At 40.0% G+C, this 57,671-nt stretch carries 50 protein-coding genes (2 of these 50 only partly in view); 34 read left to right on the forward strand and 16 right to left on the reverse strand.

Annotation, left to right across the window (positions count from 1 at the left end; all coding sequences use genetic code 11):
- The 10 genes from QZL88_RS03975 to QZL88_RS04020 all read left to right on the forward strand — a co-directional run.
- Window positions 1-1,456, forward strand: partial view of a S41 family peptidase gene (locus QZL88_RS03975; protein ID WP_296938744.1) — the 3' portion only. 275 nt of this gene lie to the left of the window's left edge; only the last 1,456 of its 1,731 coding nucleotides appear in the window; its start codon lies beyond the left edge, outside the window; the stop codon is at window positions 1,454-1,456.
- Window positions 1,457-1,806: 350 nt separating this feature from the next.
- On the forward strand, window positions 1,807-2,418 hold the full coding sequence (locus tag QZL88_RS03980; protein ID WP_296938745.1) for a DUF4290 domain-containing protein: 612 nt from the start codon (window positions 1,807-1,809) through the stop codon (window positions 2,416-2,418).
- 108 nt (window positions 2,419-2,526) lie between these two features.
- Window positions 2,527-3,045, forward strand: a complete 519-nt coding sequence (gene rimM, locus QZL88_RS03985; protein ID WP_296938746.1) for a ribosome maturation factor RimM — start codon at window positions 2,527-2,529, stop codon at window positions 3,043-3,045.
- Window positions 3,046-3,257: 212 nt separating this feature from the next.
- Window positions 3,258-4,334, forward strand: coding sequence for a glutamate 5-kinase (proB, locus tag QZL88_RS03990; RefSeq protein WP_296938747.1), 1,077 nt, complete (start codon window positions 3,258-3,260; stop codon window positions 4,332-4,334).
- 2 nt (window positions 4,335-4,336) lie between these two features.
- Entirely contained in the window at window positions 4,337-5,590 is a 1,254-nt protein-coding gene (locus QZL88_RS03995) for a glutamate-5-semialdehyde dehydrogenase (RefSeq protein WP_296938748.1), read from the forward strand.
- Complete coding sequence (locus QZL88_RS04000) at window positions 5,587-5,772, forward strand: hypothetical protein (RefSeq protein WP_296938749.1); 186 nt, start codon at window positions 5,587-5,589, stop codon at window positions 5,770-5,772. The genes QZL88_RS03995 and QZL88_RS04000 overlap by 4 nt, the downstream gene beginning before the upstream one ends.
- Window positions 5,772-6,674 carry an acyltransferase family protein gene (locus QZL88_RS04005; protein ID WP_296938750.1) on the forward strand — a complete coding sequence of 301 codons (903 nt, stop codon included), beginning with the start codon at window positions 5,772-5,774 and terminating at the stop codon, window positions 6,672-6,674. The genes QZL88_RS04000 and QZL88_RS04005 overlap by 1 nt, the downstream gene beginning before the upstream one ends.
- Window positions 6,675-6,691: 17 nt before the next feature.
- Entirely contained in the window at window positions 6,692-7,606 is a 915-nt protein-coding gene (locus QZL88_RS04010) for an acyltransferase (RefSeq protein WP_296938751.1), read from the forward strand.
- A gap of 2 nt (window positions 7,607-7,608) precedes the next feature.
- Window positions 7,609-8,508 carry an acyltransferase family protein gene (locus QZL88_RS04015; RefSeq protein ID WP_296938752.1) on the forward strand — a complete coding sequence of 300 codons (900 nt, stop codon included), beginning with the start codon at window positions 7,609-7,611 and terminating at the stop codon, window positions 8,506-8,508.
- Window positions 8,508-9,461 carry an N-acetylornithine carbamoyltransferase gene (locus QZL88_RS04020; protein WP_296938754.1) on the forward strand — a complete coding sequence of 318 codons (954 nt, stop codon included), beginning with the start codon at window positions 8,508-8,510 and terminating at the stop codon, window positions 9,459-9,461. The genes QZL88_RS04015 and QZL88_RS04020 overlap by 1 nt, the downstream gene beginning before the upstream one ends.
- A 77-nt stretch (window positions 9,462-9,538) precedes the next feature.
- Here the strand turns inward: QZL88_RS04020 and QZL88_RS04025 are convergent, their stop codons facing one another.
- Together QZL88_RS04025 and QZL88_RS04030 are read right to left on the reverse strand one after the other, a co-directional pair.
- Window positions 9,539-11,119: an outer membrane protein transport protein gene (locus tag QZL88_RS04025; protein ID WP_296938755.1), complete on the reverse strand. Its 1,581-nt coding sequence runs from the start codon at window positions 11,117-11,119 to the stop codon at window positions 9,539-9,541.
- A gap of 96 nt (window positions 11,120-11,215) precedes the next feature.
- Window positions 11,216-12,721: a hypothetical protein gene (locus QZL88_RS04030; protein WP_296938757.1), complete on the reverse strand. Its 1,506-nt coding sequence runs from the start codon at window positions 12,719-12,721 to the stop codon at window positions 11,216-11,218.
- Window positions 12,722-13,151: 430 nt separating this feature from the next.
- Between QZL88_RS04030 and QZL88_RS04035 the strand changes: the two genes are divergently transcribed.
- Window positions 13,152-13,592: a GTP pyrophosphokinase gene (locus QZL88_RS04035; RefSeq protein ID WP_296938758.1), complete on the forward strand. Its 441-nt coding sequence runs from the start codon at window positions 13,152-13,154 to the stop codon at window positions 13,590-13,592.
- A gap of 7 nt (window positions 13,593-13,599) precedes the next feature.
- Window positions 13,600-14,802 carry a DUF6348 family protein gene (locus QZL88_RS04040; protein WP_296938759.1) on the forward strand — a complete coding sequence of 401 codons (1,203 nt, stop codon included), beginning with the start codon at window positions 13,600-13,602 and terminating at the stop codon, window positions 14,800-14,802.
- A 59-nt stretch (window positions 14,803-14,861) separates the two neighbouring features.
- Here the strand turns inward: QZL88_RS04040 and QZL88_RS04045 are convergent, their stop codons facing one another.
- Together QZL88_RS04045 and QZL88_RS04050 are read right to left on the reverse strand one after the other, a co-directional pair.
- Complete coding sequence (locus QZL88_RS04045) at window positions 14,862-17,216, reverse strand: UvrD-helicase domain-containing protein (protein WP_296938760.1); 2,355 nt, start codon at window positions 17,214-17,216, stop codon at window positions 14,862-14,864.
- Between the two features lie 123 nt (window positions 17,217-17,339).
- On the reverse strand, window positions 17,340-18,002 hold the full coding sequence (locus QZL88_RS04050; RefSeq protein ID WP_296938761.1) for a carbonic anhydrase: 663 nt from the start codon (window positions 18,000-18,002) through the stop codon (window positions 17,340-17,342).
- Between the two features lie 228 nt (window positions 18,003-18,230).
- Here QZL88_RS04050 and QZL88_RS04055 point away from each other — a divergent pair, with 228 nt between their 5' ends.
- Window positions 18,231-19,184, forward strand: a complete 954-nt coding sequence (locus tag QZL88_RS04055; RefSeq protein ID WP_296938762.1) for an aldo/keto reductase — start codon at window positions 18,231-18,233, stop codon at window positions 19,182-19,184.
- 132 nt (window positions 19,185-19,316) lie between these two features.
- Here the strand turns inward: QZL88_RS04055 and QZL88_RS04060 are convergent, their stop codons facing one another.
- Together QZL88_RS04060 and QZL88_RS04065 are read right to left on the reverse strand one after the other, a co-directional pair.
- Window positions 19,317-19,907 (reverse strand): sigma-70 family RNA polymerase sigma factor, encoded by a 591-nt coding sequence (locus QZL88_RS04060; protein WP_006800418.1) that lies wholly within the window; start codon window positions 19,905-19,907, stop codon window positions 19,317-19,319.
- Between the two features lie 266 nt (window positions 19,908-20,173).
- Window positions 20,174-20,839 carry an MIP family channel protein gene (locus QZL88_RS04065; protein WP_006800419.1) on the reverse strand — a complete coding sequence of 222 codons (666 nt, stop codon included), beginning with the start codon at window positions 20,837-20,839 and terminating at the stop codon, window positions 20,174-20,176.
- 192 nt (window positions 20,840-21,031) lie between these two features.
- Between QZL88_RS04065 and QZL88_RS04070 the strand changes: the two genes are divergently transcribed.
- The 6 genes from QZL88_RS04070 (at window position 21,032) to QZL88_RS04095 (ending at window position 25,439) form a co-directional block, all read left to right on the forward strand.
- Window positions 21,032-21,544: a hypothetical protein gene (locus tag QZL88_RS04070; protein WP_296938763.1), complete on the forward strand. Its 513-nt coding sequence runs from the start codon at window positions 21,032-21,034 to the stop codon at window positions 21,542-21,544.
- Window positions 21,545-21,563: 19 nt separating this feature from the next.
- Window positions 21,564-21,980 (forward strand): putative quinol monooxygenase, encoded by a 417-nt coding sequence (locus QZL88_RS04075; RefSeq protein ID WP_296938764.1) that lies wholly within the window; start codon window positions 21,564-21,566, stop codon window positions 21,978-21,980.
- Window positions 21,981-22,132: 152 nt separating this feature from the next.
- Window positions 22,133-22,423 (forward strand): putative quinol monooxygenase, encoded by a 291-nt coding sequence (locus tag QZL88_RS04080; protein ID WP_296938765.1) that lies wholly within the window; start codon window positions 22,133-22,135, stop codon window positions 22,421-22,423.
- A gap of 104 nt (window positions 22,424-22,527) precedes the next feature.
- Window positions 22,528-24,282, forward strand: coding sequence for an aspartate--tRNA ligase (aspS, locus tag QZL88_RS04085; protein WP_296938766.1), 1,755 nt, complete (start codon window positions 22,528-22,530; stop codon window positions 24,280-24,282).
- Window positions 24,283-24,379: 97 nt separating this feature from the next.
- Window positions 24,380-24,871 carry a GNAT family N-acetyltransferase gene (locus QZL88_RS04090; RefSeq protein ID WP_296938767.1) on the forward strand — a complete coding sequence of 164 codons (492 nt, stop codon included), beginning with the start codon at window positions 24,380-24,382 and terminating at the stop codon, window positions 24,869-24,871.
- A gap of 7 nt (window positions 24,872-24,878) precedes the next feature.
- Complete coding sequence (locus tag QZL88_RS04095; protein ID WP_296938768.1) at window positions 24,879-25,439, forward strand: GyrI-like domain-containing protein; 561 nt, start codon at window positions 24,879-24,881, stop codon at window positions 25,437-25,439.
- 46 nt (window positions 25,440-25,485) lie between these two features.
- Here the strand turns inward: QZL88_RS04095 and QZL88_RS04100 are convergent, their stop codons facing one another.
- The 8 genes from QZL88_RS04100 to QZL88_RS04135 all read right to left on the reverse strand — a co-directional run bounded on the left by QZL88_RS04100 (window position 25,486) and on the right by QZL88_RS04135 (window position 39,676).
- Window positions 25,486-26,595, reverse strand: coding sequence for a TlpA disulfide reductase family protein (locus tag QZL88_RS04100; protein ID WP_296938769.1), 1,110 nt, complete (start codon window positions 26,593-26,595; stop codon window positions 25,486-25,488).
- A gap of 522 nt (window positions 26,596-27,117) precedes the next feature.
- The gene (gene carB / locus QZL88_RS04105) at window positions 27,118-30,336 is read right to left on the reverse strand and encodes a carbamoyl-phosphate synthase (glutamine-hydrolyzing) large subunit (RefSeq protein WP_296945008.1); all 3,219 of its coding nucleotides are present in this window, start codon (window positions 30,334-30,336) and stop codon (window positions 27,118-27,120) included.
- 158 nt (window positions 30,337-30,494) lie between these two features.
- A complete protein-coding gene (locus QZL88_RS04110) occupies window positions 30,495-31,268 on the reverse strand; it encodes a M15 family metallopeptidase (protein ID WP_296938770.1) in 774 nt (257 codons plus the stop codon).
- A gap of 68 nt (window positions 31,269-31,336) precedes the next feature.
- Window positions 31,337-31,729 carry a DUF1573 domain-containing protein gene (locus tag QZL88_RS04115; RefSeq protein WP_006800433.1) on the reverse strand — a complete coding sequence of 131 codons (393 nt, stop codon included), beginning with the start codon at window positions 31,727-31,729 and terminating at the stop codon, window positions 31,337-31,339.
- A gap of 152 nt (window positions 31,730-31,881) precedes the next feature.
- Entirely contained in the window at window positions 31,882-32,532 is a 651-nt protein-coding gene (locus QZL88_RS04120; RefSeq protein ID WP_296938772.1) for a murein L,D-transpeptidase catalytic domain-containing protein, read from the reverse strand.
- Window positions 32,533-32,576: 44 nt separating this feature from the next.
- Window positions 32,577-38,546: an alpha-2-macroglobulin family protein gene (locus QZL88_RS04125; protein WP_296938773.1), complete on the reverse strand. Its 5,970-nt coding sequence runs from the start codon at window positions 38,544-38,546 to the stop codon at window positions 32,577-32,579.
- A gap of 135 nt (window positions 38,547-38,681) precedes the next feature.
- On the reverse strand, window positions 38,682-39,038 hold the full coding sequence (gene crcB / locus QZL88_RS04130) for a fluoride efflux transporter CrcB (protein WP_296938774.1): 357 nt from the start codon (window positions 39,036-39,038) through the stop codon (window positions 38,682-38,684).
- 398 nt (window positions 39,039-39,436) lie between these two features.
- On the reverse strand, window positions 39,437-39,676 hold the full coding sequence (locus QZL88_RS04135; protein ID WP_296938775.1) for a hypothetical protein: 240 nt from the start codon (window positions 39,674-39,676) through the stop codon (window positions 39,437-39,439).
- 118 nt (window positions 39,677-39,794) lie between these two features.
- On the opposite strand from QZL88_RS04135, the gene QZL88_RS04140 reads away from it, so the two are divergent.
- The 12 genes from QZL88_RS04140 to QZL88_RS04195 all read left to right on the forward strand — a co-directional run bounded on the left by QZL88_RS04140 (window position 39,795) and on the right by QZL88_RS04195 (window position 50,824).
- Window positions 39,795-40,394, forward strand: coding sequence for a riboflavin synthase (locus tag QZL88_RS04140; RefSeq protein ID WP_296938776.1), 600 nt, complete (start codon window positions 39,795-39,797; stop codon window positions 40,392-40,394).
- Window positions 40,395-40,412: 18 nt separating this feature from the next.
- Window positions 40,413-41,063 (forward strand): DUF6624 domain-containing protein, encoded by a 651-nt coding sequence (locus QZL88_RS04145; RefSeq protein WP_296938777.1) that lies wholly within the window; start codon window positions 40,413-40,415, stop codon window positions 41,061-41,063.
- Window positions 41,063-41,608, forward strand: a complete 546-nt coding sequence (locus QZL88_RS04150) for a nitroreductase family protein (protein WP_296938778.1) — start codon at window positions 41,063-41,065, stop codon at window positions 41,606-41,608. The genes QZL88_RS04145 and QZL88_RS04150 overlap by 1 nt, the downstream gene beginning before the upstream one ends.
- 12 nt (window positions 41,609-41,620) lie before the next feature.
- Window positions 41,621-42,343, forward strand: coding sequence for a porin family protein (locus tag QZL88_RS04155; protein ID WP_296938779.1), 723 nt, complete (start codon window positions 41,621-41,623; stop codon window positions 42,341-42,343).
- A gap of 41 nt (window positions 42,344-42,384) precedes the next feature.
- Window positions 42,385-42,990, forward strand: a complete 606-nt coding sequence (locus tag QZL88_RS04160) for a DUF2238 domain-containing protein (protein WP_296938780.1) — start codon at window positions 42,385-42,387, stop codon at window positions 42,988-42,990.
- Window positions 42,991-43,054: 64 nt separating this feature from the next.
- Window positions 43,055-43,993 carry a DMT family transporter gene (locus tag QZL88_RS04165; protein WP_296938782.1) on the forward strand — a complete coding sequence of 313 codons (939 nt, stop codon included), beginning with the start codon at window positions 43,055-43,057 and terminating at the stop codon, window positions 43,991-43,993.
- Window positions 43,994-44,144: 151 nt separating this feature from the next.
- On the forward strand, window positions 44,145-45,347 hold the full coding sequence (locus tag QZL88_RS04170) for a hypothetical protein (protein ID WP_296938783.1): 1,203 nt from the start codon (window positions 44,145-44,147) through the stop codon (window positions 45,345-45,347).
- Window positions 45,348-45,532: 185 nt separating this feature from the next.
- Window positions 45,533-46,042, forward strand: coding sequence for a hypothetical protein (locus QZL88_RS04175; protein ID WP_296938784.1), 510 nt, complete (start codon window positions 45,533-45,535; stop codon window positions 46,040-46,042).
- 34 nt (window positions 46,043-46,076) lie between these two features.
- Window positions 46,077-47,153 (forward strand): tRNA 2-thiouridine(34) synthase MnmA, encoded by a 1,077-nt coding sequence (gene mnmA, locus QZL88_RS04180; RefSeq protein ID WP_296938785.1) that lies wholly within the window; start codon window positions 46,077-46,079, stop codon window positions 47,151-47,153.
- Between the two features lie 47 nt (window positions 47,154-47,200).
- The gene (locus tag QZL88_RS04185; protein WP_296938786.1) at window positions 47,201-47,836 is read left to right on the forward strand and encodes a trimeric intracellular cation channel family protein; all 636 of its coding nucleotides are present in this window, start codon (window positions 47,201-47,203) and stop codon (window positions 47,834-47,836) included.
- A 102-nt stretch (window positions 47,837-47,938) separates the two neighbouring features.
- On the forward strand, window positions 47,939-49,924 hold the full coding sequence (locus tag QZL88_RS04190) for an OmpA family protein (RefSeq protein ID WP_296938787.1): 1,986 nt from the start codon (window positions 47,939-47,941) through the stop codon (window positions 49,922-49,924).
- Window positions 49,925-50,824, forward strand: coding sequence for a DUF4835 family protein (locus tag QZL88_RS04195; protein ID WP_296938788.1), 900 nt, complete (start codon window positions 49,925-49,927; stop codon window positions 50,822-50,824).
- Between the two features lie 381 nt (window positions 50,825-51,205).
- Here the strand turns inward: QZL88_RS04195 and QZL88_RS04200 are convergent, their stop codons facing one another.
- Complete coding sequence (locus QZL88_RS04200; protein ID WP_296938789.1) at window positions 51,206-51,961, reverse strand: RNA methyltransferase; 756 nt, start codon at window positions 51,959-51,961, stop codon at window positions 51,206-51,208.
- Between the two features lie 301 nt (window positions 51,962-52,262).
- Here QZL88_RS04200 and QZL88_RS04205 point away from each other — a divergent pair, with 301 nt between their 5' ends.
- Entirely contained in the window at window positions 52,263-54,668 is a 2,406-nt protein-coding gene (locus tag QZL88_RS04205; protein ID WP_296938790.1) for a BamA/TamA family outer membrane protein, read from the forward strand.
- Between the two features lie 135 nt (window positions 54,669-54,803).
- Window positions 54,804-55,625, forward strand: a complete 822-nt coding sequence (locus QZL88_RS04210; RefSeq protein WP_296938791.1) for a tetratricopeptide repeat protein — start codon at window positions 54,804-54,806, stop codon at window positions 55,623-55,625.
- Between the two features lie 83 nt (window positions 55,626-55,708).
- Here QZL88_RS04210 and QZL88_RS04215 read toward each other — a convergent pair whose 3' ends face one another.
- A complete protein-coding gene (locus tag QZL88_RS04215; RefSeq protein WP_296938792.1) occupies window positions 55,709-56,908 on the reverse strand; it encodes a hypothetical protein in 1,200 nt (399 codons plus the stop codon).
- A 265-nt stretch (window positions 56,909-57,173) separates the two neighbouring features.
- Here QZL88_RS04215 and QZL88_RS04220 point away from each other — a divergent pair, with 265 nt between their 5' ends.
- Window positions 57,174-57,671, forward strand: partial view of a peroxiredoxin gene (locus tag QZL88_RS04220; RefSeq protein WP_296938793.1) — the 5' portion only. Its footprint extends 138 nt past the window's final position; 498 of the gene's 636 nt are visible here — the first part of the coding sequence; the start codon lies at window positions 57,174-57,176; the stop codon falls past the right edge of the window.

Genomic DNA, 57,671 nt, shown 5'->3' on the forward strand with positions numbered 1-57,671 from the left:
CACCCAGATTTCGGGCGAATATGCGGGCATAGGCTCCAGCATTGCCTTCAAGGACGGGAAAGTTGCCATAACAGAACCTTTTGAAGGTAAACCGGCTGACAAAGCAGGCTTAAAAGCAGGTGACTATATACTCGAAATAGACGGTAAAGACATGACTACCTGTGATAAGGTAGAAGGTGAGGCTTTTGGCCGTACACTGAGTAACTTTGTAAGTTCTAACCTGAAAGGACAACCGGGCACGCCGATCCAAATAAAAGTAGAGCGTCCGGGCGAGAAAAAGCCGATTATAGTAAAAGTGGTACGTGAGAAAATTACGATTGATCCTATACCATACTATGGACAGATAACTCCCTCGACAGGATATATTAATTTCAGCCCTACTTTTACCGATAAAAGTGCGATGGATGTGAAAAAGGCATTCCTCGATCTGAAAAAACAGGGAGTAACATCGTTAATTTTCGACCTTCGCCAGAACGGAGGCGGAATACTCGAAGAAGCCGTACAGATTGTAAACCTTTTTGTACCAAAGGGAAAAGTCGTTCTGTCGACCAAAGGAAAACTGAAACAACTGGACAGGACATACCGTACCACACTCGAACCTATCGATACTGAAATACCGATTGTCGTACTTATAGACAGAGGCTCAGCCTCTGCGGCAGAAATCGTTGCCGGATCGTTACAGGATATGGATAGAGCTGTACTTATAGGGGAACGTACCTTTGGCAAAGGATTGGTACAGTCGACAAGGGAAATTCCGTACGGAGGCGGTGTAAAGGTTACCAATTCCAAGTATTATATCCCAAGCGGAAGATGTATACAAGCCATAGATTACACTCATCGCAACGCCGATGGTAGTGTAGGACGCATTCCCGATAGCCTGACAACTGTATTCAAAACCGAAATCGGCCGTCCGGTAAGAGACGGAGGTGGTGTTTCGCCGGATATTGCATTCGAGGAAGAGAAAACACCTACCATAACATACTATCTCGCCAATCAGTTCATCGTTTTCGACTGGGTTACAGACTGGGCTGTAAAACACAAATCAATCGTTTCTCCCGAAACATTCTCTATTTCGGACGAAGACTATGAAAGCTTCAAAGCATTTGTAAAATCAAAAGATTTCCAGTATGACCGTATGAGTGAAAAATCGATGGCTTCGCTCAAAGAAGTAATGGAGTTTGAAGGATATATGAAATATGCGGATGCAGAATTCAAGGCGCTGGAAGCAATGCTTGTACCGAACCTAGACCGTGACCTGGAAACATTTAAAGATGATATCACACGCCAGATAAACACTGAAATCATCAGACGTTATCATTATCAGAAAGGTGAATACCTCTATACTCTGAAAAACGATAAAGAACTGGCTAAAGCGGTGGAAGTATTAAACGATCTCGAAGTATACAAAAAAACATTGTCTGCTCCGGCTGAAGAAAGCGAAGTAGCTATGAATTAATAGAAAACAAATAATAAAGCATCCGTCCTACAACGGGTGCTTTGTTATTTCAAGACTGTTGCAAAATCAGGCTTAATCTACTTAAAATTACATTCTTATTCAATATTTTTAAAGACAGTATCAACGAGTTCAACTAAAAAGATTATCTTTGCAATCCTGTTAGGGCTGAAATCGCCAATGCGATAGAAAAACCAAGGGCGCAGACCTATTTATTGTCCACCCAAGTATAACAATAATTGATAGATAGTTATAGCTTTAAAACACGACACTAAATACTTATTTTAAATTATAAGGCCTACAAACTGATTTCAGCACATTATCAAATTAAGAATAATAACCCAATACAAAAAATGGAATATAATACTCAACTGAAAAAGCTAGCTCTTCCCGAGTATGGAAGGAATATACAAAATATGGTCGACTACTGCCTTACAGTGCCTGACCGGAATGAACGCAAACGCTGTGCCAATACTATTATCACTATAATGGGAAATATGTTCCCACACCTGCGCGATGTAAATGATTTTAAACACATCCTGTGGGATCACCTTGCTATTATGGCCGATTTCAAACTCGATATCGACTACCCCTATGAAATAGTTAAGAAGGAAGATCTTTATTCCAAACCCGGAAAAATTGAATACAGCCGCCCCGACATGGAATATCGCCACTATGGTAAAACTCTTGAAAAAATGGTGAAACTAGCTACCGAACTGGAAGACCCGAAAGAAAAAGAGCAATTCATATTGCTTGTTGCCACTCATATGAAAAAATCATATATACAGTGGAATAAGGAAGTGGATGATATGAAAATATTTATCGATCTCTATGATTTGTCGAATCATAAAATAGACATACGCAACTCCAACATAAAACTTCCCGAAATGAAAGACCTCGGACAAAGGAACAATAACAACAATAATAGCGGAGGAAAGAAAAACCAGCAGCAAAAGAAGAAGTGATTTTTAAGTGAAAAACGAATTGAAAATCGGCGGAGCCAAAAGTAAAAAGATTATAGATCGTTATTATTCACTGCTAATTGTTCACTGTTTACTGCTAACTGATAAGATATGATAAAAGAAAACGAAGTTTTCAAAATCGGGAAATTTATCAAACCTCACGGAATAAAAGGAGAGATCAATTTTTCTTTCGAGAATGATGTATTCGACCGGGTAGACTGTCCCTATCTTATTTGCCGCATCGATAATATCCTTGTTCCTTTCTTTATCGAGGAGTATAGGTTTAAGGGTAAAGAAACAGCTCTCATAAAATTTGAAGACATAGACAATGAGGAGAAAGCCAGGCGAATGTCCGGCTTAGAGGTTTATTTTCCACGCAAATATTATGAAGAAGAGAGCAGTGACGATATTGAATACTCCTGGAATTTCTTTATAGGCTTTTCAGTTATAGATAAAATAGCCGGTAAGTTAGGTATAATTGAAGATATAGACGACAAAACTATAAACACTCTCTTTCTGGTAAAAGATGGAGAAGATGAACTTATAATTCCAGCTACAGAAGATTTTATAGAAAAAATAGATGCAAAGAAAAAGGTGTTGTACCTTGCCCTTCCCGAAGGGTTGATTTAATGTCTGGTGCCAGATTGATATATTATTCCACCATCAGAATCCATATTTCCGTCCATTTTCACTACAAACGAACATTTTACTTTAAAATAAAATTATAACTTTGCTTTTTAGGTAAGGTCACCAACCTGTTTAATACTTTTATATCTGCAATAACAATAGCCGGTTAAAATTAACTAATGTTGCATTAAATACTTTCTTTTACTTATATTTCGATGAAAGAACGCATAGTTGTAAAAATAGGTAGCCAAATACTGAGTCGTAAGGACGGGATGCTGGATCTCACCCGCATGTCGGCATTGGTAGATCAGATAGCCGAATTGCATAAAAACAATGTGGAGGTTATTCTGGTTTCATCGGGCGCCGTAGCATCCGGAAAATCTGAAATCAAGGCAAAAGCGAAGTTAGACACTATTTCGGCACGTCAGTTATATTCTTCTATCGGTCAGGTGAAGCTGATCAACCGTTATTATGATTTGTTTCACCAGCAGGGTATTATCTGCGGACAGATACTTGTTACCAAGGAAGACTTTGCCACACGCCGTCATTACCTCAATCAGAGGAATTGTATGTCGGTAATGCTTGACAATAAGGTCATCCCCATTGTAAACGAAAATGATGCCATTTCGGTTAATGAACTCATGTTTACAGACAATGATGAACTATCGGGGCTTGTAGCAGCCATGATGGGAGCAAAAAAACTAATAATACTCAGCAACATAGACGGGATTTACAGTGACAATCCGAATAACCCTGAAGCATACATATTCCGGGAAATAGATATAAAGAAAGACGACATCGAAAACTGTATCCAGTCTTCCAAATCGGCAACAGGACGCGGAGGGATGACCACAAAATACAATGTGGCCCGCAGAGCAGCTGAAGAAGGGATCGAGGTCATTATTGCCAATGGACGCAGGGATAATATACTGGTAGACCTTATAAAAGGAAAAGACGTTGTATCTACCCGCTTCAAACCATCGGGAAAAGGAACAAACAGTATAAAAAAATGGATAGCTCATTCCGACGGTTTTACTAAAGGAGAGATCCATATCAATAAATGCGCCGCTGATGTCCTCTTAAGTGACAAAGCAGTGAGCCTTTTACCTGTAGGGGTAACGAAAATTTCAGGAAATTTTGAAGCTGATGACATCGTCCGTATTATCGACGAAAAAGGGAAACAGGTCGGCATCGGCCGTACATCGTACAGCAGCGAAAAAGCGAAAGAAACGATAGGAAAAAATAACAAGAAAGCAATTGTGCATTACGACTATTTATATATTGAAAAATAAAAATGGACGATTATCACCAGAATACGTTCCGGTTAGTTATGGAAGCAGGTAAAAGCCTGAACTTACTGGAAGAAAAAGAGATAAACGCAATACTGGAAGCTATTGCTAAAGAAACCGAATCGAAAATGTATTATATCCTAGCCGAAAATCAGAAGGATTTGCAAAGGATGGATACAAGTAATCCCAAATATGACCGCCTGTTATTAAATGAACAGCGGATAATGGATATTGTGAAAGATATCCGCAATGTAGCCTCCCTACCCTCCCCCGTTGGAAAAACCCTCATGCAAAAGACATTACCGAATGGCCTGAACCTGTCTAAAATAACCGTTCCGTTCGGAGTTATCGGTATTATATACGAAGCCCGCCCGAATGTGAGTTTCGATGTATTTTCCCTATGCCTCAAATCGGGCAATGCCTGTATCCTGAAAGGTGGATCGGACGCGCGTTTTTCGAACGAAGCCATCATAGACATCATTCGCAATGTATTGGATGAAAACGGGGTAAATCCCAATGTATGCACTTTATTGCCTAACGACCGGGGAGCAACAGAGGAACTGCTTAATGCCCGTGACTATGTAGACCTTATTATTCCGCGCGGAGGGCAGGAATTGATTAATTATGTACGCGAAAACTCCCGTATACCTGTCATAGAAACAGGCGCAGGTGTATGTCATACCTATTTCCATAAAGAAGGGGATGTAAAGAAAGGTAAAGATATTGTTACCAATGCCAAAACACGCAAAGTGAGTGTGTGTAATTCGCTGGACTGCATTGTAATAGACAAAGACCGTCTGGAAGACTTACACTACCTTTGCGAAGATCTGGAGAAGAAGGATGTTATAATATACGCCGATAAACACGCTTATGAGGCTTTGTTTCAATACTACTCTTACGATTTACTGAAAAAAGCAAATGAAGACAGTTTCGGTACAGAATTTCTCGATTATAAGATGGCTGTTAAAACTGTCTCGGGTATAGATGAAGCCATCCAGCATATAGCCACTTATAGTTCGAAACATAGTGAAGCCATCATAAGCGAAGACCGTGAAGCTATCAAACTATTCGAGAAAATGGTCGATGCAGCCTGTGTTTATGCCAATGCATCCACCGCATTTACCGATGGCGCACAGTTCGGGCTTGGAGCAGAAATAGGCATCAGCACACAAAAAATGCATGCACGGGGTCCTATGGCTTTGGACGAATTATGCACTTACAAGTGGATAATAGAAGGCGATGGACAAATCAGACAATGAAGAAAAAAAAGAAAAAGACAGTAGGAAAAATAACTGTCGAAGATTATATAAAAGCGATTAAAAAGGCCGGCAGGGATGAAGAACTCTCCCGGTCGGCAGGATGGAAACGCATTACATCCATACATAAAAGTAAGAAACTATATAATCGCAAAACACAAAGAAAGAACTTTACAGAAGAATAATGGAACGCAACGTCTTACTCGACTATTTCAAAATAATCCTTTGTATATTGGTTATAGGCGGGCACATGCAGCCGCTGTTCGGTGATAGCCAGTTTATCAGTTGGTATATACCGAACGGAATATCCCGTGTTACAGTACCCGTATTCCTTATCATCAGTGGCTATTATGTTTTTTCGAAGCTCAACGATCCTAAAGCTTTCAAAAAATATATGAAACATTTCATATTGATATATCTGGTATGGACTTTGATATATACACCTTATTTTATCACTTCGGTCAGGCCTGTCGATTTCCTTATCGTTTTACTTACGGGATATTACCATCTCTGGTATATGCCCACAGCAATTGTAGGCCTGCTTATTCTCTTCTTTGCCAAAAAGTATATCAAGAACGACTATTATATGCTGGCTCTGGCCCTGATCCTATATTTGGCTGGATATCTTCTGAGTTTTCATTTCAATAAGATATTTATTTTCCGCAATGGGTTTACCATTGGTTTTATGTTTGTATTCGCCGGATATTTTATCAGAAGCAAACAATTTGATAAAAAAAGTAACCTGTATATCATTCCTTTAGCATGTATCGCCCTGCTTGCCAATGCATATGAGGCCTACTATACCTACACTCATGCAATGAAACCCAATCAGGATATGATGCTCTCTATACTGGTTCTCAGCCCTGCACTGTTTACTCTCGTATTGAGAAATCCTATTATGAAAGTTGGTAAAGGATTCCTTAACATCCTGCCATCAGCCATTTATTTTGTACATCCATTTGCCATCTCGCTAATTGATGTTCCTCTGGAATATAAGATATATAAATTACCATATGTATTTTTACTGTCTATTGTATTCTCATTCATTGTTTATCACCTGAATAAGAAAGTGAAGATATTTTTGTAAAAATAAAGCCACATGGAATGGAACGTAATATAAGGCTCGATTATTTTAAAGTATTCCTCAGCATATTGGTCATCACCATACATATGCAGCCGCTATTCGATTACGGAGAATTGCGGGGCTGGATTATTACACACGGTATCGCTCGCATTGCTGTACCTATATTCTTCATTACGAGCGGTTACTATATAGCAGCAAAGCTCGATAATGTAAAAAGCCTGAAAAAATACCTGAAACATCTGGTCATTATCCATATTGTATGGAACCTGATATATCTGCCTGCTATTATTGATGTGATTTATAATATAAAAAGTGTCATACTGATAGTTGTATTCGGTTTTTTCCATCTTTGGTACACGCCGGCACTGATAGTGGGAACAATAACACTTTTCTTGTCTAAAAAATATATTAAAGACTATAGATACATTTTAGGACTTGCTTTCATCCTGTTTATGATCGGGTTTTATTGTGGTCTTGATTATCTTAAAATATATTATTACCGAAACGGTATTATTATGGCTTTTCCTCTCATGGCACTGGGATATTGTATAAAATCGAGAGACTGGGTAAAGAAAATAAAAAATAATTACCTCATTTGGGCTATGTGCATTGGTTTCGCTGCGCTGATAGGTGAATCTTACATAAGATATGCCAATTCGAGTGGATTCAATCCTTTCAATGATTTCCAGCTGTCGTTATTGATACTCTGCCCTGCAATATTCATTTATTTACAGAAACATCCGGTAGTATCTTCGGGGAAAGGCTTTATATCTATACTATTCTCAGGGATTTACTTCCTGCATCCACTGGCGATGAGCATCATAGGAATGCCTCAGACTTATATGATATATAAATTACCTCTGGTAATTATACTTTCTATCGTGCTATGTTATATTTTTTATTTGATAAATAAACGTATAAAAATATTCTTTTAACCATGGAACGTAATATAAGGCTCGATTATTTCAGGATTATACTCAGCCTGTTGGTTATCACAGTACACACACAGTCTCTTTTTAGCAATGATTCATTAACCGGATGGCTCATTTCTAACGGGATAGGCCGGGTAGCAGTACCTTGTTTTTTCCTTATCAGCGGATATTATCTACATTTCAGATTAGATGACAATAAAGCTATAAAAAGATATTTATTACACATATTCATTGTCTACATTGTATGGTCGTTCATCTATCTGCCCACCTATTATAATACCATAGAAGCCCGTTCGCTGATTACATTTGCCATCATGGGATATTATCACCTGTGGTATCTGCCTGCGCTCCTCTTGGGTATATTAATGCTACTAGCGTTAAAGAAGTTCATAAAGAATAACAATTTGTTACTGGTTTCCGGCATCCTTCTCTACATTACCGGATATATACTGGAGAATTGTGGATTGCCTTACAGGGTATTCTGCAATGGTATTTTCTTTGGTTTCCCATTTATCGTACTAGGATATTATATTCAAAAGATGGGCTATGTAAATGTAAAATCCTTACATCTATATATCATTCTATTTATAAGTCTCATCACATTATTATTAGAGTCATACCAAGGATATAAAACAAATATTTACCATAATTTATTTCTGTCTCTATACATCCTTTGCCCCCTATTAATTATCTGCATACAAAAAAGAGCAAAATACAATATTGAGAAATACGACATATCAAAATTGGCCGCAGGAATCTATTTTGTTCACATCCTCGTTGCGGGACAAATAATCCCAATAGCGGAAACAAATAATATTTACAGATTGCCGTTCATTATGATAGTCTCCGTACTATTAGCTATCTTTATAGTCTTAATCGATAAACGCATTAAAATACTTTTGTAATGAGAACATATACCAATGTAAAAGACCTCGGCGATCTTAATGCCGCAGTAAAAGAAGCCCTCGAAGTAAAGAAAAACCGCTTCGGGTATAAAAGCCTCGGTGAGAACAAAACGCTACTGATGGTATTTTTCAATTCCAGTCTGCGCACCCGCCTGAGCACACAGAAAGCCGGAATGAACCTGGGTATGAACACAATGGTGCTCGACATCAATCAGGGAGCTTGGAAACTGGAAACCGAACGGGGAGTAATAATGGATGGTGACAAATCGGAGCATATACTCGAAGCCATCCCCGTGATGGGCAGCTATTGCGATATTATCGGAGTGCGCGCATTTGCTCAATTCGAAAATAAGGAAGATGATTATCAGGAAAAGATACTCAATCAGTTTATTAAATATTCAGGACGTCCAGTTTTCAGCATGGAGGCCGCAACAGGACATCCTCTACAGGCTTTTGCCGATCTCATCACAATAGAAGAATATAAGAAAACAGCTCGTCCAAAAGTTGTCCTTACATGGGCACCACATCCGAAAGCACTGCCACAGGCAGTACCTAATTCGTTTGCAGACTTTATGAACGAAGCTGATGTAGATTTTGTTATCACACATCCCGAAGGTTATGACCTTGATCCTAAATTTGTACGTGGAGCGAAAGTTGAGTATGATCAGGATAAAGCACTTGCCGGAGCAGACTTTGTCTATGCAAAAAACTGGGCTGCGTACAACGATCCTAATTATGGCAAAATATTAAGCAAAGATATGTCGTGGACAGTGACAACTCAAAAGATGGCGCTGACCAATAATGCTTATTTTATGCATTGCCTGCCTGTACGCCGCAATATGATTGTGAGCGACGATGTAATAGAAAGCCCACAATCAATTGTTATACAGGAAGCAGCCAATCGTGAGATATCAGCTCAGACAGTTATAAAGAGAATGCTGGAAAATCTTTAAAATATAATCCGTTTATAACCAAAAGCAGCGCATCCCGAAAGAGATGCGCTGCTTCTTTATTTTGTGTCTATGCTTTGTTAGAATCTATATCCCAATGTCAGCAGCCCTTGAAAATTATTTGTCTTGAATGTAGTTTTATCTGCTCCTGTAAAGGCATACAAATCATCTTTCTGCGATTTCATTACAAATGCAATATCGGTATAGAAATGGCGCGAAAATCTGTATCCCATACCGTAAGTGAAATAATTTGTAGTTCCATCCAATACGTACTGAGTAGCTGCACGGCTATCAGTTACAACTTCATGGTCGCCCGGAAAATCTATTACTTCATTTTTGAATGGGCTTTGCATCCATGAATAACCTACACGAGCCGAAAACTGATCTGTAATACGATATTCAGCCCCAACACGAATAGTAGATGCATTTCTGAAATCATTCTTTATATAAGCATTCGGATCTCCTGTACCTGTAGTAAGGGCATTGCCGCGATCGTCAAACAATTTCATATTATTGGCATAGTTAGTCAATTCATAATCGGCGCTGATAATAGCTTTACCTCCGATAACACTGGCAAGGCTCAATGTCCATTTGTCTGGTGTACGCATTTTATAATCGAATATAGCATCTTCACCACTATTTGAGTTAGGCTCAGAAAAACTACCAATAGAAGCACCTGTGCCATCTCTGAATTTAGAATCTAAATTAGCCGCAAAATAATCAGTCATGTTATACCATGTAGGAGAATGATAAGCTACTCCAATCCGTAATTCCTGGATAGGTTTCACGATCACTCCGGCAGTAACCTGCCATCCTGTACCATCTGTCCTCATCCAATTCTGAATCTCCTGACCGCCCCAGAAAGAGTTATTTTCCATATAGTCTTCAATATAACTCGAATAGAGACGATAATTAATATCAGTTAAAGATAACGTTGCACCAACACTAACAATATCAGAGAATGTGGTTCCCACATTAAAATCGTATGTGCTGATAGAACCTTTTTCTTCGACAAAGAGGTCGTTATTTGCAACAAGTCCATCTGAAGCTGGGTAATATCCCTGGGCGTCTTCGTGTATCATACCTGAATTATAGCCCAATACACTTAACCAATCCTGATTCCGCCAAATATCCCGGAAAGAATTATTACTATCAAAAAGATCTAAATTCTGAGACGAGACTCCATTATTATTAGATCTATCGGCCATATAATCACCCATAGCATACGACAGGTTTTTACCAACCGCTTTATATTTCCTGTCAAAATTTTTCAGCCTGTTGTATGAAAATCCGATATTGATACTACGAACCACATCATTATCAAATATAGGGAACACACTCACAAATGCCAGATTATCAAAGTTCACTTTAAATTTACTTTCGTCAACTTTTCCGGCATTCATTTCTGTTTGAACCTTCGAATTCTGAAAATTAAGTGTGGTAACGATTTCGGATGTTTGATAAACTCCTATACCTGCAGGATTTATGGATACGCCGGATATATCGCCTCCCAAAGCACCAAAAGCTCCCCCCATAGAAACGGAACGGGCAGTACCCGTAAGGTCGTTCTTCGAATATCTGTATGCATCCATTTCATTTTGGGCCTGGGCAGCCCCAAACGTAAGTGCAGTTGTTAACAGTAGTAATGATACATGTTTCATAATGCAATTTTTAATATTTCTATATTTTTTCAAAAAAGCTGTCTCAAAAATTAATATTGAAACAGCTTTTATTTTAGTTGTCCTTATTTTGCTTTTTTATCTGCGTCCGCCTCCGCTTCTTCCGCTACTGCTTCCTCCACCTCCGGATGAACGGCTACTGGATGATGAGCCTGAGCTATATGAACCTCTGGAAGAAGAACTGCTGGATGAACCACTGCTATAACTTGGGCGTGAGCTTGAACTACTACTAGATGACCCGCTATAGCTAGGACGCGAACTAGAACTTGAGCTGGATGAACCACTATAGCTAGGACGTGAACTTGAGCTACTGGATGATCCGCTGTAACTAGGACGTGAACTACTTGAAGAGCCACTATTATAGCTAGGGCGTGAACTTGAACTGCTACCAGCTGAAGTATTGTAACTTGGACGAGTAGTAGGCCTGGTTGTCACACTACCAGATGAACCGCTAGTATTATAACTTGGACGTGTAGTAGGACGAGTTGTTACTCCGCTAGAGGAGCCTCTGCCTGTTGACGTTCCATAACTTGGACGGGTTGTTGGCCTTGTACTTACACCACTTGATGAAGAGCCTCTGCCTGTAGAAGTACCATAGCTCGGACGAGTTGATGGTCTTGTACTTACACCACTCGAAGAAGAACCTCTGCCTGTAGAGGTACCATAAGTTGGGCGAGTAGATGGTCTAGTTCCTACACTTCCGGTAGATGATCCTCTACCTCCATAACTAGGACGAGAACTACTTATACTCGATCCACGGCCAGTGTATCCATACGATCCTCGACCCGAATTATATCCATAGCCTGACCGACCAGATCCGTAACTAGCCCGAGGACGTCCGGAATAATTGTAGCGAGAGCTACTGCCGTAGTATCCGTGATGATGTCCGCCATACCAGCCGCCACCATACCAGCCACCGGCATACCAACCGCCGCCGTACCAGCCTCCCCAGCCATAACCATAGCCATACCAAGGTCTGCTCCAACCCCAGCCCCAGCTACTGCCGTAATACCAAGGATCGTAATATCCGCCCCAGTAACTGCCATAATACCATGGATCGTAAAACGGATAATAACTACCGTAATATCCACCCCAGCCCCAACCAAGATTTACATTAAAATTCCAGCCACGATTTCGATAATAATTGCTGTACAAGTCATTTGTAACATATACATTTATCTCGTTATCACTGGATATCTTAACACTGTTCTCCGGTTCGTGGAATTTGACAATACGGTCTGTATACTGATAATCCTGATATTCATCGGTATAGGCTACCGAATCTTCAGGGTATTGTTCATTCTGGTATACAGTCACATCCCCACCTCTACGGTTATATGCATCCACATCTACGTTCACGTTACCTTCTGTCTCCAGAGAAACTTCCCCGTTGTCGCGGACTACCAATACCTGAGTTGGTTTCTGTTGTTGTTTCTGAGAAACTGTATTTTTGACTTTTACCTCTTTCTTCTTATTATCTTTTGATTTAGAAGTAGCATAAATGTCATCCCAGTCATCTTGCGCAAAAGCGATAAATGGCAATACAGACATCAGAAACATCAGTACTAATTTTTTTACTTTCATAATCTGCTCTCCTATTGTTTATTGTTTATAATCTCCAATGTTTTGTGTTTATCGACAGCGTTTCAGTTGTCTTTTATAAATCTTAGACTATCCGACCTATAAAAGGTTTAATGCAAACATTGATAAAATATTAATAGAGAATAAACAAATATACGATATTTATCTTTTCGATTCAATATTTTATATATGAAAGATGCAACTACAGCCCTTTTTGTTGCGCTCTATTATGTTAAAAAAAACTATAAATAAAAACTTCCTAACAACCTTTAAATCAAATAAGACATAAGTATTGCAATTATTTCACTTTAATTACGTTCATACCCATGTTAAAAAGGAGTTGAATAGTTCTGCTTTTCCTATTTTTATTTAGATTTGTAATGCCCATATAACTAAATAGTAACCAAAGATTAACACTATTCATTCATCGATAATGGATGACATATTAGAAATAGCGATCCGGATTGCTGTAAATGCACATTACGGACAAACAGATAAAGGAGGTAAGCCATACATATTCCATCCCTTGAGAGTGATGAATAGTGTGAATACAATAGAAGAAAAAATTGTAGCCGTTTTGCACGATATTTTGGAAGATACTGATATTACTGTTGATGATTTGATGGCTGAAGCTATTCCCGAAGAATTAATAAATCAACTACTTATACTGACTCATTCTCCCGATATTGAATATAATGCATACATAGAACGTATAGCCGGATTTCCAATAGCCACAACTGTTAAGCTTGCCGACTTGAAGGATAATATGAATGTATCCAGATTACCCGAAATCACGGATAAGGATATACAACGACTAAAAAAATATCAAGCAAGTTATTCATTTTTAACTAAGAAACTGAACGACAATAAATAGTAACTCAATGAACGATAACAGGCTGTTACAATATGAATCGCAACTCAATAATTTTCTGACTGAAGCTTTCCTCAGACACAATATTGAATGTAATATAGAGAAAGATCTGATTGTATTTCCCCATCTGTATATGACAGCATGGACACGTATATTCAATCGCTCATCTTCTCCCATGGCCACAATCTTACAAATAGACATACATCTGGAAATAGGTATGGGTAAGACTATCATCGAATCGTGCGCAGGAATGGGAATGGATGAAGACACTGCGATAAAAGACGCATGGAAAAACTTCCTTACAAATTCTTTTCACACACTGCTTTCCGCATTTTTCAGCAAGGAGTTTGACCATCACATCAATAATCAACAATGGATAATTGACGGACGTACATATGATGTAACGATTAGCAATGTAACCACCAGAGGGAGCCATCCTGATCCGCTTCCTTTACGTTGGCTCGAACAGCTTGAAGAGATTATAAGAATCCAATCCTTGACAGAAGGTACTCATTGGGTGAGATTTTACTATGCGCAATCGGAAAGCGAATTGATCTCAGGTGAAATACTTCTCGATAACGAAGTTTGGACCGGTATAGAGAAATTCGTCCGCACATTTGATTTCCCCACCTATAAAGATTTCTTCTCCATGCGGGTCTTCATGGTACTGAAAGATCATTCCGATATAAGCCGTATGGCTGCTACTATGGCCTGGATGGTAGGTGAAGACGATGACGCAATAGAACAGCAAATGATGGCAGACGGTCTGTCTCTATCCGATGCTGATAAAGCAAATACATTTATACCTTTAGCTTTCGGACGTGTATTTCTGAAAGGAATCACAACAGCCGGATTTTCAGACGAAGCCATCGTTACAGATGAAACAGGGAAAGAAACGACCATAAAGCTTAGCGACGAACCTATCTATACATCCGCATACCGGTTGGCAGAGAAAATTATGAAGGAAGGTTGTGTGAATCAGGAGCACTTTCAAAATCTATTTATCCAAAGTGCGGAATTCAACGCTTATAACAATGCGCTGAAAGACGGTGCTAAAGTCGAAGATATGAACAATGCCAGATTCGGAGAACCGGTGATATATATGCCACACTATCAGCCTGCCGAAAAAAAGGAATACACCACAGAAAATATTATTACTGAAGATGCCTGTAAGAAAAAGAAAAAACCATCATGGAAATTCTGGAAAAAATAACTTTTCTATTGGAAAATCAGAAAATTAGGAGTACAAAAAAACGGCTATAACCAACTCTTTTACAGAACCTCGAAACGGGCAAATTTCAATAACAACTGCTTCACTCCCGAATTCTCAAATTCCACGGTAGCTTTTCGGCTATCCGGATCACCTGTTACAGCAGTCACCTTACCTATGCCGAAACGCTCATGTTTAATTACCGCCCCTACTTGTACTTCTCCTGAATTCACTCCTGCCGAAGCTTTCGGCTTAGCGTTGCGCGCATTCACAAAGTTGGAACGGGGGGATGCGGATGACTGGCGTATCTCCTGTCGCTGAACTGTTGGTTGCCTCTGTGTTAGCGGGCGTTCGGGGTATGTTGTACGCGGAGTATTTGTGTAATCGTAGAGATCATTTGTATATGTTTCGGGGCGATTGAGCACACCGAATCCACCTCCGCCAAGCACACCTCCATTTACGTTCAGATAAGAGGTGTCTATATCGCGAAGGAAACGACTTGGATTCGACGCATTTATTTGCCCGTTGCGGAAACGGCTTTTAGCATAGCTAATCATGCAGTATTCCTTTGCCCGGGTAATAGCTACATAAAACAAGCGACGCTCTTCTTCCAAGCCCCGCAACTCATTCTTTGCCATTGACGACGGAAAGAGATCTTCTTCCATGCCTACAACGAATACATTTTTGAATTCCAAGCCTTTAGATGCATGAACGGTCATCATTGTCACTTTTTCCTGATCGGCTTCCTTATCTGTATCCTGATCGCTAAGCAAGGATACCTCGGATAGGAAATCCATCAACCCTATTTCCTCCAAACCTTCTTCCTTTCGGGTTTCACAAAACTCGTGAATACCTCCTAAGAGTTCCTGCAGATTTTCCTGACGGCTCATACCTTCGGGGGTTTGATCCTGATAAGCTTCTGTGGCGATACCACTTTGTTTTACAATGCGCGATGCCAATTCGTAGGCCGATAGCTCTTGCACCTGTGCAATAAAACTTTCGATAAGTTCTCTAAATCCACTTAGTTTTTTCGCTGTGCCTGCATTCACATTCAGATTATAGCCTAACGAATCTCCGATCACCTCCCATAAGCTTACATTATGCAAACGGGCGGCTTCTGCTATTTTATTTACTGTGGTATCTCCTATCCCTCGTGTAGGAAAATTGATGATACGCCGGAAAGCTTCTTCGTCGAAAGGATTCACCACCATACGAAAGTAAGCGATAACATCTTTGATCTCCTTGCGCTGGTAGAACGACAAACCACCATAGATACGGTACGGGATATTCTTTTTCCGCAATGCCTCTTCGAAGATACGCGACTGGGCATTGGTGCGATACAGGATTACAAAATCACTATATGATGCTTTCTTATCGCGGCGGATGTCCCATATTTTATTCGAGACAATAACCCCCTCCTCAAAATCGGAGTAAGCACTCGAAACTTCGATACGTTCCCCTTCGTCGTTTTCTGAATATATTGTTTTCTTTATCTGCTCACGATTTTGCTGAATAAGGCTGTTGGCCGCATTCACAATATTCTGAGTCGAGCGGTAATTCTGCTCCAGCTTAAACAACTTCGATTCGGAATAAACTTCCTTAAATTTAAGTATATTGTCTATATTCGCCCCACGAAACGAGTAGATACTCTGTGCATCGTCACCCACTACACAGACACGGTGATGTGCATCGGCAAGTTGTTTCACTACAAGGTATTGCGCAAAGTTTGTATCCTGATACTCGTCTACCAATATAAACTGATAACGCTCCTGATAGCTTTTCAACACGTCGGGATGATCGCGAAACAGGACATTGGTGTAGAATAACAAATCATCGAAGTCCATTGTGTTGGATGCCTTTAATCTGTTATTATAATCCCTGTAAATATCTTTCAACACAGGCATTTTCGACCGTTGGTCATACTCCAGCAACTCTTTGTTCTGAGCATACATTTGTGGAGAAATCAGTGCATTCTTTGCATTGGATATTGTAGCCTGTACTCTTGCCGGCTTATAGACTTTATCATCCAATTGATACTGTTTGATTATGGTCTTTATCATATTCCGGGAGTCGGCCGAGTCGAAAATGGTAAAATTTGAGGTAAATCCGATTTTTTCGGCCTCGGTACGCAAAATACGGGAAAACACAGAGTGAAAAGTTCCCATCCACAAATAACGCGCATACTTCCATCCTATTATCTCGGCAATACGCTCTTTCATTTCACGCGCCGCCTTATTAGTAAATGTAAGTGCAAGTATGCTGTGAGGCATATAACCTTGTTGAAGAAGGTATGCTATTTTATAAGTAAGTACACGTGTCTTGCCCGAACCTGCCCCTGCAATAATCAGGGAAGGCCCGTTTATGTATTCAACAGCTTCACGCTGCTGTTTATTTAGATGATCCAGTAAGTTATCCATAAAAATCAGTGATAGGGTAACAAAGATAAGTCTTTTTTAGGAATGTGAGGTTATAACTTCAGGCAAACAAAAAGCCGACTGAGAGAGTCTCGGCCGGCATTACTTATTTAATGTATGTGAGAATCAGATATCAAGAAATTCAACTTCTCCCGACTCGATATGATAAATGGCTCCGACAATCTTTACATCGCCTTCTTCATTCATTTCTTTGAGGAATGGTTCTGATTTTCTCAATTGCTTTACTCCATGTATCACGTTAGCTATTATTGCTCGGTTGTAGACATCTCCTTCGGTCTTGAAAACTTCATTTTCTTCCTCTTCGCTATCCAGTTTTTTGATGATGGATTCGATATGTCCGAGTTTTTCTGTATGGTGGGCATCGTGGTTTTCATGGCTGTGTTTTATATCCATAAATGCTTTTACCGCCCCACAGCTTGTATGCCCCATCACAACAATCAGCTTTGTACCGAGATGTTCGGCTGCATATTCGATGCTACCTTCTTCATAATCGGCCATTACATTCCCGGCAGTACGAATAGAGAATATATCTCCCAGTCCTTGATCGAAAACTATTTCAGGTGTCACACGCGAGTCGGAGCAACTGACAACAATTGCAAACGGTTTCTGTCCAGTTTTGAGTTCTTCGATTCGGGTCAAATCCTGATGATTGTGTAATAACTGACCTGAACAAAATCGCTTATTACCGTCTTTGAGTGCAGTCAAAGCATCCTCGGACATTTGATCTTGTGCATAAGAAATTACTGTTGACAAGCTAAAAATAGTCATCAGCAAAACGTGTTTAGAAAAGTAGCTTGGTTTCATTATAGTTGTTATTAAAAAAAATCGGACAAAAGTAGAGAAAGATTCAGTTTCAGGTTCTTTATTGAATATATTTTATAGGACAACAATGTTAAATAATGTAAAGGAAATATTGCAGCAAATAATAATATGATTTCCTTTTTATGTTAAACAAAATTTCAATTAACTTTATCAGCAACAAATTAACGATTTATCATGAAATACAATTTTTGTGGAAACAGCGGGTTACAGTTACCTGAGATCTCATTAGGCTTGTGGCACAATTTCGGAGATGTGGATAATTTCGAAGTAGCCACATCTATGATTTTACATGCTTTCGAGAGTGGCATTACACATTTCGACCTTGCTAATAATTACGGGCCACCTCCCGGGAGTGCCGAAACTAACTTCGGTAAGATACTGGCTAAAGAATTGAAAGGTCACCGCGACGAGCTCATCATTTCATCCAAAGCAGGTCATCTGATGTGGGACGGGCCTTATGGAGACGGAGGTTCGCGCAAATACATCATGGCTAGTATAGACCAAAGCCTGAAACGTACAGGGCTGGAATATTTCGATATTTTCTATTCGCACCGATATGATCCTCAAACCCCTGTGGAAGAGACTATGCAGGCCCTGGTAGATATTGTACGTCAGGGGAAGGCCTTATATGTAGGTATATCGAAATACCCACCTGAAAAACTGATTCAGGCATACAATATACTGAAATCACAGCATGTGCCTTGCCTTATCTATCAGGATAAATACAGCATGCTTGTGCGCGAACCCGAAAATGAGCATATGAACATCAACGATAAATACGGTGTGGGTTTCATTGCTTTCTCTCCACTGGCTCAGGGTCTACTTACGAATAAATACCTGAATGGCATTCCCGAAACTTCACGTGCTCACAAAAGTCACGGCTTCTTGCAAGAAAGTGAAATTACGCCTGAGGTGATAAAGAAAGTGAAGGCGCTCAACGGCCTTGCAGGTCAGCGCGGGCAAACACTTGCCGAAATGGCTCTGGCATGGCTACTCCACAACAAACATGTAACATCTGTTATTGTAGGTACAAGTTCATTGAATCAGCTGAAAGATAATCTGAAAGCAAAGGATAATTCGTATTTCACAGGTGAAGAACTAGCCTTGATAGAAATGATTCTGGCATAAAACAAAAAAATAAGCATCCCAACCACAGGGATGCTTATCCACTTTCAATCCTTATAACTTAAAAACTACAATAAGGCCTCAGACCTATTTACTATTTTATTAAATTTCAATACAATTATCAGCTATATTTATTTACATCGTCAGCACGATGTTATTTTCATCAGCCATGCGGCGTATATTAAGTATAGCATAACGCATACGTCCCAGAGCTGTATTGATACTAACGCCTGTATGGTCTGCTATTTCTTTAAAACTCAAATCCTGATAGTAACGCATCTCCAATACTTCGCGCTGACTATCGGGCAGATACGAAATCAGCTTACGGATATCCGATGTAATCTGCATACGGATTATCTCGTCCTCGATCGTACCATCACATAACAACGGATTGTTCAACAAATCGACCGGGGCCTCGTCATTAGAAATTGTATTCTCATTCTTTTCCTGACGAAAATGGTCTATAATAAGATTGTGGGCGATACGGGATATCCAGGCACGGAACTTCCCTGTCTCGGTATAGCGGCCTTGCTTAATCGTTACAATAGCCTTGATGAAAGTTTCCTGAAAAATATCTTCTGCCAGTTCTCTGTTGCGCACAGTGAAATAGATATAGTTGAAGACACTGATTTTGTGTCGTGACAGGAGGATATCAAATGCCTGATTGTTGCCATTAGAATAATCGGTGACCAATTGTTCGTCGGTCATGGTTATCAATGTATCCATTATCTCTTATATTTTAAAGTTAAAAAGAGTAATGTTTATTCTATAGGCAAAAAATTTTTAGAGGGTTTTTAAATAATCTTGCGTTAATGATACAAATAAAAGACAATTTTATGGAATTGACAATATCTAAAAGATTATTTAACAGTGTAATGCGATTTTGCTTAATTTTATATATAAAGCTACAGGTTTACTAAAAGATATAAAATAGTCAAAAAATAGAGCTTCCATTTCAATAGAAGCTCTATGGTCTATATAATAATATACGCTTATTCTTGTTCTGTATCAATAACTTTCCATACTACAGCCGAAATCGCAGCACCTAAGAACGGAGCAACAATAAATAACCATAGCTGAGATAAAGCTTCTCCTCCCTGAAAAATAGCAGGACCTATACTACGTGCCGGATTAACCGATGTACCAGTAATAGGAATACATACGATATGCACCAAAACCAAAGCCAAACCGATAGCAACTCCGGCAAACTGATTGTTTGCACCTTTAGATGTAACGCCCAGAACAACCAATACGAAGATAAAGGTAAAGACTGTTTCAGCTACAAATGCAGGCAGCAGATCGGTATAGCCGTTAGCTCCGGTAAAAGTTGTTGTTGAACCGGAATCCTTTGCCAATACATATAATATGGCTGAACCGATAATAGCGCCTATCACCTGAAAGATCATATACAAACCGGCGTCTTTGGCCGATATTTTTTTAGATAACAACAAGCCCAGAGTGATTGCCGGATTGATATGACAACCCGAAATTTTACCGATGGTATAAACCATAGCCAATACTGCCAATCCGAATGCAAATGCTACACCAAGTGTACCAACCGAAGCAAACGGCTGTCCGGCTCCTGCAAATACTGCTGCACCACAACCCATAAGTACCAGAACCATAGTTCCGATCATTTCTGCTAAATACTTTTTCATTGAATTTCTATTTTAATTAAACATTTGTGCTACTTGTGTAATTTTGTGTTAACTATATAGGATAAGGCGAAGTTAAATATAAAATCGAATAAAAGATAAAAAGGCTGCATTTTTTTAGCTCTTCCATTTCTAGTATTGCTACCATTCCCTATATTTGTAACACTCAATTAATAAACATTAAATCTAACACATATGAAGAAGTTATTGTTTTCGTTTTTGGTCTTTTTTATTTGTATGTCTGTGTTCGGACAGGAGTATAATGTTCCGAAGAATTATAAATTTGAAAATAAGGAGTCTTATAAACCTTATGAGCCACAGATAAAAGAAACGATAGACTGGCTCCTGCAAACGCCGTTGGGTAAGGACGCAAATAAACGGCAGGAAGCAAATGCATTTCTTATGGCCTGGCTCACCGGAACACCGGATGTGCATTTAAAAATAGATGCCGGTTTTATGATGAATTTCATCAAAGTAAATCCTGAGTTGGTAATGCCTTTCACTGCCGGATGGACTAAATATTCACTGGATAATGGTTATTCGGAAGATGTGGTAGAGGGTACAAAAGCAGGAGTGGAAACAGTGATTACTTTCTACCGAAAAAACAGAGGATATCTCAAAAAAGATAGCAATATAGAGAAGTACGAGAAATTGATGGAAAAAGGAAAGCTGGAAGCGGAAATAAACAAGATACTAAATAAGAAATAATTATACAAAAAAGGAAATCATGAAAAAAATTGTATTCACCCTATTATTCGGATTACTATGCATCGTTAGTTGTAACCAAAAAGCAGCAACCAATCAGGACGATACAATCGTTATAAAAACAGGCATAGAGGCCGAAGAAAGAACCGGTGACGAACTAAAGATAGCTGCTATCATAACTGTTAAACCTGAAGCTATAAAAGATATTCTTCCTATATTCCAGGCTGTAGTACAAGGCAGTCAGGAAGAAGATGGTTGTATTTCCTATAACGTACACCAGGACACCGGCGATTCTACACGGTTTATCATTCTCGAAGAATGGGAATCTCAAGCCGCAATCGACTTTCATGGTAATACCGAACACTTCAAAACATACCAGAAAGCATCGAAAGATATGGTTGCAAAGAAAGAAGTAATAAAAATGAAACTCGTATATTAGAATATACCTCCTAATAAAAAAAGTAAAAGTCCCTGCATTATTTGTCTGGGACTTTTATCTTTAAAGAATGATGATTTTATATACGAGCAATCTGTAAAACACAAATAAAATACATACTTTTGTAACCTCAAATAATATAAAACGATAAGGTTATGATGGAACTGAAAATTGTTGCCGTTATTGTAGTAAAAGCTGCATATAAGGAAGAGTTGGAAAAGGTATTCCATACCGTAGTAGATGAAACCCGTAAAGAAGCAGGAAATGTATCTTACGATTTACATCAGGATTGCAAAGACCCTTTAAAGTATACTATACTTGAAGTATGGAAATCGCAGGCAGCTATCGACGAACATAATGCAAGTGCGCATTTCAAAGCATTTGCAGCTGCAATAGAAGGTAAAGTGGATAGCCTGACAGTGGATGTAATAAAGAAAATATATTAAAATACCGATGAGCCCATTATTTAATATGCCAATATGCCAATGAGTAACACTATTAGAATTGGCACATTAACTAATTGGCATATTAGCACATTAAATTTATAATTATGTACAGAAATCATACTTGCGGAGAACTGACTCTTGCTGATGTAAATAAAGAAGTAACCCTTGCCGGATGGGTGCAAAAAGTGCGTAAACTTGGTGGCGGAATGACCTTTGTCGATCTTCGCGACCGTTATGGAATTACCCAATTGGCATTCAGCAAAGATGTAAACGCAGATTTGTATGAACAATCGAATAAGTTCGGGCGCGAATATGTATTGCAGGTAACAGGCACAGTACAGGAGCGTTCGAGCAAGAATATGAATATACCTACCGGCGAGATAGAGATCATCGTAAACAAGCTCGTTATTCTGAATACATCGGAAGTTCCGCCTTTCACTATCGAAGACGAAACCGATGGAGGCGACGACCTACGCATGAAATACCGCTATCTGGACTTGCGCCGTACTCCTGTGCGCAAAAATCTGGAGCTGCGTCACAAGATAGCATTCGAAACACGTCGTTTTCTGGACGAACGCCAGTTTATAGAAGTGGAAACCCCTGTACTGATTGGTTCTACTCCTGAAGGTGCGCGCGATTTTGTTGTGCCATCGCGTATGAATCCGGGTGAGTTTTATGCCCTGCCGCAATCGCCTCAGCTTTTCAAGCAATTGCTGATGGTATCGGGATTTGACCGTTATTTCCAGATTGTGAAATGTTTCCGCGACGAAGACCTTCGTGCCGACCGTCAGCCGGAATTCACACAGATAGACTGTGAAATGTCATATGTCAATCAGGAAGACGTGTTGAATATGTTTGAAGGATTGACTAAGCACCTGTTCAAAAAGGTAAAAGGCATAGACATCCCCGACTTTCCGCGCATGACATATGCTCACGCAATGAAATATTACGGTTCGGATAAGCCGGATACACGTTTCGGGATGGAATTCGTGGAAATTAAAGACCTGACTACAGGTAAAGATTTCGTAGTATTCGATTCATCCGAATATGTAGGAGCTATTTGTGCTAAAGGTGCGGCATCATATACCCGCAAGCAACTGGATGCGCTTACCGACTATGTAAAACGTCCACAGATCGGAGCAAAGGGACTTGTATATGTACGTTATGAAGCTGATGGCTCTCTGAAATCGTCTGTCGATAAATTCTATACAGCCGAAGACCTGAAAAAATGGGCGGAACGTTGTCAGGCTGAACCGGGCGACCTTATCCTTATCATATGCGGCGAAACAGAAAAGGCGCAGAAACAGCTATGCGAACTCCGTCTCGAAGTCGGAGATCAACTTGGACTTCGTGATAAGAATAAATTCAATTGCCTTTGGGTTATCGACTTCCCTCTATTGGAAAAAGACGAAGAGCTAGGACGCTTCTTTGCAAAACACCATCCGTTTACCAGTCCGAAGGAAGAGGATATTCCAATGCTGGAATCAGACCCGGGAGCTGTGCGTGCCAATGCATACGACATGGTGATCAACGGTGTTGAAGTTGGCGGTGGTTCGGTTCGTATCCACAACAGCCAGTTGCAGAACAAGATGTTCCATGTACTTGGGTTTACCGAAGAAAAGGCTCAGGCTCAATTCGGCTTCCTGATGAATGCATTTAAATACGGAGCACCTCCACATGCTGGTCTAGCATTTGGACTCGACCGTTTAGTATCTCTTTTTGCAGGTCTGGATAGTATCCGCGACTGTATTGCGTTCCCTAAAAATAATTCTGGACGTGATGTTATGATCGATGCACCAGCCGTTCTTGAACAGGAACAATTGGATGAGTTGAACCTGAAGGTGGAGATAAAGGAATAATCATTAAAGTAAAACCATTATAAAATGCTCCGGTTATTCTGACCGGAGCATTTTTATTTAAGAAAAGTTTTATCTTTAAGCCAACTAATAAACATCTATGACCGAAACAAACAAACAAGATATGATCATTCTACAACCTGTGAGGGATGAAGATATACCTATGATAAAGAAATGGCTCCATAAAGAATATATATTAAAATGGTATCATGAGCCAGATGAATGGATCAGAGAAATAGAAGAAAGAAATGGTGAATTTGCCTTTCTCAATCATTACATTGTATATCAAGGGAACACTCCATTCGCATTCTGTCAGTATTATGATTGTTACGATGCTCAGGAAGAATGGTATGTTGTGGATGCTCCCCAAAAGACCTTTAGTATAGATTACCTCATAGGAGAAAGCCACTATCTGGGCAAGGGATACGGTAAGGCAATTGTTAATGCTCTGATAAATAAAATCAAAAGTCATGAGGGAGCACAGGAAATAGTGGTGGAACCTGAAAAAGAAAACATCCAGTCGTGTAAAACCTTATTATCGTGCGGTTTTATTTTTAATGACGACAAACAATACTATTCAATTAATTTATAAAATAACTATGAAAAAGCTCGTCAAGATCTTGCTAGCTCTCGTAATCGGAATAGTCATCCTCCTGAGTGCTGTGTATGCTTATTATGGTGGTTTCAGAACTATAAACTTTGAAGTAAAAGAGGTAGGTGGAGAAGTATTCGTCTATGAAAATGTTACAGGAGATTACAGTCAAAGCCCGGTGGTAATGGACAGTATTTATTATACGTTGCTCAACGATTATAAAATAGAAACAACAAAGGGGGCAGGCATGTATTATGACAATCCTCAACAAGTGGAAAAGAGCAAACTGCGCTCGGAGATAGGTTGTATACTTGATACCCCTCTTGACAGTATGCAGATGGCGGTCCTCTCAAGCAGATTCAAAGTTAAAGTGTTATCTAAAGGCGACTATATTATGGGAGAATTTCCCAATAAGGGGATGATATCAACAATAGTAGGAATAATGAAAGTATATCCGGCGATGACCAAATATATAGAAACTACCGATTATAAAGCAGACGGACCTGTGATGGAAATATATGATGTACCGGCTAAAGTAATTATATACAGGCAATCCGTATCGAAATAGAAGTGAAAAGAGGAGTATTTCCTCGTACTCCTCTTTTCCTATTCAATTATTTCTTACCTAATTTATTTAATACTATTTCTTTAAAATCCTTCCATCCGGTAGAATTACGTGCTACTATCGTTCCATCAGGAGCTATTAATATCAAACGAGGGATGCCTGTTATTCCGTAGATTTTAGTCGGTATTTCCTGCGCATTTATTATTTGAGGCCACTCTATCTTATCTTCTGCAATGGCCCTTTCCGTATCTTCCGGCTTATCCCATACAGCCACTCCTACTATTTCAAAATTATCTCCTCTATATTTTCTATACAGTTCTTTTATTTCCGGAGTCAGCCCACGACAAGGACCACACCAGCTTGCCCAGAAGTCTACCAATATATATTTGCCTTTTCCCGCATAATCCGACAGTGATACTTTTGTGCCATCAGGCTGCTCTATTGTAAAGTCACTAAACTTCTGACCTTCAGTAGTCTTTTTCAGAGCATCATTTGTTTCCACAATTCTTTTCACCATTTCCAAGGAAGCAATATCTTTACTTAATTTGGCCACAGCGGTATCTATCTGACCTGTACGCATCCACATCGACATCTCGTACAATACAATAGACCCGATAACATTATTTGTGTTAGCATCGAATGTATTTTCCATCAGGTCCATATATTTGGGAGTCCATACTTTAATAAATATACTATCGAACTCAGCTTTGAGCTTATTTTTATCCTTAATTTTATTTTTTAGCTCCGTATAGATATCTTCTCTTTCTTTATACAGTTCACCCGTTTTCTTATTATAATCTGTCAAAGCATCATTCAATGGAGTATTTGATGCTATGCCATCTTTCAAATTAACAATTATTCGCCCTGTATCCAGTATCAAGGGTATATATACATCATCTTCAATGAATACTCCGGCATACCGGATAGTATCTGCGATCCCTTTAAATACAAATTTGCTGCTATCTATTAAGGCACTGTCTATCTTGTTATTTCCCAACCTATTATTGTCGACAAGATAGATTTTCTGCCCATTATAGGTCGAATCGGCTATACCCTCAACCATATACCCGGGTATTACAGATTGTTTTTTTTCACAGGAAACAATAATGGCCATACTCGTTACCATTATTAATAAAGCATGGATTGTTCTTATTTTCATATTATTAGGTATTAGAATTGATAAATTTAAAATTTTTAAAATATCTTTCTCCAATAGTACTGTTAAATAAATAAAAGAGGTTGTTCATCCAAACTCGCCGTCTATACAGGTCTTATCAAATGTAATATGTGCCTGAAATAAAAGATTCCGGTCGTAATGGATAAAGATTTTCAAAGAAAATTATCTATATAGATAGAAAGCTGATATTATATAATTATCAGTTCTCCGTTCTTTGAAAATTTGAAATTATAAAAACAGAGAGAAATAGACAAAAGAGAAAAATAGTGTAAAAGTGTCAAGTTTGTCAGGTTTTCACAAAATAGTTATGAGTTATAAGTTTTGCCGCTTCTTATTATTAACGGCCAATAGACAGAAAAAAATAGACAGATAATAAAATGGGAAAAAAGTGTCAGGTTTGTCAGGTTTTTACTCCTACCCTATCAAATACAGATATATTTATCCAAGTATTCAAAAAACAGGGTCGCTCAATGAACAACCCTGTGATATTTAAACTCCAAATGATTACAGTTTATATTCCTGCCAACTCTTAATCGGGATATCCGTTTCCTTCATTTCACAGAAAGCTTGAATAAATGCACTCGCCAAGCGGGCGTTTGTGATTAGCGGAATATTATGGTCGATAGCCCCACGACGGATTTTGTAACCGTTGGTAAGTTCGCGGCGTGTATGATTCTTAGGGATATTGACAATCAATTCGAACGTGTGATTCGACATCATATCCATCACATTGTGCTCCTTCTCTTCATCCGGCCAGCTAACCACCATTGCCTTAACACCATTATCTGCTAAGAACCGGGCTGTTCCGGCTGTTGCGTAGATATCATAATTATTTTCCTGCAACATGACACAGGCATCCAGCAGATCAACTTTCGATTTACTGTCACCGGACGAAACCATTACGCTCTTCTTCGGAATATTATATCCGACTGAGATCATCGACACCAGCAATGCTTCACTGAAATCATCTCCTATACATCCCACTTCTCCGGTAGAAGACATATCCACTCCGAGAACAGGGTCGGTATTATGCAGACGGGAGAATGAGAACTGCGAAGCTTTTACACCGATCCAGTCAATATCAAAATTTGAGTTATCCGGCTTTTCGTAAGATGCATCCAGCATAATTCGGGTAGCCGTCTCAATGAAGTTACGTTTCAATACTTTAGATACAAAAGGGAAGCTACGTGAAGCGCGAAGATTACATTCGATTACTTTCACTTCATTATTTCTTGCTAAAAACTGCATATTGAAAGGTCCGCTAATGTTTAGCTCTTTCGCTATCTTGCGGCTTATGCGTTTGATACGGCGTGCAGTTTCGAAGTATATTTTCTGAGCTGGAAAAACAAGTGTCGCATCACCCGAGTGTACTCCGGCAAACTCCACATGTTCCGAAATAGCATATTCTACGATCTCGCCGTTTTTAGCTACAGCATCGAACTCTATTTCTTTTGCATTTTGCAGGAACTGGGAAACTACTACCGGATATTCTTTCGAAACCTTTGCAGCCAGCGTCAGGAATGTTTCCAACTCCTCTGCATCGTGACATACATTCATCGCTGCTCCTGAAAGTACGTAAGATGGACGCACCAGCACAGGATAACCTACCTTTTTCACAAATTCCTCAATGTCACTCAGACTGGTCAATTCTTTCCATGCAGGTTGATCCACACCTAATTGATCCAGCATACTGGAGAACTTATGGCGGTTTTCAGCCCTGTCAATAGATAATGGTGATGTGCCCAAAATCGGAATATCCTGACGATGCAACCTTATAGCAAGGTTGTTAGGTATCTGTCCGCCCATCGACACGATTACTCCCTTAGGCATTTCCAGGTCGAGAACATCGAGTACCCGTTCGAATGACAGTTCGTCAAAGTAAAGACGGTCACACATGTCATAGTCCGTGGATACAGTCTCAGGATTATAATTAATCATGATAGATTTATACCCCAGTTTGCGGGCTGTCTGTACGGCATTTACCGAACACCAGTCAAATTCTACCGAGCTACCGATACGATATGCCCCCGAACCAAGTACCACGACGGATTTATCATTTTTAAAATACGGCACATCATGTTCGCTCCTGTCGTATGTCATATACAGGTAATTCGTCAAATCGGGATTTTCGGATGCAACCGTATTAATACGTTTCACAGACGGCAGTACATTCATCTTCTTGCGAAGAGTGCGTACACGAAGTGATTCTTTTTCCACATTTCCATCAGGATCTTCTACAAAACGCGCAATCTGGAAATCGGAAAATCCGAGGTGTTTTGCTTTCAATAGTACAGGTTCGGGGATTGCTTCTATACTATTATAATCTTTCAGGATAAGTGAATAGTCGTATATATTTTTCAGTTTTTCGAGGAACCACGGGTCAATCTTAGTCAGGTCGTGTATTCTTTCTACGGTATATCCTTCTTCAAATGCTTTGGCAATGGCGAATACACGCAGGTCGGTAGGGTTTGAAAGTTCTTCATCGAGGTTATTGAATTCCAACTCGCGGTTGCCTACAAAACCGTGCATCCCCTGTCCTATCATGCGAAGTCCTTTCTGTATTATCTCTTCGAAGGTTTTTCCGATAGACATTATTTCACCTACCGACTTCATACTGGAACCGATAAGGCGTGAAACCCCTACAAACTTACTCAAATCCCAACGCGGAATCTTACAGATCAGGTAATCGAGCGAAGGAGCTACATAAGCTGAATTAGGCGTCCCCATTTCTCCAATCTGGTCGAGAGTATAACCTAATGCGAGCTTAGCCGCTACAAAGGCCAACGGATAACCTGTCGCTTTGGATGCCAATGCGGAAGAACGGCTCAGGCGGGCATTAACCTCGATAACACGGTAGTCATCTGTTTCGGAATTGAAAGCATATTGGATATTACATTCCCCTACTATACCGATATGGCGAATGGCTTTCTTAGAAAGCTCCTGCAACATAGTCAGCTCTTTCTCGTCCAATGAACAAGTAGGAGCAACAACGATACTTTCCCCTGTGTGAATGCCGAGAGGGTCGAAATTCTCCATACTGGCAACGGTGAAGCAGTGGTCGTTCTTATCTCTTATAACCTCAAATTCTATTTCTTTCCAGCCTTTGAGTGATTCTTCCACCAATATCTGTTTGGAATAAGCAAATGAGCTTTCACACAAGGTCTTGAACTCTTCCAGATTATTACTGATACCGCTACCCAAACCACCTAAGGCATAAGCCGAACGTACCATAACAGGGAAACCGATACGGTTAGCAGCAGTGATAGCATCTTCCATTGTTTCCACAGCCTGACTGACAGGTGTTTTCACATCTATCTCATTCAGTTTTTCCACAAACAGATGGCGGTCTTCGGTAGCCATAATCGCTTCTACGGAAGTACCCATAACTTCTACGCCATACTTTTGCAGTGTACCGTTCAGATACAGTTCCGTACCACAGTTCAGGGCTGTTTGTCCTCCAAAAGCGAGCAAGATACCATCTACGTTCTCTTTCTTTATTATTTCTTCAACGAAATAAGGAGTTACAGGAAGAAAGTAAACCTTATCGGCAATACCTTCCGAAGTCTGGATAGTGGCAATATTGGGATTAATCAACACGGTATAAATCCCTTCCTCCTTTAATGCTTTTAAAGCTTGTGATCCGGAGTAATCGAATTCTCCGGCCTGCCCGATTTTGAGTGCGCCCGAGCCTAGCACAATCGCTTTCTTGATCTTTTTGTTAATTGACATAAAATTTATGGCTAATTATGATGTTAAGGTCGCAGACCTATTTATTATTTGTCAAATGCAAATACAATAAGCAAGGAAATTGATATCATACCAATATAAATTTCGTCTTTTTACTTATTCTATATATAATTGTGTAAAGATAAGGCTTTTTTTCAATTAATTCCGATTAATAATTCCGGCCTGTACTCGAAGTGCATGGTGTCGTAATGATACCACTTCCCGCCCCAGATAAAGCCATGCTTTTCGAAGATATCTACAATCTGCTGTGGTATACGGTTCTTATATTTCACATCTACGTCTTCTGATGTACAACGACAGTCCCATTGCCAATAGTCGGAATACCTGACATTCAGGTCAATTGCTGTACCGAAACTATGCGAACTCATACGGTCTGTACCCCTCACCTTCCGCCAATTGAAAGTCCCGGCACTACGAAGATAATCTTTAAGTTCGGGGTGTTTGTCCAACTCATCCGAGATTTTCTGAAGTTGCTTATCTACTCCGTTTATACTTGTTACCCTCAACTTCTGATTTATAAGATTGGGACACCATGTGATTGCGACAAGGTTTTGTTGTACTTCGGATGAAGTAGAGCCATACATTTTCTTTAGCAATTGTTCGTTGCGTATCCGCCCGGGGTCATGGTTCTTGGGTATATTCTTCAGTTCGCCTTGTTTGTAATCATAAGCAAATATATCTCCTAAATCGGAGCTGTTTATGAGTTCGCTATGGTTCTTCTTTCCTCCTTCATCGTATCTGATTTTAGAACCGTCATACATGATAAGAGACGATCCGTCATATCCTTTAATCCGGGATGGATAAGCCTGTATTAACTTTCGCACTCCCGAGGGATATGTCCGGTCCTGTGCTCCGGCATAAAGTACGCTAAGTAAGAGAGATAGAGCCAAAGTAAGATAATTTTTCATGTATTTCCTATAATAAAAAAGGATATATCCCGCACAGGATATATCCTCTTCTTATATTCTATCTCTGATTATTTACGAATAACTTCGCCTTTGATATTCAATCTGTAGATTGAATCAGGAACATTTGAAAACACCGTAACGTCTTTACTGAATGTCCCCGGACGACCAGTAGTAGAATAGGTAACTTTAATCTTACCTTCTTTACCCGGTAACACAGGTTCATTTGTATAATCCGGCGTTGTACAACCACAACTAGCCTGCACTCTCTGGATAAGGAAAGGCGCTGTACCTGTATTTTTAAAAGTAAATTCACAACTTACCGAACCGGCGCTCTCTGCAACTTTACCAAAATCGTGTACTGCTTTTTGGAAAGTAACCTTAGGTGCTTTTTTACCGTCCTGAGCTGCGATAAAACCTGTTGATAGCACTAATGCAAACAGGATAAGTCCAATTTTTTTCATATCTCTAATTCTAAAATTTACTAATTAATTCTAATGTAGTTTCTAAGTTCTCTCAATCTAAATAGTTCACAAATGTAACAATAATATCAACTACATGTTTAACTTTTTAGATTATTTTACATTAGCATTCATCTCTCTTGTTCAGGTTCTTTCTAATTATATATCCACATCAATACAGGCTTTCTAGATGCTTTAAGCATCTCATCCACCTTGCGCATCATCTCGTTGCTGACAACGGGGCACCCCTGACTCCAGCCCAAAGGCAGATGTTTGGGATGAATATCATGATCAACAACGGGTGTATGTGAATGCAATACAACCCAGCGTTTGAAAGCATTGCTATTCGTCTTTTCCAATCCATGCATCTTATAGTGTACATTGATACCCCAACTGCTATAGGCACGTGCACCTATCTTATATTTCCCCAGCGAAGAACAATAACTGCCTTCCACATTACTGAATACAGGCTTCGATTGGGTACTCTCCATTCCGTAGCCATGGCAGCAAAGTCCCGAATACCTGATGGTATCTTTAGCAAAATCCCAGACAAAGAAACGTTTCTTGCCCGAATGAATACTGAAATCGATAAGGATACTGTATTCTGTACTGAAACCTTTCGATTTACAATAAGCCAAAGCTGAATCGGCTTTGGATTTAAGGCGGGTAAAAGCTACCAGGTTTTCGTCTTCTGTATTTCTATGTTCCGTCCGATCCACCCTACTATTGCAGGACTTGTATCTGATAAAAGATACAAGCCCAACAAGTAGAAGTATGGCCAATATGATAGAGCCGAATGTTTTCATATGTCTGTAGTTTTAGTTGTAAAGGTCTTTTGATCTCAACACCGCTATTCTTTTACTGTCACCTTTATTCCCTGCGTATGCGATACAAATTCCGGTGCATACATACATTGAATAGTGGTGATTCCATTTGCATACTCCCCTGTACGGTTTACATACACAGGATATTCCAACACATAAGTGCCCTTAGGCAAATGATCGAAGTAGAAATTAGTGGATGCATCTTTTGCCATCTGATAGTATATCAGACCGCCTGCCCACCTTGTACCAGAAATAGTCTGCTGTGGTTCGAAACACGGGGCACGCATATCTTTCAGTTGTACGAAATCCATATCCCTGTCGGTGCGCACTGTAAGACGGACAATCACTTTATCGCCGACTGTGAGTGGGTTGGACTCAGTTATCAGGTTCAAACCTTTTCCTGCTGCCGATACATTTTCTTTAAATAGCTCTTTGCTTACATTCAGATCACCCTTTTGTGATGTAATCTTATCCAGATTTTCGTAATACTGCCAGTACATAGCGCCATAAGCAGGCTGAGAAGAGGAGGCGGTTACTTCCACTTTGCCCATATCATTCGCTATTTCCGACTTATTCCATGTTTGTTTGAAATAGCCTGTTCCCAATTCTTTATTCTCCGGTTGGACAATCTGGCTTCCTACCTTAATTACCGTCGGAGCAGGTTCTGTTGCAAACCAGTCCGTACCCGAGCTTAGCAAGGCACTAATAGCATCAATAGACGCATGAGTGGATTCCCATACCTGTGTACGCTTCTGATTCAGCAGCCAACGTTTCATCATATCCATTTCCTCTTTAGATGCGCCGTTTTGTTCCAATGCATCCATGAGGAACGTATGTACACTGATAGCAGAGAGTGACATAAATACATTGCTGCGATTGTTTGGCCAGTACATGCCCAGTTTGGCGTTCTTAACCGCATGCTCTTTAATAGATTTTACAATCTTGTTTACTTGCTCTTTTTCTCCGTTTTGTTTCAACACAACAGACAGGATAGAACGTTCATACAGGTTCAATTTAGTCCAGTTCTTAGTTGCCACATCTGTATAGAAACGTTCAGCAGCGCGCGCTTCCTGACTAATAGGTATATCACGATAGAATGAGCGTACATAAGCAAATTCGAGCTGATTGGTAGAAATAGTTGTTATCTTTTCCCAGTCTTTATTATATTTTTTCAGGTTCTTGAAATCTTCCACTATCTGAAAGTCGATATATTTCAATGCTTTCATTTGCATTTCCTTTACCTCTTGAGGATACTGCACCTGTCCAACCTTCTGCAAATTAGCATATCCGTAAAGTATATACTGAGTTACCGAACGGCTCGGATAGAGTCCTTTGTACCATGACCAGCCTCCGTCATTTGTTATTAGTTCCGCTAATTTCCTTGTGGCTGCATCTGTTTGTTGTTTTGTATTATTCAGATCGAATAGCAGAGACAGGCGTTGCATTTGCTCTGTTTCGTCTTTGGCATCGAGTACCCAAGGCGTTTCTTCCAGTAAGACAGCTTTCAGTTCTTCATCTTTTTGAAGTTTGGAAACGAGCGTTTGCTTATCTGCTCCCTGTTTTTGCCAAGCCTGTATCATAGACGCTACTTTCGGATACTGGCGAACAATCGAGGATCCCAACGTATTCACATAATAACTCGCAAACCAGTTCACGGCGTTTTCATTCGACGGATTGCTCATAGTAGGCAATGCCTGTATCGCATACCATGCCGGATTGGATGCATATTCCAATGTCAGGCGATAGTTGCTCGCTGTGTTTGATGTATTGTTATATAGTTTATCGAATGTGAATGTGCTTGTGCCCTGCTTCGTTATATCTATCGGCATGCTTTCTGTTACCAGCATACGATTGGATAATACTGCCAATACATGCTGCTCACCGTCACTAAATGATTCGTTCTGAGCGACAATACGGCAACCGATCAACTCTATGCCAGAAGGGACATCGAATGTCCAGTTAACTGACGTAGAGGCATCTTTTTCGAGAGAGAATGTTTGCTTTTGGTTTGCTAAGCCTAAATCAATTACTTTATCAGTTGCAGGGTCAAAGAATTCGATATGCACATCTCCGGATAAAGCTTTATCCGAGAGGTTTGAAATCTTAGTGGAAATACTAGTCTTATCTCCCTGACGAACAAAGCGCGGTATATTAGGCGTCACCATCAGTTCTTTACGGGTAACCACCATCTGCTCTAATGTACCTACGCGTGCATCTTTATCGTGAGCCAGTGCCCTGAAACGCCATGTAGTATTGCTTTCGGGTACAGTAAACGATATAAGCGTCTCGCCTTTTTCGTTAGTCCTCAACTGAGGGAAGAAGAACGCTGTTTCGTTGAAGTTCTGGCGGATTTGAGGAGTTGGAGTATCAGTATCCTTTTTAAAGCCAATATCTAACAGATCTTCTACGCCTCCTGCCGAATCGGCGAGGACAACAGATTCGTTAAGCATTCCCTGTGGTGCAGCAACAGATGCTACGCCTCTAATCATTATTCCATTTTCAGCCCTCACTCTAGAAACCGAACCGGTCATCAGCTTTGCCTTATGAGTACCATATCCGACAACAACAACTTCATCATCAGAATAATTCAGATATTGCTGAGGAATATCTCCCAATGAATTATTCCGCCCATATGAATAAATGTAACCGAACCAATTGATAACATCCTTCGTTCTTTCAGGAATAGATATATCATATTGAGCCTCATAATGGAAATTAAACCATCGGCTATAATCATTACTATACCACGGGAAACTGTAATTTACAGGCGTTACATATTCCCTGCTTGTATAAGGACGGTTAAATGACCATGCCGTATACGGATACAGCTTATCCAGCGAAGTGTCATACATAGAAGCCAACAGTTCGGCCAAAGCGGGTTGGTTTGTTATATCCTTCACGCTTATAGTCCATGTTTCGGCCTGTCCCGGACGAAGTTTATCGCGGAATACTTCCAGTTTTATATTCAACTGTGTATCCGGCAAATCTGTTTTCTTGTATAATGAAGCCTCTTTGTTATAAAGTTTACCATCCCTCACCGATGTGAATGTCATTTTCAATTCATCGCCGTACTCATCTTTGTAAGGCACAGTGAATCTCTGGTTCGCATCACTAAGTTTTACGAAACGTTTTTCAAATACTTTCTTATTATTATACAACTGATAAAGGATATATGAATCTTTTTCAGATGAACCAAATATAACTTCGCCCGGCTTGTCTTTCCCAAATAACAGATTCTTTGTTATCAGCCATTCATTTGTCTTTATAGGCGGTTTCTTATCAGCATACGAATAAAGCACGAAATTCTGCTTTTCGCTTACTTCATTTCCTTTACTATCCAATGCTTTCACCTGCAACTGATACTTGCCCGATGCTAATGTTTTCAATCTGGCTTTCAGTTCGGTCTGTTCTCCTGTTTTGAATGAGCCGGACAATGCTTTGCTTTTTATAGAATCATTATCATCCAACGCGTATATTTCATAAGTCCCCGAAGTTTCTATATCCTGCGCCTGCAAATTACGGGCAGCGATTTTGAGTTCGTAGTCGCTTGTTTTCTCTATCTGTTGCGGTATATCGATATTGATTACCATCGACACATTCCCTACGGTTAGAGTATAAGTGTTCGACTGTGTTTCGCCATTCACATCCGTAACCGTAGCTGTAATGTTGAATGTATATATCTGCTTGTCATTGATGGAACGCAGAAGCGCCCTGTTACCGTCTCCGGCTTCGGGGGTAAATGTAATTTCGAACGAACCGTCGTCGTTTGTCTTCACTATGCCATCGGTAAAAGGTGTAGTGTTGCCTGAAGGCCAATACCAGAAGCTAAACTGCTCACGGCTTATATTGTATTTCACATCGGCACCCTGTAAACTGATGCCTGAGAAATTTTTGGCATAGCCTTTCAGCGTCACCTCTTCTCCGAATGTATAGGTTTTATCTACTTTATCGAAGGTGATTTCGAAGGTAGGGCGTTTGTATTCTTCTACATTAAAATAGGCAGAAGCGTCGTCTATCTCGATATGATATCCTCCCAAAAGGCCTGTTTGCGGCAAAATAAATTCGCCGGATATAGAGCCGAATTCATTTGTTATTATTTCCTTTACAGCGATAGATTCACCGTTTGCATTATATAATTCTACGGTGTATTCTTTATTCGCCAGCAATTTAGAACCATTATCTATGGCTATTGCTTTGAAATAAACGGTCTGGCCCGGACGGTAAATACTCCTGTCCGTAAATATACTGATGGCCTCTTCATCTCCGTCTTGCTGATTCTGATTCCATCTGTAATCCTGAGCTGTTAGGGTTTCTGCCCGCAAGCAGGAATCAGCTCCTAATTCAACCTTATATGTAGCAATGTTATAACGGTACTGATCTGTACTGACCGTCTTATCATTGTAAACGGCAAGCCCCAAAGCATCTGTTTTAAGTATTGTTATTAACTTCTGAGCAGTTTTACTATTGGGATATTCATAGGTATATATTTTAACTGTGGCATCTTTTACCGGTTTGCCTGTCATACGGTCTACTACGAGTATTTCGTATTCATCTTTAGCGCTGTTACGGGATAAGGCGATTAAAGAAGATACGGTAAAATCGAATGTATTATTGATTTGTAAATTTAAGTTATCATTCGCATTATCATTTTCCAAACTATCTTTCGAACGACTACTAAAAGAATATTTTCCGACAGGTAAAACACCTAAATCTATAGATAATGTGTCCTGCTGATAGGCAGCTTTAGAAATCAGGTTCAATTGAAGATCCTTCACCTGATTGTATTTTCCATTCTCTACCCTATATAATTTGAAGTCCTGTTTTTCTGCCAAAGCCTGTAAATTCCGATGTATCAATGTTAGTTGAAACGGTTGTTTGGGGTACTGTAACTGATTCCCTTTTATTGTCAGGGACGGATATTCCATTTCATTCAATCTGGCTTGAAGTACTTTTGCCCCATATGATGCCGGATATTTATCTATACCTTTCTTTATCCATGCGTAAATCTTTTCGTTTACATCGGCTGATTGCGTTCCGGTATATGAATCTACTATCTTGTTTATAATCTCAGTAGACGCTTCATTGTTCTCATATTTTTTTTCCAGAGCGATGAAAATGTCTAATACTTTATCACCGGATAATGTACGGGAATTCCGACTAAGATAGTTTGCCTTATCAATCTCCGTGAAAACAAGTGTCGGTATCATATTACGGCTCAGTAAATCCTTCATATATTGCTGGTAATACAGATAGATTATTTGCCGCTTATCCGCTCCGGCGCCAATATTGAGTTTAATATATTCATCTGCCGGGGCTGCCAGTTGCTCCAGACTTGCCCCCGTAAGCGTTGCATCATATTCCCGATACCCCATACCCTCTATTCTTTTTACAATCTGAATAGCGCGTTCCATCAGGAAGTCGTATAAAGTAGGATAGTATTTCTGACCGTCAGTACCTAAGAGTATTATATCGTCATAAGCCTTGGTTGTGGATTGTTTAAGCGCCATGATATCTTTTACCGATAAATCCAGGTTCCCGATAATCTTATTCATAAAGATATTACTGCTCCACTCTTTCATATCTTCAGGAACAATATCCTGTAAATCGGTTCGCTGGTTTATCTGCCACTGGTTGCTGTTATAATAGTCGGAATATAGCTCAGCTAACATTGAATGCAACAAAGCTTTTTCTTCCGTATTGGTCGTCTGAGCCAATAAAGCCTGTAAGTCTGTGAAGATGGCCTCACTATCGCTCCTGTCTATTTGTTTCTTATACTTATTTTTATAAATCAGGGCTTTGATCACTTGAGTGGTATTCTTATCGGAAATAGCCTTTTGCAGAATTTCATCTACAGATTTAGCGGCCGATTGCGGAAGACTTTGTTGCTCATAATCTTCTACCTGTTTCCACTCATTTTCATATTTCTTATTTGCTGTCTGTGCTATCATACTGATGCTCAATAAAAAGAACAGACTAATCAATAATTGCTTCTTCATATTATTACGTTTTGTATTTTCTCTCAATATATTATAGACGGATTTTAGGTGTATTATTCACAAAGAAAAGCGTTAAAATTAGTTATGAGTGATAAATAATGAGTTATATACTTTCAAATCATCACTTACAACGTATCATTTACTAACATACATGCCCAACCATACGGCACCGATGCCAAATACACAACTGGATAAGGTATAAACAAAGGCCATTGCCATCTGGTTGTTGTTGGCTAATGTTAAAGTTTCGCTGGCAAATGTGGAAAAAGTTGTAAAGCCTCCGCAAAATCCTGTGATAAGCAGAAACCGGAGATTATTGGAAGGTAAAAGATTTGCGAATAAACCGATACAAAAGCAGCCCAGAATATTGACTGCAAATGTCCCGACAGGAAACGGGAACGGTTCTGATCGCGTTACCAGTACTGAGGCAAGGAAACGCATAACGCTGCCTACTGCTCCTCCTATACTGACTAAAAGAATCTGCTTTAACATAGTTCAAATTTACATGTTTATTTTTAAACAGTGTTAATTAGTAGTTGAATTTCTTATTGTTGTATGAAAATGTTTAATTTTTTTACTACGCGCAATCACCGATCGCTTGTGTTCCTTTTATCCAAAGCCCCAAAAGGAACCAAAAATGCTTTGACGCCCATTTTATAAGCTGACCCATAACGGATTTAAAGGCGAAACGCAAAAGCTCGCTCTAAATAGAGCATAATACGAATCGGTCGATAAGCTCAAACAGGTTTTGGCTCGCCTGCGCTTCGCCGATTGTTAATTCGTTTTTTAGCCTTTTTCGCCCTATGGGTATCCATAAAGCAAATGGCGTTCGCTAACAACGCACAACGAGGCTGACGCATATTTGATAAAGGGCTTTGCTTACTAAGGCGTCAGCATCTGTGCATTAGTTCGGCAGGCGGGGTACCCACACGGTGCAGACGGCGTAGAATCAAACGGGGCGATAGCCCGTTTGTTTGGTTCAGCCGGCAAACCGATTGTGGGTCGCCGAGGAACGAAGCACTCGCTTTTTGCTTCCTTTTGGGCAATGCCAAAAGGAAGGACAAGCCCGGCAGGGCGCGGTAGAGATGAACTGAAAGATAAAAGTTTTTACAAAGAACGCTTATATGCATAAAAAAAACGATTAATGTAATCGAACATTAAAACTCAACTACTGATTCGCATAACTTGCAACTTTTTCCGTACCTTTGTATTGCTAAAAATAATAGAACTAACTAAAATAAGAATATCATGTTTTCAGGTATAGTAGAAGAGGCTGCAACAGTGGTTTCGTTGCGTAAAGAGGCAGAGAATCTGCATATAACAATGGAGTGTTCATTTACCCACGAGTTGAAGATTGACCAAAGTGTTTGTCATAATGGGGTATGTCTTACAGTCGTGAATATCGATGATAAAAAATATACCGTTACTGCTATTAAAGAAACACTGGAATGTTCTAATCTCGGCTTATTACAGGTTGGAGATAAGGTAAATCTCGAACGTAGTATGTTGATGAATGGTCGCCTCGACGGACATATTGTTCAGGGACATGTAGATCAGACCGCTAAATGCGTTGAAATAAGAGAAGCCGATGGTAGCTGGTACTTCAAATTCGAATATGAGTTTGATCGTGAAATGGCAAAGAAAGGCTATCTGACAGTAGATAAAGGCTCAGTAACAGTAAATGGAGTCAGCCTGACTGTAGTCGACCCTACCTACAATACATTCGAAGTAGCTATTATACCATATACATATGAGCATACTAACTTCCATCAGTTTAAAGTAGGTAGCGTGATAAATATCGAATTTGATATAATTGGAAAATATATAAGCCGTATTACACAATTGTGATTGCAATAAGATAATCCAATGAAATACCTTAGCCTCCTTTTTATTTTTTTTATGCCCTTCTTGTCCATATTTTCGCAGGACGGGAAAGGACTGGATGAGACCTTAGTGCAAATGCTCGAAGAGGAGCAGGCTGTACGTAAAAGTATGTCGACTTTCTATGCAGAATGGAGCGGTAAGGAGGAATTTCAATCCAAAAGGGATAGCATTGTGGCTGTCATGCTTAAAATAGACAGAGCCAATCAGCAGTTTATTGCCAATCTTTTAGATTCGGTAGGCTGGCCCGGCAATCTTACTCCTCAGGCTAATATGGCCATATTTATGATTGTTCAGCATTCTCCTGTTGCGTATATGAATAAATATGCTCCATTGATAACAGAGGGATATAGAAAAGGGTATGTAGATTCGGGATTATATGCAATCTTCGAAGATCGTTTCCTTATGCGTCAAAATAAACCTCAATTATACGGATCGCAGATAATGAATGGTTATGTCTGGCCTATTCAGGATTTAGATTTGCTGGATGCCCGGCGAAAAGAGATGAATTTGTCCTCTCATCAAGAGTATCTTGACAGCTTCAAAAAATCCGGCATGCAAATAAATTGGGATAAAGAACTGACTGTCGAAGAATTAATAAAAATATTGGGGTTTAGCCCAAAAGATGTTGAATAATGGATTTTTACGAACTAGTAAAACAACGTCAGAGTACCCGTGCTTATGATACTACCCGCAGTGTAGACCGTGAGATCATAAACCGCATACTGGAAGCTGCCCGTCTGGCCCCTTCGGCCTGCAATGCGCAGCCATGGCATTTTATCGTGGTGGATGACCCCGAACTGAAAAATAAGGTGGCAGATGCGGCTTCGGCACGGTTGCTGGGTATGAATCATTTCACCAAGCAGGCACCTGTACATATTGTAGTAGTAGAAGAGAAGGTGAATATAAGCTCAGGTATTGGCGGTATTGTGAAAGATAAGCATTTCGCCTTTCTGGATATCGGTATTGCAGCTTCTCATATTTGTCTTGCGGCTGAAGCCGAAGGGCTGGGTAGTTGCATACTCGGTTGGTTTGCCGAATCAAAAATGAAGAAACTGCTGAACATCCCTGATAACAGACGTGTGGTACTCGATATTGTTATCGGTTATCCCGCACAGCCGCTGAGAGAAAAGAAACGAAAGCCTGCAGAAGAAGTTATTTCCTATAATACTTACACTTAACCTGAAAAATTTATGAAGAAAAACCTGTTACTGGCACTTTTTATTATGGCAGTATGTTCTGCGAATGCCCAATTTCGTATTGGTGTAACAGCCGGCGGAAATGTATCTAAAATTACAATGGAAGATGGCTTGGGTAACAATAACGGACTCTATAAATCCCGTATTGGATTCCAAGGGGGAGTCGTTGCCGAATACATGTTTTCCGATGTATTCGGACTGCAAACGCGTTTGCTTTATACTCAAAATGGCTCTAATATGAATAAAGAAAGGTTGATCGAAGTCCTACGTATAACCAACGATGAAGAAATACCTGAGGGGATGACTATGGGGGGACGTACAGTTTACAACCAGATTCAACTGCCACTTTATGCAAAAGTAAAGTATCCGATAACTGACGAATTGAGTATTTATGGTCTGTTTGGAGGTTTTGCCGGGTATATTTTTGATGGAAAGGCTAAGATGGAAGCAAAATTGAATGGTGTGACCCAATCCTATACCTGGGATTTGTTTGACGTGCAGATATTCGATGGCGAGTCGACGGCAATAAACCCATACTATACAAAGAGATGGAATGCCGGTCTTGCTGTAGAGCTGGGTTTTGAACTTTCAGATAAAATATTTATGGGAGTGGGCTACAAGCGTATTCTGACAGAAATGTCTGCATATAGCATAGCCGGATATAGATTGAAAACGCATTTAGACGACTTCTCTCTGTCGGCAGGCTATTTCTTTTAAGCAATTACTGAATTATACAAATAAAAAACTACATACGATTAATGGAAAAGAAGCATTGGATATTCCTTATCATATTCTTTATAGTAGGCATATGGTCGGGTATTAATCCTTACGAAACGGGATTGTGGTTTCTCGAAGCGGGAATGTGCATTGTCGGTGTGGCTATACTGGCTTTTACTTTCAAGCGGTTCCGGTTTACGGATATGACCTATGTCTTTATCCTTATCCATCTTATCATCCTTTTTGTAGGGGCACATTATTCCTATGCTAAGGTTCCTTTGTTCGACTGGATAAAAGAAGTGTTTGACCAAAGCCGCAATAACTATGATAAAGTAGGGCATTTTGCACAGGGGTTCATCCCGGCAATGATTGCCCGCGAATTGCTTATTCGCCTCGATGTGCTCAAAAAACGTTCATGGCTGCCGTTTATCGTTGTTTGCATCTGCCTAGCCATCAGTGCTTTTTATGAACTGATAGAGTGGTGGGTTGGCGCATTGTCTGACGATGGTGCTGATGATTTTCTCGGTACTCAGGGATATGTCTGGGATACGCAGTCGGATATGTTTTGCGCCATGCTTGGAGCTATCTGCATGCTGATATTCTTTTCGAAATTACAGGATAAGCAAATACAAAAAATAAACCAATGATACAATGTGCCAATATATAAGTTCGCTTTTCATTGGCACATTAGCTAATTAGAAAATTAACACAATGACACTTTCTCAGAAACAACAGGGGCATCTTATTATGCTTGTTGTGATGACAGTTTTCGGACTGAATATTCCCATCAATAAGTATCTGTACAGTACAGGGCTTCTTACGCCTATGGCTATGACAATGCTGCGTATGGGGTTTGCAGCCATTGCCTTTTGGGCAGTCTCGTTATTCACGAAAAAAGAAAAAGTAGACAGACGGGATTTGCTTATACTGTGTATAGGAGGTATTTCCGGCATGCTCATCAATCAAAGTCTCTTTGCATACGGTCTTGGGCAAACATCATCTGTAGATGCATCTATAATAACGACCAGTGGCCCTTTATTTGCCATGATACTGGCGGCAGTATTACTCAAAGAACCCATTACATTCAAGAAAGCAGGCGGTGTAGTGCTTGGTGGACTGGGCGCCATATTTCTGGTTTATACTTCCAATCAGGTGGTTACTCCCGGGCAGGGGTCGGCCCTTGCAGGGGATATCGCCGTGCTTAGCGCGCAACTGTTTTATGCATTTTATCTGGTAATTACACGTCCGCTGTCGACTAAGTACTCTCCCATTACGATGATGAAATGGATGTTTTTCTTTGCGGCCCTTATCAATCTGCCTATCAGTTATAATGCTGTGTTGGTCGCACCACTTTTCCATCAGCCCGATATAATGCCGTATCTGATGCTATCATTTACATTGCTGGGTGCTACATTTTTTACTTATATGATGATTCCTTTGGCTCAGAGGCGTATAAGGCCTACTACTATCTCTATGTACAATAATATGCAGCCGCTCATTGCTTCCGGCGTAGCTATATATATGGGAATGGATCGGTTTACATTCGAAAAACTACTGGCAGCCATATTAATATTCGCAGGAGTGTATCTGGTGACGGCCAGTAAATCGAGGGCTGATGTAGAGCGGGAGTCTAAAACAGAACAATCATAGGCTTATACTCAGACTTTCTGAAAAATAAACCGTATTTTTGCACAGATTTAAAGTCACAGACCTATTCATTGCTTTAGTAGGCATGCCAGCAACTGAAGGCTATGTTTGAATAAAGTTGAATAAATACTTACTCTTACTTAATACATACACAATGGACAAAGTTAGCAACCGCATAAAGTATTGCTGTTTCGGCCTTATATTTCTGGGGCTGGTAATCAGGCTGCTTTTATTCAAATATCATTCTACCGACTATGGCGGATTCCTTATTCACTGGATAGATCATATAAAGACATATGGCTTTGCCGGATTTAAGGACGATTTCTATAATTATGCCCCTACATATATCTATATGCTCGCTATCGTGGCAAAGACAGATATATATCCTTTGTACGGAATCAAGATACTGTCGGTCATATTCGACTTTGTAGCCGCATATTTTCTTGCGCAGATAGTTTTCCATATCACAAAGAAAGAGTCTTTCAAATGGATTGCATTTGCTTTGGTATCAGTGCTTCCTACTGTCATTCTCGATGGCTCATTCATGGCGCAGTGCGACTCCATCTATGTATCGGTAATACTGGCTAGTGTTTATTTCTTACTGAAACGGAACAATCTGGCCTCTGTAATCCTTCTCGGGCTGGCATTTGCACTGAAAGCTCAAACGGCAATTGTGCTGCCATTCTTCTTCGTATATATGCTTAGGGGAGGTATAAAATGGTATTATTTTTTGCTTGTACCCGTTGTGTTTGTCATTATGATTATCCCTGCATGGCTTGCCGGTAGGCCGTTTCTCGATCTATTGCTGGTATATAAGATGCAGTCGGAATATTATGAAGGTATAGTAGGATTCTTTCCTAACATCTATGTGTGGATACAGCAACTTATCAATTACGATAAGAACATTGGAATGATATTTACCATGCTGCTTACTCTTGCAGGAGGGTTTATTCTCTGCCGGAAGAAGTATATATTCTCACTCGAATCGTGGATACAACTACTCTTTATCAGTGCTATTGTTTGTCCGTTTTTTTTGCCGGGTATGCGCGAGCGTTATATGTTTCTGGGCGATGTGGTGGCGGTTGCATATATCCTTATGTTCCCTAAAAAGATGTATTTACCGATAGGCATAATATTTATATCGTTCTTTTCCTATATCAGGTGTTTTTATTACTTCGCGCCATTTGCCGATTATCCGCAGTCTGTGTTTTCTTTCTTCGAGTTTATTCCGTGGAGGCTGATGGCGTTGGTATATTTTACAATAATTGTGCTGACGGTGATAGACTTTATAAAAACTCTGCGGAGCAATAAGCCCGAGGATGAATTTGTGATAGGAGACAAAGCAAAAGCTAAGTAATCTAAAATATTTACTGTCGTATGTCATCCTGACCGCAGGGAAGGATCTCTACTCCAAAGACACGAGATGCTTCGTGTCTCAGCATGACAAAGTACGACAACTAATTCTTCCAACTACTTAATTGATTACATTCTGCAAAATAAAATGTATTTTTGTATCCAAATCAGAATGTTTTACAAAAGATAATGAAAAAGATACAAATTATATGCTTGTTCCTGCTGTTGCCTTTTGCCTGCTCAGCCCAGTTTATAGGTATCGGGGCGCAGTATGCGGACGCCAAAGGTAAAGGAAACGATTTCCAGTTTGCCGCTAATGCGTCCTTTCCGGTATGGCATAAGAAAAATCCTCTGAATTCCTTTGTGTCCAGTGGTGTAGATTATACAGGAGGTAGTTCTCCGGTCGCAGGGTTGAACCTGAAACCAATACAATTGACTTCTTTCCTGAGCGAATCTTTATTTAATAATAATAAAGCGACAATTCTGGTTGGCTGTGATGCCGGGTATCTCTTCAATTTCAGGCATGGAAAAGACGGGATTGTGATTACTCCGAATGTATATGTCGATTACAAATTCTTTTTTGTAAAGGCAGGCTATGACTTTAATGTGACGGGGAATGAACAGCAGTTCTTTGTCAGAGCGGGATTTTGCTTTGGCATGGGAACATTTAAAAATTTTGTGAAGACAGAAATTTGGTAAGTAAAAGATAGGTCAGCGACCTAAGGAGATAATAATGAAAATAGCAGCATTGGTATCGGGCGGGGTAGACAGTTCCGTAGTTGTACATCAGTTAAAGGAACAAGGTTACGACCCTACCATATTTTATATACGCATAGGAATGGAAGATGAGCAGGGTTATATCGATTGCCCTGCCGAAGAAGATATTGAAATTACAACCTATATAGCAAAAAAATACGGTTGTAAGATGGAAGTTGTGTCCCTGCATGAGGAATATTGGGAAAATGTGGTAAGTTATACAGTCGATGCGGTAAAGCGAGGACTGACTCCCAATCCGGATATGATGTGCAACAAAATGATTAAGTTCGGATGCTTTGAGCAAAAATGGGGGCACGAATTTGATAAGATTGCCACAGGACATTATGCAACAACTACTGAGCTGAATGGTAAGACATGGCTCTCTACTGCAAAAGATCATGTGAAAGACCAAACCTACTTTCTGGGGCAGATAGATTATTTACAAGTGTCGAAATTGATGTTTCCGATAGGTGATCTGCTCAAGAGTGAGGTACGCACTATTGCCGCTCAACAGGGATTACCATCGGCCCAACGTAAAGATAGTCAGGGTATTTGTTTTCTAGGCAAAGTAAATTATAATGACTTTATTCGCCGCTATCTGGGAGAACGCAAAGGTAAGATCGTGGAACTGGAAACAGGGAATGTTCTGGGCAAACATGATGGTTATTGGTTTCACACTATCGGCCAACGTCGGGGTTTGAAACTGAGTGGTGGCCCGTGGTTTGTGATAAAGAAGGATACAAAACGCAATATCGTTTATGTATCTAATGGCTACGATCCTGAAACACAATATGGGAAAGTGGTAAATCTAGCAGGGTTTTCATTTATAACAGATGATATCTGGGGAGATTTTGAAGGTAGGAAAGACATCACTTTCAAAATACGGCATACCCCTGAGTTTACCCATGGCTATATAGAAAAAATAGGAGATCTGTATCGCATCCACTCCGATGAAAAGATACAGGGTATTGCCGCCGGACAGTTTGGCGTAGTCTATGATGCCGATTCCAAATTGTGTATTGGCAGCGGGATGATAGCCAATGACGAGACTTAAGATAAGTATATCAGCAAAGAACTTATAACCATAATCCATAAACATCCATGTTTCTTTTTGATGACCTAGCTAAAATCCAGCTTGTCGATGTAATCGAATTTCTGGGGACGATTGCGTTTGCTATCAGTGGTATCCGTCTGGCTTCGGCTAAACGGTTCGACTGGTTCGGTGCAATAGTAATCGGTTTTGTTACCGCTACCGGAGGCGGTACATTGCGTGACTTGTTGCTGGATGTGCCTATATTCTGGACACAGGCCAGCCGGTATATCTGGTGTACACTGTTTGCCTTTCTGATAGTACTGTGTTTTCGTAAATTTTTGGTACATCTTAACAATACTATTTTCTGGTTCGACTGTATCGGACTGGGACTATTTGTTGTGGTAGGCTACGAAAAAGCTCTGGCTCTCGACTATCCGGTATGGGTGTGCGTCGCCATGGCTACTATCACAGGTATAGTTGGAGGTATGATACGTGACATTTTGATAAATGAAGTTCCTATTATTTTTACACAGGAACTTTATGCTGTAGCCTGTATCTTAGGCGGAATTTTGTTTAGTATACTTCATTATCTGAATGTGGATTTGGCGGTAATAGAAATCTCTACAGCTGTATTTGTTGTAGTGATAAGAGTATTAGCTACGAAATATCGTCTGAAGTTACCTATATTAAAAGGAGAGGATTAGTCAATAAACATGATGATTCTCACTGTAGTAGGCAATATTAGAAGGATAAATGAGTTATATTTGTGTATTAATTATGATTGTTAAGTAATAGGTGACAACATCTTGAAAAGATATATTTACTATACATTAGGTTCGATAATATTACTCTCATATTTAGCTTCGTGCAAATCGGTGAAATTGGAAGATGCCGATAAGAAATTTGCACAGGGCGAGTATTTTGTTGCTGCCGATATGTATCGTAAAATATACCGTAAAACACCGGCAAAAAAACGAGAACTGCGTGGTGAAGTAGCTCTTCGCATGGCTGAAAGCTACCGTCTCATAAATTACCCGATGAGGGCAAATGCAGCATATGCCAATGCTATACGCTACAAGGTGAACGACAGTACGGTCACACTTCAGTATGCACGTTCTCTTCACAAGGCTGGTGATTATAAGCAAGCGGCAAAATACTATCAGGAATTTCTTCAACTATATCCGGGAAATCAATTTGCACTGAATGGCTTGGAGGGTACGCGACTGGCTCCGCTATGGAAAGCCAAGCCCACGCTACATCCCGTCAAACGTATGGACTTGTTTAACTCCAACAGAGGCGAATTCAGCCCCATGCTTCTGCCTCCCGATTACGATCAGGTTTATTTCTCATCCAATCGCAAAGAAGCCACAGGTGATACTATCAGTGGGATAACGGGGGCTAAACTGAATGACATTTTCATGTCCCGCAAAGATGAAAATGGTAACTGGATGAAGGTAGAGCATGTAGAATCAGCTATTAACACAGAGTCGGATGAAGGAACGCCATCGTTTACCATAGCAGGGACAACAATGTATTATACGCATACTCCTGTTCCCGATTCGGTAGGAATATTCTTCCCGGGTATCTATGTGTCGCAACGCACGGGCGGCTCGTGGAGTGCCGGTACTAAACTGGATATAAGCAGAAGGGATACGCTCAGTGTATATGCCCACCCTACAATAAATTCGACGGGAGATGTGCTCTATTTTGTATCCGACAGGGCAGGCGGGTATGGAGGAAAGGATATATGGAAAGCTACTTTAGTCGGCGATCTTGTCGAATCTGTTCAAAATCTCGGACCGGATATAAATACGGCAGGAGACGAGATGTTTCCTTATCTGCGCAATGATTCCACCCTTTACTTTTCATCGGACGGACACCCGGGTATGGGGGGGCTGGATATATTCAGGGCATCATATAATTCTGTAACCGGACGATGGACTCCTGAGAATATGCAGTTTCCTGTCAATTCGCAGGCTGATGATTTCGGCGTAACTTTCGAGGGAGAGAGGGAAAGCGGGTTCTTTAGTTCCAACCGTGGCGACGGGAAAGGCTTCGACCATATCTATTCGTTCGAATATCCTGTAATCAAAACGCTTGTCGAGGGCTATATAGTGGATACGGATGATGAGTTTGTCACCAATTCCACTATCCGTGTTGTAGGTCGCGACGGAACGAATAAGAAGTTTCCGGGAAAGAATGACGGCACTTATACTCTCGATGTCGCTCAGGGCATTGATTATGTATTCCTTGCCAGCGGCACAAATTATCTGAATACCCGCATGGCATTGAAGACAGTGGAGATGGAAAAGGATTCCACTTATCTGGTCGATTTTATTCTGACTCCGATAAATAAGCCTGTGGTGTTGGAGAATATATTCTATGATTTTGATAAAGCTACTTTACGTCCCGAATCGAAAGAGGAACTGGATGGGTTGATCGACTTGCTTAATCTGAATCCGAATGTAACCATAGAATTATCGGCGCATACCGACCGTAAAGGTTCGGATGAATATAATAACAGATTATCGCAACGTAGAGCTGAGTCAGTGGTTAATTATCTGATTACGCATGGTATAGCCAAAGACCGCCTGACTGCAGTAGGTAAAGGAAAGACCCAGCCCAAAAATGTAACCAAAGCGGTTGTCAAGAAATATGATTTTCTGAAAGAAGGAGAGGTATTGACTGAGCAATTTATACAGGAATTGCCGCCTGAACAACAGGATATGGCCGATCAGGTAAATCGTCGTACAGAGTTCAGAGTATTGAGTATAACTTATAATTTGGAATAGATGAAAAGGTTTATCCTCTCTTTTTTACTGGGTGCAGTATCTTTTGCCTTTTTGCAAGCTCAGGAACTGAACGCCAAACTGACTATAAATACACAACAGGTACCATCTGCCGATAAGCAGTTGTTCTCCTCTCTGGAGTCTGAGCTCAATAAGTTATTAAACGAGCAGAAATGGACAGAAGCCAATTTTAGCAGGGATGAACGTATAAACTGCAATGTAAATATAACTGTAACTAGTTTTTCGCCTTCAGATAATAATTATACCGCCGAAATACAGATTACATCCCAGCGTCCGGTTTATAATTCGTCCTATGTAACTTCTCTGATAAATTACAGGGATACCCAATTTGATTTTAACTATTCATCCGGCTTGCCGCTAGACTTTAATAACACGGCAGTTAGCAATAATCTTGTTGCTGTGATCTCGTTTTATGCTTATATTATTATTGGTTTCGATTTCGATTCCTTTTCTCTGAATGGAGGCAGACCCTATTTTAGTAAGGCCATGGAAATAGCCAATATGTCGCAATCTTTAGGTGTGAGAGGGTGGGAGCCATTCTCAGGAAAGAATAATAACAGATATGATTTAGCACTCGCACTTACAGAAGAAAGTTCCTCTTCTTTCCATAGTTTCTGGTATAACTATCATCGCATGGGATTGGACGAGATGGCTGCAAATGCATCGCGTGGAAGGATACGCATTATAGAGTCTGTCAATGATGTACGGAAATTATATGATGCCCGCCCGTCTTCAGTATTACTTAGTGTTATAGCTGAAACAAAGATTGATGAAATTGTCCGTGTATGTTCTCAGGCGACAACGGAGGAAAAGCAAAGTATGAAAAAAACATTGAGTCAGATGTTTCCTACCAAGAGCTATAATATAAATATGCTGAAATAAAGGTGCTGTACCGATTTCTATATATAATATTTTTGAAAAAATTTATCTATATATTAGCCGATAGCCTTTAGCTGTTAGTTCTTTGGCTGATTGATTGGCCCCTCCAACCTCCCCTTGGGGCAGGGCTGTTAAGTTTTATTTTTTACCCTCTGTGTCATGTTGAACGGAGTGAAACATCTCGTTTTTCAGTGTCGGGATCCTTCGTTCCACTCAGGATGACAGCAGAAAATAACAGAACAAAGTAGAGAACTTAACAACCCTGCCCCAAGGGGAGGCTACAGAGAGGGTAAAAGTAATAGGTAGAAATAGTATAGCCTTTGTTACCTTTTTAATAATGAGATATTGATTATTGTTTACTGATGACTGTAAACTGTAAACTGCTTACTGTCTAATCCTTCTTCTGAATTCTGCACATACTATGGCTGTCGCTATCGCTACATTCAGCGACTCGGAAGTTGTATTTCCTTCAGGATAATTGGGTATGTAAAGTTTCCTTGTGATCCGCTTCTCTATATCGGGACGGATACCATTACCTTCATTACCCATTACAATAATACCGTGAGGAGCAATGTCCTGTTCGTATATGTTTTTACCATCCAATAGCGTCCCGTAAACCGGGATGTGTTTATTATTATCCAGAAAACCGGCTAAATCGACATAATGGATAGTAACCCGTGCGAGTGCTCCCATTGTGGCCTGTACTACTTTCGGATTGTAAATATCGGCAGTATCGTGTGTACAAAATATATGTTTTATTCCATACCAATCGGCCAAACGGACTATCGTTCCCAGATTACCGGGGTCTTGTATACCATCGAGAGCCAGTACGAGCTGATTATTAATATCGATAGCTTCCGGATGTTTCGGCTGATAGAAAACGGCAAGCACCTGTTGCGGATTTTGGAGAAAACTGGCTTGTGCGAGTTGGCTTTCATTCACTTCTATAACTTCTTCAATGTCTGTAATATCCAATTCAGATAAAAATCCGGGTAGTGCGACCAGTAGCTGACACTTCATACAGGGGAGTAAATCGCTCACCAGTTTATTACCCTCGGCTATGAAAGTTCCATATTCAGACCTGAATTTTTTCTCTTTCAGTGAACGGATATATTTTAATTTATTTTTGCTTAGACTCATTTGTTTACATGTAATTCATAGACTGCCGACTGAAGCTATTGATACAATATTTTTTTATATCAGTCACCCAAATAGTTGAATGATACGACGCCTCCATATCCGACTCTTTTTCTTAAATTAAATAGTTTCTTGCAACAAAACTACAAAAAGAAACAATTAAAACCCTAAATTTGTCGTTCATTTGATAAATACTAAGGTCACAGACCTGTTTATTACTATTGTATCTGCAACAGAAATAGTTGATACGACTAGGTAGTGTTGCTTTGAATACTGTCTTTTACTTATATTTGTTAGGTTGCCAATGAGGTATAAAATAATAGCTTTTGCGCTTGTAGTTAGTTTTTGCGCCATTTTGATTCAATCCTGTAGTTCCACCAAATTTGTCCCTGATGGAGAATATCTGCTGGAGAGTGCTACTGTAAAGAGCGATAAGAAGGTTATACCAACCTACGAAATGGAGACATATATAAAGCAGAAGCCGAACTATAAGACTTTTTCCATCTTTAAATTACCCCTTTTTATATACAATCTTGCCGGGACGGATACCACCAAATGGATAAGCCGCACATTGATACATGCGGGTGACCCGCCGGTGCTTTACGATAGTTCAATGGTGCATCTGACCGTGAATAATCTGGAGAGGATAATGACAAACAAAGGGTATTTGAATGCGGAAGTAGCCCCCATTATCGATTTGGATAAAAAGACGGCGAAGATAACGTATGATATAAAAGCCGGAGAGCCTTACCGAATCAGTGATTATAGAATAGATGTAAATGACAGTATCGTATCCAACCCGCTACTGATAGCGCCTCCATCACGTAAAAATGAGAATAAGGATGGTATGGTACGGCCTCCTCTGGGTATAGATTCTATACTGAGAAGAAATACCCTGGTAAAGAAAAATTCGATTTTCGATCTCGATATGCTTGATCAGGAAAGGGATCGTATCTCTTCCATTTTCAGGAGAGCGGGTTATTTTGCCTTTAATAAGGAATATATAGGTTTCGAAGCCGATACTACAATGGGGATAAACAATGTAGAATTGGATCTTACCATATATCCTTTTGTTCAGGGAGGAAGTGGCGGCAGCCAGGTCACTTCTGTGCCACATCGCCAATACAGGGTAAAAGCGGTAGAGTTCTATGTTGATTATAATCCTCTCGAAGATGGTAATCTGGGGCAATATCAGGAGACAACGGTGTATGAGAGAGGTGGTTATAAAATAAAATACGGACCCAGAGGGGAGTATATCAAGCCCAACGTCATCCTTAATAATTGCTATATTACACCCGGAAGCCTGTATAATGAAACACTGACAACGATGACATACAGTGCTTTATCGCAGCTGAAAATTCTCAAAAATGTGAATATTGCCTGGGAAAATGATTCTACAGACTTACGTTGTATAATCACATGCGTACCGGATAAAAAACAAGGAATTTCAGCAGAAGTAGAAGGCACCAATTCGGGGGGATTCTTCGGTCTGGGTGCAGGAGTGGGTTATCTGCACCGGAACGCATTTAAAGGATCGGAGCTGTTTAGTGCCCGTTTGCGTGGTTCTTATGAAGCTATTACGCCTAATTTTTCCAGTTTTTATAAAAATTATTTTGAGATCGGGGGCGAAACTTCCCTTACGTTTCCCCGTTTTATGTTCCCATTCCTTAAGCGTGATTTCCGACGTAGTATACATGCTTCTACGCAATTCAACACGAGTTACACTTTCCAGCGAAGACCGAATTTTTTCACGCGTACTGTTTTGTCGGGAGGAGTAAAATATATATGGCAGGATAGGCGATTGTCTTTGAACAGGCATGTATTCGATCTGATAGATATCAGTTATGTGCATTTGCCTAAAAGTTCATTAGATACTACATTTTACAATGAACTATCTGCAGCAGCGCAGCAATATAGCTTCAATGACCATTTTATTATGAGTATGGGATATACATTCTCTCGGTCAAATGTAGCCAGTCCTACCAGACGAAACCAACCTGTCTATTCATTACGTGCATCCATAGAAACGGCAGGGAATGTACTGGCCCTTGCCGCGGCTATCGCAAATGCAGAACCTAATGAGATGGGTTCCAAGCAGGTATTTGGAACTAATTTTGCCCAATATGTCAAGGGTACAGTCGATTATAGTAAGACATATCAGGTAGATGAGAAGAATTCTTTTGCATGGCATGTAGGAGGGGGTATTGCCTATCCGTATGGAAACAGTGAACAGATACCTATACAGAAACGGTTCTTCTCCGGGGGGGCCAACAGTGTAAGAGGATGGTCGATCAGAGAATTGGGGCCAGGGTCGTACTATTTTAAACCATCAGAAACCGGAAATGAGAAAGACAACTTTTATTACCATTCGGGAGATATCCGTTTCGATGCCAGTCTGGAATATCGTAGCAAACTCTTCTGGGTACTGGAGCTGGGGGCTTTTGTCGATGCCGGAAATATATGGACTGTAAAGGAATATGAAAAACAGGAAGGAGGCCGTTTTAGACTAGATAAGTTTTATAAAGAAATAGCTGTTGCATGGGGACTTGGGCTCCGATTCGACTTCGACTATGTCCTTATCCGTCTCGATTGCGGCTGGAAAGCATATGACCCGTCAGGTGATCCTAATACAAAGAGATGGCCAATTTCGGAACCTTTCAAAATCAGGAAGAATACAGCATGGCATATTGCAGTGGGGTATCCGTTCTGATGCCGCCCTGCAAATGAGTGAAAGAAAGTATAACTACCTCTCCGCTTCTTTTAATTCTTTTTAGGCAATATGTTTTAACAAAGTTAGTTTATAAGACGTACATTTGTTGATAAATAACTAAATGAATATCTATTGATGAAAAAGATACTCCTGCCCTTGTTTATTATTAGTCTTGCACTCAATCTGACAGCTCAGACATACGAAGATATGGTGAGCCGTGCCATGGACTATGTAGAGCAGAATGATTATGCAGCTGCAGAGCAGGCTATGAAGGCCGCTTTGCGAAAGGAACCGACCAACCCCAATAATCCCATGCTGATGGTAAATCTGGGAACTATACAACGTAATCTGGGAGAGCTCGACGAGGCTCTGATCTCATATAATGTCGCTATAGAGAAATACCCTGATGCGCCTTTCATCAGGCACAACAGGGCTGCACTTTATTGTGAGATGAACAAGTTCGACGATGCGCTGAAAGACTACAACACAATACTAGCAACCGATCCGAAAGATCTGGAAGCATTGTATCGTAGAGGATTGATTTATATCAGTAATAGAAATCTTTTCGCGGCAGAAGAAGATTTTGAGAAAATTATAGAGTTATACCCCGAAAATCTGAACGGCAAAATGGGGATAGCAGCTATAAAGAAACGTAGATCGGAATGGAAAGAAGCCGAAGAAATGTATGCCGACCTCATTTATAGACATAAATCGAATGCCGATCTGTATTACAACCGTGCCGAATGTTATTTGAGACTTAATAAACTGGCAAGTACAGAGAGCGACATAAAGAAAGCATTGGAACTTGGCTATGATGGTGCGCCTATCTATATTCTGAGGGGGCAACTAAGGTTGGCTCAATATGAGAAACGCTTAGCAAGGGAAGATTTTCTGAAGGCTAAAGAACTGGGTGCAGATGAAACTATTGTAGAGGATTTTTTACGGCTATGCAAATAAATAAGGATCAATTAGATTAGTCCTTTTTGTGACTCGACATAATCAGAATAAATTTAGCTTCTGCTCTCGCTACTTAAAATGTTCTATTTCCTTGATAGTGGCTTAACAATTATATAAGCCCAATATTTGCTGTTTTTGTTCACAGGGCAAAGAGGAAGATAGCCTTCGACTATCCTGTAATCTTTAAATACAGCAGGATACTGTTCTTCCTTCAATTTGTGGCGATTAAATATTTCACCTTCTTCGGAACTGAACTCTAGATGATATCTGCCATCCGATAAGGGTGATATATAATTCTCGAACAGACGGATTGCCAAGTATCCCATATTGTAACGCATATTTATCTCCAGGCAAGGGTGTATCTTATATCCACCCTCTTCTTTATATATGAGCATATCCACACCGATACAACCTTTGTAAACAAAAGCGTATCTCTCCCTTAAAATAGCGATTAGCTCTAGCTTGATTTTGTCCAGAAGGGCTAGAGGGATATTCGTCGTTAGCTCGTTTATGATATTCTCCTGGGAACCCAGATAATTTCCCTGATATGCACCTTTATTGGTGGTATAAAATAAAGAATATCCCGCAAAGTCGACACCTCCTTGTCCATCACAAATAAATTCCATAGCGAAATCAACCTGCTTGTCTAAAACGCTTTCGATGGATACACTGCCTTGCTTTTTTAGTATGCCATGCAATATTTGTCGTTCTGTTCGTGTCAGTCCTGTCGACGGAAGCCACAGTAAGCCCCGGCCTGATGAAGAATAAGGTGCTTTTGCCAATAATTGTAGAGGAGAACTATTTACAGCTTCTTCAATATCTTCGAGTTTGTCATAAAAATGTGGAGCGATATTTTTTGATATTTCGAGTATGTTTGCAATAATGTCTTTTAAACAATCGTTTGCAGCCTGCCTGCTATTAAGGTAGATGTATGCCTCATCCCATTCCGGTATTTTCAGGCCTATGCCATATCTTTTATTCAGTTCGCAGAAGTAATATATGGCCTGTGGTGATATTCCCCATAATGATACCTCCAGTTCTGGAAAATGAAGTAAACTTCCGGCAGTTATATGCTTAGGTAGTGACGGAAAATATTCTAACAGAAATCGATAAAATTCGGTATCATTATTTTCGTCAATCAGGACAGGATCGCAGGCCGCACCGTACCATGCCGGAAGAAAAGACAATTCCTTTTGCATCGATACAATATTTGACGGTGCTGTATAATACGGTGAACCGTTTTTTACTGCAGTTTCGTGACCGGGATTGAAAAAGAGAAGCATTTGCAATTAATTTAAGGTCACAGACCTATTTATTATTCAAGAGAGTGAAACAACAGGAATCAACCATTGTTTTAGATTATATCATTAAGTTATATTCAAACTTAACGCTTGCAAAAATAGTGAATATCTTTGGAATCTCCGATTTATAAAAATGGTATAAACAATGTCAATATTAACATAATAATTATCTATTTGACTTATTAGAAATAAGGGTTTATATTTGTGTCAGAATTGAAAATAACTAACTTAAAAAAAATAAAAGATTATGTCAGTATTAGTAGGAAAAAAAGCGCCTGTATTCAAGGCAAATGCTGTGGTAAACGGTAACGAAATAGTAGAAGGCTTTTCATTGGAACAATTCAATGGTAAGAAATATGTTGTATTCTTTTTCTATCCGGCCGATTTTACATTTGTTTGTCCAACTGAGATCATTGCTTTTCAGGATAAAATAGCAGAATTCGAATCCCGTAATGTAGCCGTAGTTGGTGCTTCAACCGATTCAGCTTTTTCGCATTGGAAGTGGTTGCAAACAGAACAAAACGATGGCGGCATCAAAGGGGTTAAATATCCATTGGTTGCAGACCAGAGTTTAATGATATCTTCTGCATACGATGTATTGGCCGGTGCGTTCGATTATAACGATGAGGGTGAAGACGTATTTAATGGCGCTCCTCAGGCTTATCGCGGTCTTTTCCTTATCGATAAGGACGGAGTAGTACGCCATCAGGTGGTAAATGATATGCCATTAGGCCGTAGCGTGGAT

The sequence above is a fragment of the uncultured Dysgonomonas sp. genome (assembly GCF_900079725.1).
In the GTDB taxonomy this organism is placed as follows: domain Bacteria; phylum Bacteroidota; class Bacteroidia; order Bacteroidales; family Dysgonomonadaceae; genus Dysgonomonas.

What these genes read in the sequence shown, in the direction of transcription:
- QZL88_RS03980 (WP_296938745.1), top strand. Translation starts at nt 1,807, where the DNA reads ATGGAATATAATACTCAACTGAAAAAGCTAGCTCTTCCCGAGTATGGA.
- rimM (WP_296938746.1), top strand. Translation starts at nt 2,527, where the DNA reads ATGATAAAAGAAAACGAAGTTTTCAAAATCGGGAAATTTATCAAACCT.
- proB (WP_296938747.1), top strand. Translation starts at nt 3,258, where the DNA reads ATGAAAGAACGCATAGTTGTAAAAATAGGTAGCCAAATACTGAGTCGT.
- QZL88_RS03995 (WP_296938748.1), top strand. Translation starts at nt 4,337, where the DNA reads ATGGACGATTATCACCAGAATACGTTCCGGTTAGTTATGGAAGCAGGT.
- QZL88_RS04000 (WP_296938749.1), top strand. Translation starts at nt 5,587, where the DNA reads ATGAAGAAAAAAAAGAAAAAGACAGTAGGAAAAATAACTGTCGAAGAT.
- QZL88_RS04005 (WP_296938750.1), top strand. Translation starts at nt 5,772, where the DNA reads ATGGAACGCAACGTCTTACTCGACTATTTCAAAATAATCCTTTGTATA.
- QZL88_RS04010 (WP_296938751.1), top strand. Translation starts at nt 6,692, where the DNA reads ATGGAACGTAATATAAGGCTCGATTATTTTAAAGTATTCCTCAGCATA.
- QZL88_RS04015 (WP_296938752.1), top strand. Translation starts at nt 7,609, where the DNA reads ATGGAACGTAATATAAGGCTCGATTATTTCAGGATTATACTCAGCCTG.
- QZL88_RS04020 (WP_296938754.1), top strand. Translation starts at nt 8,508, where the DNA reads ATGAGAACATATACCAATGTAAAAGACCTCGGCGATCTTAATGCCGCA.
- QZL88_RS04025 (WP_296938755.1), bottom strand. Translation starts at nt 11,119, where the DNA reads ATGAAACATGTATCATTACTACTGTTAACAACTGCACTTACGTTTGGG.
- QZL88_RS04030 (WP_296938757.1), bottom strand. Translation starts at nt 12,721, where the DNA reads ATGAAAGTAAAAAAATTAGTACTGATGTTTCTGATGTCTGTATTGCCA.
- QZL88_RS04035 (WP_296938758.1), top strand. Translation starts at nt 13,152, where the DNA reads ATGGATGACATATTAGAAATAGCGATCCGGATTGCTGTAAATGCACAT.
- QZL88_RS04040 (WP_296938759.1), top strand. Translation starts at nt 13,600, where the DNA reads ATGAACGATAACAGGCTGTTACAATATGAATCGCAACTCAATAATTTT.
- QZL88_RS04045 (WP_296938760.1), bottom strand. Translation starts at nt 17,216, where the DNA reads ATGGATAACTTACTGGATCATCTAAATAAACAGCAGCGTGAAGCTGTT.
- QZL88_RS04050 (WP_296938761.1), bottom strand. Translation starts at nt 18,002, where the DNA reads ATGACTATTTTTAGCTTGTCAACAGTAATTTCTTATGCACAAGATCAA.
- QZL88_RS04055 (WP_296938762.1), top strand. Translation starts at nt 18,231, where the DNA reads ATGAAATACAATTTTTGTGGAAACAGCGGGTTACAGTTACCTGAGATC.
- QZL88_RS04060 (WP_006800418.1), bottom strand. Translation starts at nt 19,907, where the DNA reads ATGGATACATTGATAACCATGACCGACGAACAATTGGTCACCGATTAT.
- QZL88_RS04065 (WP_006800419.1), bottom strand. Translation starts at nt 20,839, where the DNA reads ATGAAAAAGTATTTAGCAGAAATGATCGGAACTATGGTTCTGGTACTT.
- QZL88_RS04070 (WP_296938763.1), top strand. Translation starts at nt 21,032, where the DNA reads ATGAAGAAGTTATTGTTTTCGTTTTTGGTCTTTTTTATTTGTATGTCT.
- QZL88_RS04075 (WP_296938764.1), top strand. Translation starts at nt 21,564, where the DNA reads ATGAAAAAAATTGTATTCACCCTATTATTCGGATTACTATGCATCGTT.
- QZL88_RS04080 (WP_296938765.1), top strand. Translation starts at nt 22,133, where the DNA reads ATGATGGAACTGAAAATTGTTGCCGTTATTGTAGTAAAAGCTGCATAT.
- aspS (WP_296938766.1), top strand. Translation starts at nt 22,528, where the DNA reads ATGTACAGAAATCATACTTGCGGAGAACTGACTCTTGCTGATGTAAAT.
- QZL88_RS04090 (WP_296938767.1), top strand. Translation starts at nt 24,380, where the DNA reads ATGACCGAAACAAACAAACAAGATATGATCATTCTACAACCTGTGAGG.
- QZL88_RS04095 (WP_296938768.1), top strand. Translation starts at nt 24,879, where the DNA reads ATGAAAAAGCTCGTCAAGATCTTGCTAGCTCTCGTAATCGGAATAGTC.
- QZL88_RS04100 (WP_296938769.1), bottom strand. Translation starts at nt 26,595, where the DNA reads ATGAAAATAAGAACAATCCATGCTTTATTAATAATGGTAACGAGTATG.
- QZL88_RS04110 (WP_296938770.1), bottom strand. Translation starts at nt 31,268, where the DNA reads ATGAAAAATTATCTTACTTTGGCTCTATCTCTCTTACTTAGCGTACTT.
- QZL88_RS04115 (WP_006800433.1), bottom strand. Translation starts at nt 31,729, where the DNA reads ATGAAAAAAATTGGACTTATCCTGTTTGCATTAGTGCTATCAACAGGT.
- QZL88_RS04120 (WP_296938772.1), bottom strand. Translation starts at nt 32,532, where the DNA reads ATGAAAACATTCGGCTCTATCATATTGGCCATACTTCTACTTGTTGGG.
- QZL88_RS04125 (WP_296938773.1), bottom strand. Translation starts at nt 38,546, where the DNA reads ATGAAGAAGCAATTATTGATTAGTCTGTTCTTTTTATTGAGCATCAGT.
- crcB (WP_296938774.1), bottom strand. Translation starts at nt 39,038, where the DNA reads ATGTTAAAGCAGATTCTTTTAGTCAGTATAGGAGGAGCAGTAGGCAGC.
- QZL88_RS04135 (WP_296938775.1), bottom strand. Translation starts at nt 39,676, where the DNA reads ATGCATATAAGCGTTCTTTGTAAAAACTTTTATCTTTCAGTTCATCTC.
- QZL88_RS04140 (WP_296938776.1), top strand. Translation starts at nt 39,795, where the DNA reads ATGTTTTCAGGTATAGTAGAAGAGGCTGCAACAGTGGTTTCGTTGCGT.
- QZL88_RS04145 (WP_296938777.1), top strand. Translation starts at nt 40,413, where the DNA reads ATGAAATACCTTAGCCTCCTTTTTATTTTTTTTATGCCCTTCTTGTCC.
- QZL88_RS04150 (WP_296938778.1), top strand. Translation starts at nt 41,063, where the DNA reads ATGGATTTTTACGAACTAGTAAAACAACGTCAGAGTACCCGTGCTTAT.
- QZL88_RS04155 (WP_296938779.1), top strand. Translation starts at nt 41,621, where the DNA reads ATGAAGAAAAACCTGTTACTGGCACTTTTTATTATGGCAGTATGTTCT.
- QZL88_RS04160 (WP_296938780.1), top strand. Translation starts at nt 42,385, where the DNA reads ATGGAAAAGAAGCATTGGATATTCCTTATCATATTCTTTATAGTAGGC.
- QZL88_RS04165 (WP_296938782.1), top strand. Translation starts at nt 43,055, where the DNA reads ATGACACTTTCTCAGAAACAACAGGGGCATCTTATTATGCTTGTTGTG.
- QZL88_RS04170 (WP_296938783.1), top strand. Translation starts at nt 44,145, where the DNA reads ATGGACAAAGTTAGCAACCGCATAAAGTATTGCTGTTTCGGCCTTATA.
- QZL88_RS04175 (WP_296938784.1), top strand. Translation starts at nt 45,533, where the DNA reads ATGAAAAAGATACAAATTATATGCTTGTTCCTGCTGTTGCCTTTTGCC.
- mnmA (WP_296938785.1), top strand. Translation starts at nt 46,077, where the DNA reads ATGAAAATAGCAGCATTGGTATCGGGCGGGGTAGACAGTTCCGTAGTT.
- QZL88_RS04185 (WP_296938786.1), top strand. Translation starts at nt 47,201, where the DNA reads ATGTTTCTTTTTGATGACCTAGCTAAAATCCAGCTTGTCGATGTAATC.
- QZL88_RS04195 (WP_296938788.1), top strand. Translation starts at nt 49,925, where the DNA reads ATGAAAAGGTTTATCCTCTCTTTTTTACTGGGTGCAGTATCTTTTGCC.
- QZL88_RS04200 (WP_296938789.1), bottom strand. Translation starts at nt 51,961, where the DNA reads ATGAGTCTAAGCAAAAATAAATTAAAATATATCCGTTCACTGAAAGAG.
- QZL88_RS04205 (WP_296938790.1), top strand. Translation starts at nt 52,263, where the DNA reads ATGAGGTATAAAATAATAGCTTTTGCGCTTGTAGTTAGTTTTTGCGCC.
- QZL88_RS04210 (WP_296938791.1), top strand. Translation starts at nt 54,804, where the DNA reads ATGAAAAAGATACTCCTGCCCTTGTTTATTATTAGTCTTGCACTCAAT.
- QZL88_RS04215 (WP_296938792.1), bottom strand. Translation starts at nt 56,908, where the DNA reads ATGCTTCTCTTTTTCAATCCCGGTCACGAAACTGCAGTAAAAAACGGT.